Genomic DNA, 57,671 nt, shown 5'->3' with positions numbered 1-57,671 from the left:
TAGTGCTTGAATGCGGCTTCGACTTCGGCTCGGCTCGGTGTGCTCATTGGTTCTCCTCGCGTGCGCCGCTTGTAGCGCGCTTTGGGGGCTCGCGGCTAGAGGGTGGCGGTGCGAGGTGTCGCCCCTCGATACGCCGCTCCTCGATACGAAGCCTTCGGCTTCTACTCGGTGAGGCACTCGGGGAAGCGGTTCTCTTTCACGCTCTCTCCATTCGTCATTCCGGCGAAAGCCGGAATCCAGGATCGCGCTCCACGCTCCGCCTGGATACCGGCTTTCGCCGGTATGACGGAGCCACTGCTGGGAGCTTTTGTGCAAGACCGCCCGATTTACAGGAAGCTGGTTTACCGTCGCGCGTACATCGCGTATGTCCTTGGGCAGCATTCGCATCGAAGGAGTCCCCAGCAATGATTGAGTGGAGTGAGCAACACCAGATGATCCGCGACGCCGTGCGTCGCTTCATCGAGGCGGAGATCAAGCCAAACCTCGAAGCGCTCGAACATGGCGATCTGCCGCCGTATGACATTCTGCGCAAGATGATGGCGACCTTCGGGCTCGACCAAGTGGCGCGCGCGCGCTTCGAACGCCAGATCGCGCGCGACAAGGCGCGCGAGCGCGGCGAATCGGTGGCCGACGCAGCGAAAGCCTCGCAAGGCGGCGGCGAAGCCGTCGGCATGTCGATCATCCCGATCATCGAACTCTGCCGCTACTGCCCCGGGATGGTGACGGCGATGGGAGTCAGCGTCGGTCTGACCGCCGCGGCGATCATGTCCAAGGGCTCGCTGCGGCAGAAGGAGCGCTGGGGGTTGCCTCTGCTCACGCTGGAAAAGATCGGCGCGTGGGCGATCACCGAACCCGGCTCAGGCTCCGACGCCTTCGGTGGCATGAAGGCCAGCGCGCGGCGTAACGGCGACGGCTACGTGCTGAATGGCAGCAAGACGTTCATCACCAACGGTCCGTATGCCGATACGATCGTGTTCATCTGCAAGCTCGACGAAGGCAACGATGCGAAGGATCGCAAGATACTCAACTTCGTCCTCGACAAGGGCATGCCCGGCCTCACGCAGTCGAAGCCGATGCGCAAGATGGGTCTGCACTCGTCGCCGACCGGCGAGTTGTTTCTCGAAGACGTGCAGGTCGGCAAAGACCGTCTGATCGGCGAGACCGAGGACGTGCGTGCGCGCTCGGGTGCGAAGGATACATTCTCGATGGAGCGCACCGGCGTCGCGGCGATGGCGCTGGGCATCGTGCAGCAGTGCCTCGAACTATGCATCGACTACGCGCGCACGCGCGTGGCCTTTGGTCGTCCGATCGGCGAATTCCAACTCATTCAGCTCAAGCTGGCCAAGATGGAAGTGGCGCGCATGAACATCCAGAACATGGTGTTCCGCCAGATCGAGATGGCCGAGCACGGCAAGGGCATGAGTTTCGCCGAAGCCTCGGCGTGCAAGCTGTACTCGGCGCAGGCGGCGATGGAAGTGGCGCTGGAAGCCGTGCAGCTCTTCGGCGGCAACGGCTACATGGCCGAGTTTCAAGTCGAGCAACTCTGCCGCGACGCCAAGGTGCTGCAGATCTATGCCGGCACCGACGAGATCCAGATCTCGCAAATCGCGCGCAGTTTGCTGGCGCAGTAAACCGGTTTAGGCCACCGGAACGGCCATGCCGCGTTGCACTGCGGGTCGCGCCGCGACCGCGTCGAGCCAGCGCTGCACGTGGCCGAGCTTGCCGATTTGTTCCGGCATCATCGTCTTGAAGATGCCCCAGCCGGCGGCGACCCAGGGATACGTCGCCATGTCGGCGATCGAGTACTCGCCGCCGAGATAGTTGCGGTCGGCGAGGCGGGTGTTGAGGACGCCGATCAATCGTACCGACTCATTGATGTAGCGTTGAATCGCGAACGGGATCTTCTCTTCGGCGGTATTGGCGAAGTAACCCGCTTGCCCCATCATCGGGCCGATGCCGCCCATCTGGAACATCAGCCACTGCAATACCTCGCTGCGGCCGCGTACGTCGCGCGGCAGACATTTTCCGGTCTTCTCGGCGAGATGAATCAAAATCGCCCCCGACTCGATGATGGCGAGCGGGCCGTCGGGTAGATCGTGGTCGACCAGCACAGGGATGCGCTGATTCGGATTGAGCGCGGTGAATGCCGGCTCGAACTGTTTCCGCTCGGGCAAGCTCACCGGAAACACATTGTACGCCAGCCCGGTCTCTTCGAGCATGATGGAAACCTTGCGGCCGTTCGGTGTCGTCCAGGTGTAGAGATCGATCATGCCTGTTCCTCCGCTTCCGTGAGGCTATCCGAAGACCGCCGCGACGCAAGCCCCGGTTGAGTGGCGCTCGATAGCTCACTCGGATGTCGCAGTGCGCAAGAAGTGAGCCCCTCGATACGCAGCCCTCGATACGAAGCCTTCGGCTTCTTATCGGACCTGCTACTCGGGGAAGCGGTTCTCCTTCACTTTCTGCCACAATCCGTTTGCCCGAGTAGTGAGCGACGCGAACGTATCGAGGGCCTTCTTGCGCAAAGCCCCGCAGGTCACGAGCCCCCGCTCTCTTCGCCCGCCTCCAATCAAAATGCTAGGGTTGCTCCGGCATGATGCGGGTGGCAACACCAGGCGGAAGCGCGACGGAGACGAGTCGGACACTCGAAGAAACCTACCGCGACGAGATGCGCGCGCTGGTGGCCAGCCGCGTGCCGTTGGCGTGGGCGCTGCTGCTCGGATTTCTCGGGTTCGCCTGCGTGCTCGGTTGGCTCTACTTTCCGGAACGCTCGACGGCCATCATCGTGATGTGCGTCACGGCGCTGTTCGTGGCCGGCGCGAACATTCGCTTGGTGCGCACCATGCCCGACCGCGCGCGCCCGATCACCGGGCTGGCCAACACCGCGCTCAGCTTCGCGTTCTGTCTCTACTTCGTGCGCGTCCACGGTCTGGGCGAGTTGTGCGTGATGGGGCAGATGATTTTCCTCACCGGGCTGGTGCTGATGTTCCCGTGGGGCTGGCGCGTGCAGGGGTTGGTCAGCGTCGGCAGCCTGCTCGGCTACTTGCTCGTATTGCGCGGCGGGGCGACACTGATGTTGCCGATGCCGTACGGCATCGCGATCCTGACCATGAACGCGGCGCTCACGACTCTCGGGGCGCATCTGATCGATACCTACCGCTTCGCGGCGTATCGTCACGCCATCGATTCCGAACGCGCCAACAGCGCCAAGTCGGAATTCCTCGCCACCGTCTCGCACGAAATCCGCACGCCGCTCACCGTGATCATCGGCTTCGTCGATCTCCTCCTCGATGGCGTGCTGACTGAGCCGGCCGAATCGCAGGATGCCCTGCGGCGGGTCCGCCAGCATGCGCTGCAACTGCTCGATCTGATCCAGTCGATGCTCGACATCAACCGCATCGAGGCTGGCGTTCTTCAGTTGCAGCTCAGCAGCTTTGGCCTCGCCGATATCTTCGCCAGCCTGGAAGAGAACCTGCCCGCCGACTGGTATAAGCCAAGGGTCCGCCTGCAGTGGGAGTTGAACGATGATCTGCAGCTGCGCAGCGATCGTCGCAAGCTCGAAATGGTCTTGCGCAACTTGATTCACAACGCGCTGAAATATACCGACGAAGGCGCGGTCACGATCACCGCCGCACGCGAACCGACAGGCAACAGCGTAGTGTTCACCGTGAATGACACCGGCACTGGGATCTCCGCCGACGAGTTGTCGCAGATTTTCGAAATGTTTCGCCAAGCCGCCACCCAAGCGCCGCGCGGTGGCGGAGTCGGTCTCGGCCTCTACATCGTTCGCCGACTCACTGAAGCACTCGGTGGAACCGTCGCCGTGGACAGTCAGCCAGGTCGCGGCACGCGTTTCACCCTGAGCCTGCCACTCCACGCCCCGCCGCCCGATCCACGGCCATAAAGGAGTCGCAATGAAACACGCACCGGGTTTTCTGCGCTTGGTCGAAGACACCAAGCAGCGCATCCGCGAAGTCACCATCACTGATGTCAGGGCCATGCTCGATCGCGATGAGCCGTTCCACCTCGTGGACGTGCGCGAAGCGAGCGAGTGGGCCAACGGCCACCTGCCGCGCGCCCAGCATCTGTGCAAAGGGATCATCGAGCGCGATATCGAAGCCGCGATCACCGATCATGCCGCGCCGATCGTGCTGTACTGCGGCGGCGGTTTTCGTTCCGCGCTGGCCGCCGACAATCTCCAGAAGATGGGCTACACCAATGTAGTCTCGATGGACGGCGGCTGGCGCGGCTGGACCGAGGCCGGCTTGCCGGTTACGAAAGACTAATCTTGATCGGCCAAAGCCTTCACCACGAAGACACGAAGCGCACGAAAATGGGAGCGAAGAGTCCGTGCTTCGTGGCCTTCGTGCCTTCGTGGTGAATTCCCATTGTCATCTTGAGGCGCGCTGCGCGTGCTAAACGGATTGAAACTTCTGATGGTGGGATTGGGCGCGATTGCAGCGCCGCCTGTGGCGTTGCTCGCGTACTGGCTGCTGCGACCGAATCGGTCACGCGTCGACCCGCAGTTGGAGATCGAGACCTGGGATGCCGTTGCCGACGGCCTGCACAACTCGAACACCGACATGATCTGGTGGCGCGATCATTTCTACCTGATCCATGCCGCCTCGCCGTTCCACATGGGCAGTACGCGCTGCACGCTGGTGGTGCGACGCTCGCGCGACGCGCGCACGTGGGAGAAGCTGGCGGAGCTGAACATTCCCGGCGAAGATATTCGCGATCCGAAGTTCGCGCTGATCGGTGACCGCTTGTTCCTCTACGCGTTGCCCAACAAGGGACTACGCGCGCTCCCGTACGGCACCGTCTATTCTATCAGCGACGATGGCGTGCGCTGGAGCCCGTTCGAGACGATCGATCACCCCGGCTGGCTGTTCTGGCGGCCGAAGACGCGCGACGGCGTGCGTTGGTACGTCGCCGCATACTGGCATCGGCACGGCAAGTCGATCCTGCTCACGTCAACCGACGGCGTGCACTGGACGATCGTGTCGCAGATCAACGATGGCGAAGGCAACGACGAAACCGACATCGAGTTCTTGCCCGATGGGCGCCTGCTCGCCACCGCACGATTGGAAGTGACGCCCGACAATCCGTGGGGCAACCCGGATGCATCGACGCTAATCGCCGTCGCCGCGCCGCCGTACACCGAGTGGCACTACGCAAAGAGTCAAGTGACACGACTCGACGGCCCGGCGTTGTTCGCACACGCCGGCCGACTCTTCGCGGTGGCGCGCTATCAACCCGGCCGACGCGGGCGCTACACCCAACTCGGCGGGGTCTTCAGCCGCAAGCGCACAGCGCTGTTCGCGGTCGAAGCGGATCGACTCGTCTACCTCTCCGATTTTCCCAGCGCGAGCGACACCTCGTACGCGGGAGTCGTCCTGCGCGATGGCTGCTTGTACGCGAGCTATTACACCAGCAACATTCGACGCGACTATCCGTGGATCGTCGGCATGCTGGTGCGTTCCGATATCCGCATCGCCAAGCTGCCGCTGACCGCGTTGCTGCAGCTTGCGCCCTAGTCAGATGCGGATCGATCGCCAGGCGCCGGCTCGAAAGCGCATGATCCACACGAACGACAGGATGGTCACGAAGATCAGTTCGCCGAACCAGGCACCAATGACGCCGCGCTCCAGTACGACCGCGAGCACGTACACCACCGGCAAACGCACGAGCCACGCAAGCGCGGTCTGCACCATGAACGGCCAGCGGGTGTCGCCGGCGCCGCGCAATGAACCGCTGGCAACGATGCCCACCGCATCGATCAATTGAAACAGCGCGCCCAGCGCCAGCAGCGGCCGGCCGAGCCGCAGCACTTCCGGATCGTTGCTGAAGAGACCCAGCAGCACCTCCGGCACGGCCAAGAACACGACAGTGACCGCCAGCGCGAAGGCCACGCCCAGCTTGAGCGCCGACCAATGACTGCGCTCGGCCGCCTCCAAATCCTTCGCGCCGATGTAGCGCCCGACCAGCGCGCCGGTCGCGATCGACAACCCGAAGGCTTGCATGAACGACAGCGACAGCAGTTGAATCATCGCCTGGCTCGCCGCCATCGACGTATCGCCCATGCGCGCGATGATGGTCGAAAACAGCGCGAAGGAGATCATTTCGAGTACCCACTGGCCGCCGATCGGCGCCCCGGTGCGGGTGAATCGCCACATCGCTGCAAGCTGCGGGCGCACCATCGCGGTCGCATAGCGGCGCGCGGTCCGTGCCCGACGCGCCGCGAGCAGCATCATGATCGCGTAGCTCCAGTTACTGATTGACGTCGCGATGCCGGCGCCAGCGACGCCCCACATCGGCAAGCCGAAGCGCCCGAACACCAAGCCGACCGCGAGCACCGCATTGAGGAGGTTGGCGACGATCGCGCCGATGAGCGGCGTACGCGTATCGCCGATGCCGCGAAAGAACGAGGTGAAGACGACCGCGACGACGATCGCGGGTGCGCCGAACAAACTGGCGTGAACGTAGCGCGCGGCCATCGCGCCGAGTTCCGGGGACGGCCCGAGCATGTTCAGCAACGGGGTAAACGCGAGCGCCAACGCGGCGATCCACAGGAGCGCCGGTGGCCACAGGGCATACAATGCCTGCCAGATCCACCCGCCGCACTCTCTAAAGTGGCCGGCACCGAAAGCTTGTGCCACGAATGTTTGCACGCCGGTGGCGACGCCGACAAAACCGCAGGTCAAAGTCCACAGCCACACGCCGCCAAAACCGACGGCACCGAGTTCGGTGACACCGAGATGGCCGACGATCGCGGTGTCCACCACGCGCATCGCCGTGTCCGACATCTGCTGCAGCACCACGGGGTAGGCGAGCAGTGCCAACTCCACGACTCCGCCGGGCAGTCGGATCGATTCACTCGGGTCTAAAACTTCTGCTCTGGTTGCCATAAGAGTTCCCCCAAAACGCCGGAGGCCGCGAACGCTTCACGCGTCCGCGGCCTCCGGTATAGGGCCTCTTTCTGATTCGTCGTCAGATGCGGACACGCGCGATATCTCTTCTACTACCATTGCCCATGGGCAAGAGCGGGAAGAGCGCGACGATGTAGTTGGGATTGGCGTTCCGCATCAATTGGTCCTTCAGCAAGCGGCGCGGACGCTACCACGATCCTGTCGCACGCGACAAGCCGCGGCTTTCGCCGATCGTTGAACGCGGGCTCAAAGGCGAAAGAATGATTTGATGCGTTCCAGCAGACGCTGCGCAGCTGGGTCGTTGTCGAAGGCAGGCATCGCTTGTCGGCTATTGCGATGCTCGCGCTGCTCGTCCAGGCGGCGCGCGGCGATCTGGCTGATCGGTTCGAGCACGGCGGGATCGGCGATCAGAATTTTCTGAAAGCAGGCGCGACCGACTTCGAGGACCGCCACGTCCTCTTGCGCCACCACGGTGGCAGACCGAGCCTCACCCGCCAGCAGCGACATCTCACCAAAGAAGTTGCCGGTGTGCAGTTCCGCAATCGTGCGTTCCGGTATGCCATCGCGCCCGCCGATGACCACCGCCACCGAGCCATGCTCGATGACGTAGAACGAATCGCCCGGATCACCTTCGCGCACGATCCGCTCGCCGCGCCCGAAGATCAGTCGCCGCGCGTGCGTGGCCAAGGTTGTCAGATTGTCGGCGCCCACGGCCGCAAACAGCGGCACCGCCGCCAGGGTAGCAACGGCATCGCCGCGGTCGAGCTTGGCGACCGGTTGCTCGCGCACGAGATAGCTCTCGCGCGCCGGGAACGGGATGCGCACGTTAGCCCGCCGCAACGCGTACCACAGACTGGTGGTAAGCCGGTCGCGAATGCGATCGAGCTCGCCAAATTGGTCGAGCCAGTAGCGGACCGCATACTCGATCGCAAAATCTTTGAAGCGCAGCGTGCGCACTTCCGGTGCCGGGTCCGTCAACACGGCTCGCTCTTCCGTCAACACCGCCATCACCGTCCGCTTCACCTCGTCCGGCGTGGCTTCGTACGCGGCGTCGAAGTGCAGCGTATCCCCATACCGCGGGTCGGGACGCGAATAATTCACCACCGGCTCGCGCGACAGGTACGTGTTCGGCAGCGTGATCACTTCGTTCACGCGCGTGCGGATCTTGGTGGTCCGCCAACCGGTCTCGACGACTTGCCCTTCGAAGGCACCGACGCGAATCCAATCGGAGCGGCCGAACGGCGACTCCATCTCGATCACCAGACCACTGATCACGCCACCAAGAACATCTTGCAGCGCGAGACCGACGATGGCGGTCAACACCGCGGACGTGGTGATCAGCGAGGTGACGTTGATGTCGAGCGTGTAGCGGAGCACCAGCAAGATGATGATGAAGTACGTGATGACGCTGGCGACATCGCGGAAGATCGTCGAGATCGCCGCGCCCTTGCGCTCGCGCATGTAGAAGTCGACGAACAGCACCAGCACCGTGCGCACAATTCCGATGGCGACGGCGGCGACGAACACGGCGTAGGCATCGAGGAACACCACACCGCCGGCACTGCCGCCGCCCAATGCTGACAAGGCTCCGAATACGAAACCCACGCTGATGAGGGTGAGCGAGGCGTCGAGATGGGCGCGCACGCGCGTGCGGTGAAGCAGCGGGCGCACCACCGCGAGCGCGAGCACCCCGAGCACAAACGCCCCGGCGCTGAGCAACGGATGCGAGGTGACGAACGCGAGCCAGTTGTTGAGAAGATCCATGCGAGTCGTCACGGACTAGCGGCCCCAATCGCGCGCGTAGCGGAAGTCGCGATCGATGGTGCGATTGGATACCTTGGCGATCACCGGCAGCCGGCGCTTGAATTGCGAGTGGCGCACCATGTCGCTGACTCGTTGGACGAACTGGTCCGCAAATCCGGCCGCGCTCAGTTCTTCACGCGCATAGCGCAGGTCGACCATGTGGTAGAGCAGCGCATCGACCTCGCGGTAGCTGAAACCGAGCTCCGCCTCGTCGGTCTGTCCGGCCCACAGGTCGGCGGACGGCTGCTTGTCGATGATGCTGCGGGGCACACCGATCTCCCGCGCGAGCGCCCACACTTGGGTCTTGTAGAGATCGCCGATCGGGTTGAGCGCCGACGCCATGTCGCCGTGCAGAGTGCCGTAGCCGAGCAGCAGCTCGGTCTTGTTGCTGGTGCCGAGCACCAGGGCTTTCCAGCGCGCCGAGTGATCGTAGAGGATCGTCATGCGTTCGCGCGCCATCTTGTTGCCGCGGCGCATATTGTCGGCGTCGGGGAAGCCGGCGAAGTAGGCGTCGATCTGCGCGGTGATCTCTACCTGCATGAGTTGGAAGCCGCCGACGGCCGCCAGCGCATCGGCGTGTTCAACGCTCTCCACGCTCGACGCCTTGTACGGCATCTTGATGGCGAGCACGTTGTCCGCACCGAGGGCCTCGACCGCGAGCAGCGCACTGACGCTCGAGTCGACACCGCCCGACAAGCCGATGACGACGCGCTCGATGCCGACCTTGCGCACTTCGTCGCGAATGAACGCGGTCAAGATCCGCCGCAACAGCGGCGGATTGGTGGGGATCGCGACGCGCGCCGACACCGCTGCGTGCGGTTTGCGCAAGGCCTCCACGGTCACCGCGTGGTCCTCCGTACCCGCGCCGGGCGGGCAGCACGACGAGTGGCTTCGCGCGGCGTGCGGGCCGCGATCAGTGCGGCCTCGGTACGACGGTCGCGAATTCGCAGCAGCTCGTTGATCGTCAGGTCGACATCCTCGTCGCGCAACATCGGTGATACTACCCGCCGCTGCCGCGCGCGTTTGAGATTGATGGTGGTGACAATCAGATCAGGCTCGTAGTAGTGGGCTTTCGCCAGCGGCTGGCCACTGGGATCGATGATCTCCGAGCCGCCCCAAAAGCCGACGCCGTCTTCGAACCCGACCCGGTTGGCGTAGACGACGAAGAGCGAAAACATCTGTGCGTAGGTGCGATTGAGGCCTTCCCAATAGCGAGCGTTGTCGTCCTGCTCGCAACCGTCACTGATGCCGCGCAGCGGACTGGTCGAGGGACACAACACCATGACCGCGTGATCGAGAGCGCTCACGTACACCGTCGACGGATGCCACATGTCCTCGCAGATCAGTAGGGCGAGCTGGCCGAACTTCGAAGGGAAGGTCCGGATGCGGTCACCGCGGGCAAAGTAGCGGCCTTCGTCGAACAGGCCGTACGTCGGGAGATAGACTTTGCGATGCACGTGGCGAATGTCACCGTCTTCGAAGTAGACCGCGCTGTTGTAGAACTTGAAGTCAGGCGTCTCCTCGACCAAGCCGGCGACGAAGGCGGTGCGGCGGCTGAGCGCGCGCAGCTTGCCGACCTCGCGGCTGTCGAGCCGCAGCGCCACCGTCGACACCATGTCCTTGAGAAAGTAGCCGGTGAGCGACAACTCGGGGAAGACGACCAGATCGACGCCGAGTCCGCGCGCCGCCTTGAGCTGCGCCTCGTACACGCCGAGGTTGGCAGCGAGGTCACCCAGCCGAGGTGCGATTTGGGCGATGGCGATCGGGAACGGATCAGGCACAGCGCCGATTCTGCTCAGGGCGCCGCGCCAACGTCAAGCGGTGGTGCGTCGAAATGCGGAACGTCGCTCTCAACGTTGGTGCCGGAGCAGACTGTTGACGATGCCGGGATCGACGAGGCACGCACAGGTGAACCGGATTTCCGCAGCGCAGCCGGCCGCGCCCGCGGTCCCCGATTCAAGGAGAGGACACGGCGACTCGACGGACTGGCACGTTTGGCCGATAGGACAGGTGCCGCTGCATTGCGTCGCCGGACCGTTGGTCGAGAGCTCGTCGATATCACACGTGAACTGCTGCGCGACGCTGCGCGGGGTGCTCGCCAGCAACGCGGCGAGAATCAGTGCCCCGGCTACCAGTACGATTCGCACGTTGTTGACGGCCACCATTCGCCTCCTCCTTCAGCGCCGATACGTTCGAACAACCGGCGCCGCATGTCAAGGCGAGACTGCGAGCTCGAGACCGATCGTATGATGCTCACGGCTCGATGCGCAGATTCGGATGATGGCGCCAGAAGTACGCGCCCATCGCCGCCGCGGCGAGGAGGTTGCCGAACAGCACGGCGGGCCACGCCAGCGCGCTCACGACATCTTGCGCGACCGTCATCGTCAGCACCACGAAGCCGGACTCGAACACGACGAAGAGGAGGAGAATGCCGAAGCCAAGATTGGGGTGAAGTTCAGCGACCCGCAACAGCCGAGAAACCGCAAAGCCGATACCGAGAAATACCAGCGCGTGAATCCAGGTGAACAACATCGCCATCTCGAAGGACGGGGCAAGCGTGTCGGGGGAGGTGAGACCTGCACCGTGGCGGAACACCCAGATGCCGAGCACGGTCGGCGTGTACAGCGGCCGGCCGCTGAGGCTATCGAGCAGGAGAAACCACAGGGCGATGGTGGCGGCGCCGAGCAAGCCGGCGACAATGCCTTGTTGATCGACGGTGGAGGTTGCAACGGTCTCGCCTTGAGAGCGACCGCCGAGAGTTTCGCCACTGACCAAGGCCATGACGGACTCCTTTCCGGACGATTACAGTCGCCCGCTCACCACCACTCACACGCGCATAGTCTGATCCGCGCCCGACACCGGGTCAACGCCCCAGTTCAGGGGAGCTGGATGACATCGACGCGGTCGCTGATGCCCTGGTAATGGACGTTCACCGCCGCGCTCGCTTCGGGATACGCTTCGTACAAAGTGCCCAGCAATCCGTGACCCCCGGCGGCGATGCCGTGAATGCGGGTCTGCCCGCTCATCGTTCCGGCGATGCCGACGTTGAAGATGGACCGTTCGGGTTGCGTCGTGTCGAGGCGCGACAGCGCGCGCATCGCGAAGCACTGCACGGTGGTGCTGGTCGAGAAGCGTTGCTCGAATTCGTTGAACACCAGCATCTGCGCAATGATGCTGGCCGGCACCTGCAGGTTGTAGTCGGCAGCGCAGGGGGTCAACACGATCACGCTCTGCACCGGGTTCCCCTCGATCATCGCGCCATCGAAGAGGTGGTTGACGATCAGCGTGTTGGGACAGGCCGCATACTCCTCGCCCAACCGTAGGGTGTTGTCGCCGTTGTTGGCTCCCGTCACCGCGGGAATGCCCACGGCATTGTCACGGGTCACGTCGAGCAGATTTCGACCGGGCTGAACCGTGGTGGCGGAACCGACCAAGACGTTGCGGTCGCTCGGACGGTCCTGATCGTCGACCACGACGCAGCGCAGTTCGCCGACAAAGGGAATCTCACTCACCGGCGGGATACGCGTGCCGACGTTGCTCTGGCCGCCAGGGCCGCGCCGGGTGCGACCATCGAGCGGAGCACAGTCATCGTCGGACATCTGATCCGGCTGGCACACGACCAAGCCATCGGAGGCGACCCATGCGATCGGCTGGCGTGCGGTGAGCTGCACGCGGAAGTCGGTCTCGTTCCACCCCGGCAGGCACAACCCACCGCGGCACTCGGCGCCGCTGGAGCACGCGTCACCACTGTTCGAACAGTGACCGTTGGCGTTGACGTAGAAGCAACGCGCCGACACCGGGTCTTTCGAGGTGTTGCTCAACTGAATGAGAGTGTCGGTGGGAGTCTGGTCGTCCACGAAGATCAGCGGATACACCACCAAGGCCGCGGGCTGATCGGACGCGATCTGCGCCTTGGCCGCGGGGGCCGCCAACACGCAGATGATCATCAATAAGGCTCGGCGCAACGTCATCGTTCCCCTCCTCCGTACCCGTACCATCACCGCACTCACCGTTGGTGTCTGAGCAGGCTATTGACGATGCCGGGGGCCAGATCGTCGACGCATTCGCAGGTCACGTCCGCGCTGCATTGGCCGCTGGCCGCGCCATCGGTGCCTGAGAGACCTCCGGCGCAGGGCAACTCGGCGAGCTTGCACGTCTGTCCCTCAGGACAGCTACCGCCGCAAATGTCGGCGGCACCACCGGTCGAGAAGTTGTTCACTATGTCACACGTGAAGGCGCCAATGGCCGCGGGCGAGGCTAACGTTACCAGCCCCACTGCGATCAGCCCTACAAGACCAGACATCCGCACTCGATTGATGGCCACCATTCGCCCCCCTCCTTCAGCGTCGGCTATTTTCGACGGCCAGCGCCGGAAGTCAAGCCGAAACACTGCCCAGCCCGCGGGCCTACGGAAGATTGATGATGTCGACGTGATCGCTCACGCCTTGGAAATGCAGATTCGCCGCGGTGCTGCGATTGCCGTGCGAGTCAAAGAAGACGCCAAGCAGTCCGTGACCTGCAGCACCGACGCCATGGATGCGGGTCTGTCCGACCAATGTGCCGGAGACGCCGACACTGAAGATCGACCGATTCGGCTGCGTGGTGTCGATGCTGGACAACGGCAGCGACAAGAAGCACTGCACTGTGGTGCTGGTGGAGAATCGCTGCTCGAACTCGTTGAACACTAAGAATTGCGCGATGACTTTGGCTAGATTCTGGTCTTGCAACACGAAGTCCTCGCTGCACGGTACCAGCGCGAGCAAACCCTCGATGGGGTCGTTGGTAACAGGGTCCACCGCGCCGTCGAAGAAGTGGTTGAGGATGAGCGTGTTGGGGCACGCGTTGTACTCCTCACCAAGGACCAAGCGATTGTCACCGTTGTTGGCGCCGGGGATCGCTAGGATGCCGATCGCATTGTGCCGGGTCACGTCGAGGCATCCACGCTGACAGACTTCCTCGGTCGTCGTCGAACCGACCAGCACGTTGCGCTCGACCGGATGGTCTTCATCATCAACGGCGATGCACTTGAGCTCGCCGACGAATGGGTCTTCCGCCACCGGCGGTACGTGAGTCGGCACGTTGCTCTGCCCGCCCGGGCCGCGGCGGATGCGGCCATCGAGTGGGATACAGATATCGCTGGGGATTTCGTTCGGAGCGCAGCGCCGCAGCCCTTTCGAGGCCACCCATGCGAGTGGTTGCCGCGGGGTAATGCGAATGCGGAAATCCGTCTCGTTCCAGTCCGGCAAGCACAAGCCCCCACCGCATTCGGCACCGCTGGAGCAGACGCGGCCGCTGTTCGTGCAATGACTGTTGGCGTTGACATAGAAGCAGCGCACGTTCACCGGCTGGTTCGAGGTGTTGCTCACCTGAATCAATGTGTCGAGACAATCGTCCCCCGACACTGCGATCATTGGAAAGACGAGAATTGCGGCCGGCTGGTCGGAGGTGATATCGGCGCGAGTTGCCGAAGCGACACCGAGCAGTGCCATCAGCACCAGCGTGGGTGCGAACCATCGTGCATGTCGACGCTGGTCGCTCATCGTCGAGGCAGGCTCCGCAAGATACCGGTCACCGCGGGGCACGTCGGCGTCGGCTGTGGCGCCGGTTGATTGTTGAAGAATCCGGTGTCGGCGTCGCCGGTGGTGTCAAGCACCGTGCGGGCGCTGAGACCCGCCGTGCACGTGCCGCCGTCGCAATCACCGCCCGAGCACGCGTGTGTATCGTTGGTCCCACCGACGCAGGTGCCCGTCACCGAGAACCCGGAGGCGCTGAGACCGAACGCCTGCATGCCCTCGACGACAAACACGATGATGTCGGAGGTGTTGTGCAGTAGGAAGCCGTCGACGGCGCTGGCTTGAGTCGCTCCGCCGCCGTCGTTGCCGACACGCGTGTTCTTCGTATCGTCCAGGGTCACATTCTGTGTCAGCACCTCGCCGCCGGCGTTCGAACAGGTTCCGCTACATGCGCCGCACGCACCAGTGTCGGCACCGCCATTGTTCGCCGAGTCGCACGGAATGCCGGCAGCGCACGAGCCCCCGCCACACGTGGCTCCTGCGGAAGTCGTCGGCGAGCCCACCGGATTCGGGAACACGATCGCCTGCACACCGATCGACGTCGTCCCGCCGAGGCGGCGGCTCACGGTGACCTTGGCTGCAGCCGGGACGAAGGTTGCTCCGGACCCGCTCGATGTCGTGATCGCCTGCAACGGTTCGCCCGAGGATCCGTCGAAAGTCACGGAGCGAACACCGTCGGGCAGCGTCAGGATGCCGTTGCCGCTGTTAGCCGAGCTGTCGAAATTCGAGAGCGCGACGTCATTCGACGAGAAACCGGTCAGAATCTGCGTGCGTTTGATCTTGCTCAACATCCCGTCGGGCAACGTGACGCCGCTCGATGCCAGCGAAACCGAAGTGAGCACCGGATCGGTGAGACTGACGGTCTCGTTGAGCGAATTGGCCGAGCCGGTGGTCAACATGATGCTGGTGACCTGCGCGCCGATGCCCGAACCGGCATCGATCTTGACGACGTAGTAGAGCTTGTTGTTGTCCGAAACAAAGAACTGCTGGTCCATTAGCGCAACGGCTTGCGCCGCGCACGCGGCGACGATCGCTATCGCCAAGCCAACTGTTCGATGTGTTTTCCGCGTGAGCATTGGTTCTGAACTTCGACCCGCTGCGCGAGAGCGGTTACCATGCCGCTCTAGATACCGGAACTACGTCCGGACGAGAGGGTTGTCAACCGGAAATGCGGGGGGGGGGAACGGGTCAGCCGACGAAAAAGTGCAACGACCGTTCGACGAAACCCATCACCGGGCTCCAGTAAACGCCCAGAGTCAACGTGGCGCCGGCGAGGAGCCCGAGCACCACGCCGTCTTGCACACCAACCGTCACCGCCCCTTCGTCGCCCGTTGGCTGATCGAGGAACATCGCTCGCACGATGCGCGCGTAGTAGTAGAGCGACACCACACTGTTGACCACGCCGACCACCGCCAGCGCGTAGAAGTGCTGCTGGATGACGGCGGCGAAGAGATAGAACTTGCCGATGAACCCACCCATCGGCGGCAGCCCCGCGAGCGAGAACAGAAAGATCGCCATCGCCACGGCCGGGAGCGAGCCGCCGCGCCAGGCGAGGCCGCGGTAGCCGTCGATGTCTTCGCGCCCGGTGCTGTTCGCTACGATCATCACCACCAGGAACGCGCCGATGTTCATCAGATAGTAGGCGATCAGGTAGAACAACATCGCGCGCAACCCCTCGTTGCTGACCACGACGAAGCCCATGAGGATGTAGCCCGCGTGCGCGATGCTCGAATAGGCCAGCAGGCGTTTGAGATTCGTCTGCGACAGCGCGGCGAGGTTGCCGAGTGTCATCGTGATCATCGAGAACACCAGGACGAGTTGCGGCCATTCGATGCCGGGGAGCGCAGTCCACGCGCCGTTCGGTCCCAACTGCGAGATCGCCGGATAGAAGAAGCGGATCAGCAGCGCGAATCCGCCGGCCTTCGAACCGACCGAGAGAAATGCGGTGATCGGAATCGGCGCGCCTTGGTAAACGTCCGGCGCCCACATGTGGAACGGCGCGGCGGCGATCTTGTAGCCGAAGCCGGCGAACGTCAGCACCAAGGCGACGAACAGCGCGAGCTGATTGCCGGTGCTGTGGCTGAGCGCGGCGTTGATCTGCGCGTAGTCCATGCTGCCGGCCAAACCGAAGATCCAACTCATGCCGTAGATCATCGTGCCGGAGGCGACGCCGCCGTAGATGAGATACTTCAGTGCCGCCTCGCCCGAGCGCCGGCTGTGTTTGATGATTCCGGTGAGGACGTACGACGTCAGGCTGACAAACTCGAGCGACAGGTACGCCATCAACAGATTCGACGCCGATGCCATGAAGAACAGGCCGAGCAGGCTCGACAACAGGATGCCGTAGTACTCGCCCTGGCTCGACCGCTGCACTTCGCGCGACGACAGCGACATCAAGATCGTCGTGATCGTCGCCAACGAGAACACCACCTTGAAGAAGATCGCGAACTGATCGTGGACGATCATGCGATTGAACAGCCACGTATCCGCCGAGCCCGATACGCGCGCCACCGCCACGAGCGCCACCGCGGTACCGACCAACGCGATTTCGCCCAGCCGTTCCTTGGCCTTCAGCACCAGGTCGCCGATGAACACCACCAGGATCGTGGTGGCCAGCACCAGCTCCGGCACAAGGTACGCCAGGCTCTGTACGTTATCGAGGCTCATCGCGCAGTCGGCCGATCTCCGGAGAGACAACTCACCCGCTCACCGCTACGGCGTGCGCAACGATCTCGTTGAGGTTCTGCAACGATTGGGTCATCAGATCGAGCACGGGGGCGGGATAGACGCCCAGGATGATCACGATGACGCCCAGCGGGATGAGCGTGAACAATTCACGTCCGTTGATCTCCGGCAAATCGGCGTACTTCTCGTTCACCTTACCGAAGTACATGCGCTGCATCGTCCACAGCATGTAGCCCGCCGTCAGCACCACCGCGGTCGCGGCGATCACCGTCAGCCCTGGCGACGCTTGCCAGGCACCGAGGAGCACCAGCACTTCGGAGATGAACGCCGAGAGACCCGGCAACCCCATCGCGGCGAAGAACGCCAGCGCGGTGACGCCGGTGTACAGCGGCATCGTCGTCGCCAGCCCGCCGAAGCCTTCGATCTGCCGATGATGCGCGCGGTCGTAGATCACGCCGACGAGCAAGAAGAGCATGGCGGTGACCGTGCCGTGGTTGAACATTTGGAGCACCGCGCCGTTGATGCCGAGCTGCGTGAACGAGGCCATGCCCAGCATCACGTAGCCCATGTGGCTGATGCTGGAGTAGGCGACCAGCTTCTTGAGGTCCTTCTGCGCCATCGCGCAGAGCGCGCCGTAGACGATGTTCCAAGTCCCAAGCGCGCCGAGGAAGTAGTACGCAAGGTCGGCAGTGGCGAGCGGCAAAATCGCAAAGTTGACGCGCAGGATGCCATAGGTGCCCATCTTCAGCAGCACGCCGGCGAGAATGACCGAAATCGCCGTCGGCGCCTCGACGTGCGCGTCAGGCAACCAGGTGTGGAACGGGAAGGCCGGAATCTTGATCGCAAAGCCGACGAAGAACGCAAGCCAGGCGATGGTCTGGAACTCGCGGCTGTACGTGCCGTTGTTGGCGATCAGCTTGGTCATGTCGAGCGTGTGCGGATCGTTGTAGAAGTACAACGCCAGGATCGCCAGCAACATCAGAGCGCTGCCCACCAGCGTGTAGAGGAAGAATTTGATCGCGGCGTACTCGCGTCGCGGGCCGCCCCAGATGCCGATGAGGAAGTACATCGGCAGTAGCATGACTTCCCAAAAGACGAAGAACAGCAGGAAGTCGAGCGCGACGAATACCCCCATCATCCCCGCATCGAGCAGGAGGAAGAGCGCAAAGTATCCTTTGACCGCTTTGTCGATCCCCCACGACGCGAAAATGCAAATGAAGCTGAGCAGCGCGGTGAGCAACACCATGGTGACGCTGATGCCATCGACGCCGATGAGATACTCCGCCTTGAACGACCCGAACTCGATCCAGGTGGCGCGCTGCATGAGTTGGAAGCCCGCCTGCGAACGATCGAAGTTGGCGAACAGCCAGACCGCCATCAGCAATGGCGGCACCGTGGCAATCGCCGCCGTCCACTTGATCAAGTTGTGCCGATGATTCGGCAAGCACAGCACGACCGCCATACCGGCGACTGGGATGAAGGTCATGTAAGTCAGAATATTCGCCATGGTTCACACCTTCGAACTGTTCCCCGTCACATGACGCGATAGAGCAGAATCACCACCGTCGCCACGGCGATCACATAGAGGTAGCCGTTGATGCTGCCGGACTGCAGCTGCCGTACCCGTGATCCGACGCCGAGCGTCACCGTCGCTAGCCCGTCGACCGTCCCGTCGATCACATAGGTGTCGAACAACCCATTGAGCCACGACCCGGTGCGGACCACCGTCGCGGCGCCGTTGACGAGGAAGTCGACGACGTACGTATCGAAAGCCGAGGACACGCGCGACAAGAACATGGTGAAGGCGATCACCGTTGCCGCATAGAATTCATCGACGTAGTACTTATTGTACGACCAGCGATAGAGCGTGCCGTTGGCGAGGTTCGCGAACGTATCGACCGGCAGCGTCTTAGTGAGATACATCGCGCGCGCGAGCAGAAAGCCCACGGCGGCGCAGCCGACCGACGCGGCCATCAGCAGGTACTCCATCGACGCGCTGCCGTGTTCGGCATGGCCGCCATGACCACCATGACTGAACAGCGGTTCCAACCAGTGCTCGAAGCGATTGCCGCCGCCGAGCGCCGTCGGCCATCCCAGCAAGCCGCCAAACAACGCGAGGCCCGCGAGGACCACCAGCGGGTAGGCCATCGACGGCGGCGACTCGTGCAGATGTTCTTGCGTGTGATGATCCGCGTGGCACTCGCCGTAGAAGGTCATGATGACTTGGCGCGACATGTAGAATGCCGTCATCCCGGCGCCAGCGAACCCCACCAGCCACAGCGGCGTGCTGCCGTGCTCGCTCGAGAACGCCTTCCACAAGATTTCATCCTTCGAACAAAATCCCGACGTTAGCGGGAAGCCGGCGATGGCGAGCGTGGAGAGCACGAACGTCCAGTGCGTGATCGGCATCCATTTCTTCAAGCCACCCATCTTGCGCATGTCCTGTTCGCCATGCATCGAATGGATCACGCTGCCCGAACCCAGGAACAGACAGGCTTTGAAGAAGGCGTGAGTCACCAAGTGAAAGATGCCGGCGGCGTACGCGCCGACGCCCATCGCCAGGAACATGTAGCCGAGCTGACTCACGGTGGAATACGCCAGCACGCGTTTGATGTCGGTCTGCGTCAGGCCAATGGTGGCCGCGAAGAATGCGGTGAGCGCCCCAATCCAGGCCACCACGTGCAACGTCGTCGGCGCCATCGAGAACAAAAAATTGGTGCGGCCGATCATGTAGACACCGGCGGTCACCATGGTCGCAGCATGGATCAGTGCGCTCACAGGAGTCGGACCCGCCATGGCGTCGGGCAGCCACACGTACAACGGAATCTGCGCCGACTTGCCGGTGGCCCCGACGAAGAACAACAGCGTCACCGCCGTCGCCACGCTCATCGAGCCGATCATCTGCCCATCGAGGAGGTGCGCGTGCTCCTGCAACTCCCGAAAGGTGAGCGTCCCGTGGCCGAGGTTGTTGAGCGTCCAGAACAACAAGAAGGCGCCGAGCGTGAAACCAAAATCGCCGATGCGGTTGACGATGAATGCCTTGCTCCCGGCGCTCGCATTGTTGATGTCGGTGTACCAGAACCCGATCAGGGCGTACGAGCACAGCCCGACGCCTTCCCAGCCGACGAACATCAGGAGCAGGTTGTCGGCCAGCGCCAGCGTCAGCATCGCGAAGGTGAACAAATTCAGGAACGCGAAGTAGCGCCAGTAGGATTTCTCGTCGTGCATATAGCCGGTCGAGTAGATGTGAATCAGGCCACCAACTCCGGTGACGACCAGGATCATCACTGCCGACAGCGGATCGACCTGGAAGGCAACGTTGACCCGCAGCGAACCGACGCTGATCCAGGTCCAGAGATGATCAAGCAACAGTCGGTTCTCCGCCGGCAACTGCATCAACTGCACGAACGCGCGCACCGAGATGGCGAACGCGATCAGCAGCGGCGTGCAGGCAATCAGGCTAATCGCCTTCCTGCCGGCCACGCGCTGAATCGCCGCGCCCGGCACGCCGTTGAGGAACGCGCCCAGCAACGGGAGGAACACGATCCAGCGTAAGTAGTCGACGTTTACCGGCTTCATGGTTTCTGGTTTGTGGTCTCTGGTTTGTGGTCTCTGGTCCGTGGTTTGTGGCCTTTGGTCTTCTCCTCAACCAGAAACCACAAACCACGAACCAGAGACCCCGGGCTATCCGCGCAGGGTCTCGGTGGCCTCCAGGTCGATGGTTTGAAACGTCTGGTAAATGCCGAGCACGATGGCCAGTCCGATGGCGGCCTCGGCTGCAGCTAGCATGATGACGAAGATCGCGAACACCTGACCGTCGTACCCGCCCGAGCTGAACCGCGCAAAGGCGAGGTAGTTGATGTTCGCCGAATTCAGCACCAATTCGACGCCCATCAGCACGCCGATCGCATTGCGCCGCGTCAGCACGCAGAAGAGGCCGAGCGAAAACACCAGCAGACTGACAATCAGGTAGTGGGTCAAGCCGATCGTCATCAGTCGACTTTAAGTTCTTTGCGCGACAGCACTACGGCCCCGATCAAGGCCGCGAGCAACACCATCGACGCCAGTTCGAACGGCAGCAAGTAGGTGGTGAGAAATCCATCGCCGATGGCGTAGGTAGTCGGCTGCGGTGTGCCGGCTTCGACCGTATGCCACCCACCGCCGAGGATCGCCTTGGCCATCACTGCGCCGATCCCGCTTAGGATGACGAGCGCCGGCAGCGTACCGACCGAGCGATTCGAGACCCGCACGTCGGCGATCCGATGCGTCAGCATCACGGCGAACAGCATCAGCACCAAGATTCCCCCGACGTAGACCAGCACCTGCACCACCGCGATGAAATCGGCCCCGAGCATCACGAACAAGCCCGCGGCCCCCATGAACGTACCCATGAGGGCGAAGGCCGAGTAAACAATGTTGCGCGAAAAAGCAACGCCGACGGCAGAGCCGACGGTGATGGCGGCAATCAGATAGAAGACCAACGCGCTCATCGTGCGAATCAACCCGTCGCGTTACTGCGGTTCCGTCTCGCCCGGCGTCGCCCCTTCGGGCGCCGCGAACTCGCCGACGTAGCGCAGGCCGCGATCAAGCAGCGGCTTGATCTCCGGATCGTCCTCCGGACCCTTCTTCGGCTTATAGGCAATCACCGGATCCTTCACGAAGCGGCGCACCAAACTCTCGAGAGAGAAGTCCGACCCTTCGAACTCGGGCGTGTGATGGATGGAACCAGTCGGACACGGCTCGCTGCAGAGCCCGCAGTACATGCACTTCGCCATATCGATGTCGAAGCGGGTCAGCACCATTGCCTTGGTCTGCGGATCCTTCTTCGAGTCGATGACGATACAATCGATCGGGCACGCCCGCTCGCACGCCAAGCAGCCGGTGCAGATTTCCAGATCGACTTCGAGGATGCCTCGATAGCGAAACGGCAGCGTGTCCTGCACGCGCACGTCCATGCGATCGGGGTACTGAATGGTGAACGGCTTACGCACGAAGTGCGAGAACGTCACCGCCAACCCTTCGAAAACCGTGCTGGCGGTTTCGACGATGTTGCCGAGGTAGGTGCGCTTCTTCATCGGGTCCTCAAGACAGCGGGCTCCACTGCATCTGCGGCCGAGCGCGCCGGAGGTGGAAGGCCACGCGCGAGAAGAAGTAGCCAACAATCACAAAGCCGAGCAGCGTCAGCGCCGCCTCGGCGAGGCGGCTGCCGTGCGGAAAGATGAGGGTCCAGACCGCTTGGCCGATCAGATTGATGAACGACATCGGCACCAGGTACTTCCAGCACGTGGTCATCAACTGGTCGACGCGAATGCGCGGCAACGTCGCGCGAATCCACATCGCCACCAGCACCCAGAAGTATGACTTCACGAAGAACGTGACGAACTGCAGCACGTTCATCACCACCACGTTGTCGCTAACGGGGGGCACTTGCCAGCCGCCGAGGAACAGCGTCGTCAGCAAGCCGCCGATCACGTAGAGATTGCCCCACTCGACCAAGAAGAACATCAAGTAGCGCACGCCCGAATATTCGGTGACGAAGCCGGCGACCAATTCCGATTCGGCTTCGGGCAAATCGAATGGCGTCCGGTTGCCTTCGGCGAGCGCTGAAGTGAACAGGATGAAGAAGGCGACGAACGTAAACGGGCTGTGAAAGACGAACCAGGTGTGCGGCGCCCAGCTCTGCGCCTTGATGATCTCCTGCATGCTGAGCGAGCCGGTGATCAGCACGATCGGGAAGATCGACAGCCCGGCGGGAATCTCGTAGCTAACGATTTGCGCCGCCGAGCGAATGCCACCGATGAGCGACCACTTGTTGTTCGACGCCCAGCCCGCCATCAAGATACCGACGACGATCAAGGCGGTGACCGCCGTGATGTAGATGACCCCGACATTCATGTCGGCCACCACCAGCGCGCTGCTGAACGGCAGCACGACGAAGGTCGTCACAAACCCCATCACCACAACGTAGGGCGCCATGCGGAACAGGCGCGGGTCGGCCTCGCTCGGAATCACGTCTTCCTTCATTAGCAGCTTGATGCCGTCGACGAGCCACTGCAGGATTCCCTGCGGCCCGACACGGTTGGGACCGACGCGCGACTGAATCCGCGCCCACACCCGGCGCTCGATGAAGGTGGTCACACCCGAGACGTTCAGAATAAACCCGAGCACGACGATCAGCCCGAACACCAGCATGCCCAACGCGTACACAACGTCGTAGGGGATGCCGGCGAAATAGCCTTGCGCCATCCAGCTATCGAGCAGTTCTTGCATCGGATTACCGGTCCACCTCGGGCGCCACGATGTCGAGACTGGCGATCACGGTGACGAGGTCGGCCAGCATCAAGCCGCGGCTCACGTTATCAATGATGGCCATCGCCGCGAACGAGCCAGTGCGAATCTTACAGCGGTAGGGGAACTCGGTGCCGTCGCTCACGGCGTACCACCCCATGTCGCCGCGGGCGCTTTCGACGCGAACGTAGGCGTCGCCGGCGGGTGGCTTGAACTTGCGCGGCACCTTGGCGATCACCGGACCGTCGGGAATCTGCTTGAAGCACTGCCGCAGGATCTTGATGCTCTCTTGGATCTCACGGATGCGGCAGATGTAGCGATCAAACGAATCGCCAGTCGTGCCTTCTTCACCGCGTCCGATCGGCACGTCGAACTCCAGCTCCGGATACACCGAGTACGGCAGATCGCGCCGCACGTCGTACTTGACCCCTGACGCGCGCAGATTGGGGCCAACCAAGTTGTAGTTGATCGCCTCGGCGGCCGAGATCACCGCGACGTCGGCGCAGCGCTCGAGGTAGAGCTTATTCACCGTGATCAGGTCGTTGTACTCGGCCATCATCGGCTCAAGACCCGCGAGGAAGTGGAGGCACTTCTCAGCGAACTCCGGCGGCAGATCCCACGCCACGCCGCCGATGCGCATGTAGTTGTAGGTCAAGCGTGCGCCGCACAGCTCTTCAAGCAGATCGTTGATCTTCTCGCGCTCGCGGAAAGCATGAAAGAACGGCGTGGCGGCGCCGATGTCGAGCACCATCGTGCCGACCGACAGCAAATGACTGGCGATGCGGTTGAACTCAGCCGCGATCACGCGGCAGTACTCGCCGCGTTTGGGGACTTCGATGCCGCCGAGCTTCTCGCACACCATGCCCCAGCCTTGGTTGCAGAACATCGCGGCCACATAGTCGACGCGATCGGTGTACGGCATGAAGCCGTGGTAGCCGACCTTCTCGGAGATTTTCTCGATCGAGCGGTGCAGGTAGCCGACGTCGGGGATCGCCTGGATCATCACCTCGCCGTCGGCCTTGACCACGAAACGCAGCACCCCGTGGGTGCTCGGGTGCTGCGGACCCATGTTGAGGGTCATCTCTTCGGTCGCCAGGCCCGTTCCCGGTGCCCGTTCAACCTCGACTTCGAAGCCTGTGAGGCTCATCTGTTGTGGGTCCGCCTTCTTCCCCGACGCCGCCGCGCCTACTTCAGCAAACTCTCTCGGCGCGTACTGATCCCGTGATACATCTCCGGCTCGACGAAATCCTTTCGCAACGGATACCCGACCCAGTCTTCCGGCATCAACAGCCGGCGCAGATCGGTGTGGCCCTCGAACGTCACGCCCAGCAAGTCGTAGATCTCGCGTTCCAGCCAGTTCGCCGCCTTCCATACATGTTCGACCGTCGGTACCAGGGGGTTGTCGCGCACGGCGTCCACCTTCAACACGATCGCATGCCGGTGTTTGTACGAATACAAATGATAGACGACCTCGATGGCGTTGCGGGCCTTGTAGTCGACGCCGGTTTCATTCGACAGCGAGTCGAAACGCAGATCCGACTCGTCACGCAGAAAACGGCTGACATCCGCAATCGCGGCGGGCACAACGCGGATCGCCGGGTCGTGCCCCTGCAGATCGCAGTCGCCCACCTGGTCCCCAAAGCGGGCTTTGAGGCGCTGATGAATCGCCGCGGCGTCCATTTGGATTGGATGCGTCGGATCAGGCCGCCACCGACCCGGCGGCGCGGCGGACGAGCCACTTCTCGTGCATCATCTTCTCTTGCAACTTGAGGATGCCTTCGGTGAGCGCCTCCGGCCGCGGCGGACAGCCGGGGATGTACACATCGACGGGAATGACCTTGTCGACGCCGTCGCACACCGAGTACGCAAGCTGGAACAAGCCGCCGCAATTGGCGCAGCTCCCCATCGAGATCACGTAGCGCGGCTCCGGCATCTGCTCGTAGAGCAACTTGGTACGCAGCGACATCTTGAGCGTCAACGTGCCTGCCACGATCATCAGATCCGATTGGCGCGGCGACGATCGCGGCGCGGTCCCAAAACGGTCGACATCGGCGCGCGGCCCTTGCGTCTGCATCATCTCAATCGCGCAGCAGGCGAGTCCGAAGAGCATCCACCACACCGACGACTTGCGCGTCCAATTGAGAAATTGATCCGCCTTGGTGGTGATCACCATCTCGGGCATCGAATTGATCAACGACATCGGCGATTCGTCCTTACTCTAGCGACCGTCACGCTGCGGCACGCAGGGAGTCGGCGTCACTCGACGGCTTCTCAGCCTGCGCGGGTATGCGCTTGATCCACTCGAGGTCGCCCTTCACCCAGACGTAGACCAACCCGACGAACAGGATGCCGAGGAAGACCAAGATCTCCGCCAGCGCGAACAGCCCGTTCCCCTTGAGCACCCAGTCGCGGTACACGACCGTCACCGGATAGATGAACGCAATTTCCACGTCGAAGATGACGAAGATCAACGCCACCAAGTAGAAGCGGATGTTGAAATTGATCCACGCACTGCCGGTCGGCGGCTCACCGCACTCGTAGGTGGTGAGTTTCATCGGCTCCGGATTGAACGGCCGCAACAAGCTGCTGAGCGCCAACATGCCGCCCACGAACACGACCGCGAGGCCGAAGAAGACCAACACGTTGGCGAAGTGAAACAACATACAAACCTTGCAAACCTTGCTTGGGACTCCCGCTTGGTCGGCTAACACAGGGTCCCTAGCGAGTCAACGCGAAGGGAGTATTCGCGACGAGTTGGCGCGGATTGCGCTGCCGCAGCCGCGCTTTGGCAACCTCGTCCACTGCTGCTAACACGGCCGCGTGGATCGCGACACCATCGTCGTCGTTTCGGGTCTGCCGCGGTCGGGGACGTCAATGATGATGCAAATGCTCGCCGGCGGCGGCGTGCCGCTGCTCGTGGATGACGAGCGAGTCGCCAACGTCGACAATCCGCACGGGTACTACGAATACGGACCGGTGAAGCGGATCAAAGAAGACACCTCCTGGTTGTACCTCGCGCGCGGCAAAGCGGTGAAAGTCGTCTCGCCACTGCTGCGCTACCTGCCGCCCGTGCATCATTACTCGGTGGTGTTCATGCAGCGCGACCTCGCCGAAGTCATGGCGTCGCAGCGCGCGATGCTGCACCGGCGTGGCGAGACCACCAGCGACGATGCTGCCGCGACGATGGTGGCGTTCGAACATCACCTCGCAGAGGTTCACCAGTGGCTAGCGGCGCAGCCCAACATCGGTGTGCGGTATGTGAACTACCGAGCCGCCGTCGATCAGCCCGGCGAGGTGGTGCGGCTGCTCGACGGGTTGCTTCCCGACGGTCTCAGCCTGGCGGCCATGGCCAATGCAATCGACCCGTGACTGTACCGGCAGCGGCGCGCGTAGCGTGCGCGGTCGCCGTTCAGCCCTGGAAGACGAGACATGGCTCGCGCCAAGGCGCCAAGCCGCGAAGGCAGACAAGGACTTCACCACGAAGTCCATCGTCAATGAGAATCCGACAACCTGCCTTGGGAGGATCTCCGACGTCCATCCTTCGTGTTCTTCGTGCCTTCGTGGTGAACGTCTGCCTCTTCTTGGCGCCTTGGCGGCTTTGCGCGAGGTCATCCGTTCCTCGCCTCAATGGGAAGTGTGAACGCAAACGTACTGCCCTTCCCGATCTCGCTCTCCACCCAGATGCGCCCGCCATGGTGCTCGATGATCTGCTTGCAAATCGGCAGGCCGAGGCCGGTGCCGGTGGGCTTGCCGGTCAACGTGTCGCCGACCTGGACGAATTGCTCGAACACCTTCGGCTGATCCTCCGGTGCGATGCCCGTGCCGGTATCGGTGACCCTGACCTGGATCGCACCGTCGAGGCGATGCGCTCGGCAGGTGATGGACCCGGTCGCCGTAAACTTGATCGCATTGGACAACAAATTGATGACGACCTGGATCAGTCGATCGGGATCGCCGACGACGATCGGTAGGTCGTCGATCTGCGTACGCACATCGAGACCTTTGGCGCCGCTGAGTGACGTCGTCGCCGCGATGGCGCGTTGAATGATCTCCCCTACTGCCACCGGCTGCATGTGCCATTCGACCTTGCCCGACTCGATCTTGGCCAAGTCGAGCACGTCGTTGATCAGCGTCGTCAGGCGCTCGCCCTCCATCACGATGATATCGACGTTCTCGCTCACTTGCCGCGAGGCGCGCTCGACCTTCGCATCGGCGCCCGCCAGCGCCGGCAGCATCACTTCAACAAGCCGCTTCTTGATCAGCTTGGCGAAACCGACCACCGAGGTGAGCGGCGTGCGCAGTTCGTGGCTCACGGTCGCGAGGAAGGCGCCCTTGGCGCGGCTCGCTTCCTCGGCGATGCGCTTCGCTTCTTCCAACGCTTCGGCGGCGCGTTTGCGCTCGGTCGAGTCGCGCACGATGCCGCGGAAGCCGATCGGCGTGCCGCTCGCGTCGCGCATCAACGTCGCCGACGCTTCCAGCCAGCGCCGCACGCCGTCGCGCGCGGTGATCGCGTACTCGATATCGCGCGCCGCTTCGCCGGTCTCGCGCACGCGCGCGAAAATACCGCGCAGCCGTTCGGCGCTCTCGGCATCGGTGATGGCGGCGATGCTGCCGCCGATGCCCTCTTCGCGACTGGCGAGGCCGCCGAGGCGCGCCGTCACATCGGTCATGTTGGTGAAGATCCCGGCCAGATCCATCTCGAAGTAACCGTCCTCGATGTTCTCCAAGATGGCGCGGATGGTCTCCTCGTTGCGGTGTAGGGTCTCGCGCGTCTGCTTCTGCTCGGTGATGTCGTGCAGCAGGACGACGCGGCCGGTCACGGCGCCGTCATTGTTGCGCACCGGCGAGATGCGCAGCTCGTAGTCCCGGCCATCGAGTGCGACCTCGGCTTCGCGCAACTCCGCGTCGTCTGCGCCCAGCAACTGCGCCCACGCCGGCACGACCTCGGCAACGGGCAGGCCGATCGCGGCGGTGCGCTCACGCCCGAGCAGCCGCCGCGCGGCGGGATTGAGATCGACGAGGCGGTGGCTCTGGTCGAGCACCACCATCGCATCGCTCATGTTCTCGATGATCGTGTGGCGCGCCGCCGGGATCACGTCGAGGAAGCCATGGCGGAAGATCGCCCACGCAAACGCGGCACCGCTCATGGTCATCGCGATGGGAGTTGGATCAAGCGGGGATGGGCTCAGGGCGTAGGGAACACTCACGATCACCGGGCTGGCGACCGCTACGAGGAGTGCCCACCCTTGGCCGCGATACCGCGCCGGCGACCGCACCAACGAGCCGACAATGAGTACCGCACCGCCGAGGAGCTCTGCATACGTATAGAAAAGCAGCGAGTGCCATACACGGCCATGGTCGAAGAGCAGGACTCTCGCCCCATCCCAATCCGATTGGCGCACTCCTGCCCAGATCAGGTGGTGCCATTGGTTCGTCCAGGTGAGCAGAGTACTGAAAAGCGGCACCACGGACAGCAGCAGGATCGTGCGGCGAGTCAACCGCTCACCAAAACCTGTGTACTGGGCGGCGAACACAAGCCAGGCGAGCGGTGCCCCTGTAACACCCGGAGTTCGAAACAGTTGCCAGAAGTACTGCCAATGTGGCTCGGCGTTCGAAAAGCCCAGCGCGTCGCCCAATCCCCAAAGCGCCGCAGAGAAACATAGGAACGCGAAGGCCGGCACACTCTCGCGTCCGTGGCGATGCCGCCAGGCATAGACCCCGAGCCCACTCGATATGGCAGCGCTCAGTAGCAGCGGCAGGATCACCGGGATGTACTGGAGGGTCATCGTCGCTCAGTTCTGATCGAACGGAAAGAAAGCTTGCGCCAAGACGCCAAGCACGCAAAGGCGGACGAAGACTTCACCACGAAGTCGCCATGGTGAACGCTCCGGCTACTCTGCGCCGTGGTGTCTTGGCGCGAGAACTCCACGAGGTAAGCCGGCGCGAGCCAGCTCAGCGCAGCCTCGGCTTCCCGCGGGCGGGGTCCCAGATGCGAACGATCTGCAAGGGGTCGGTGTCGGGGCGGTAGATCAGCAGATAGCGGCTGACCGGCCAGAGTCGGTGTCGTGGCCCGGCGAGTTTGATATCCACGTGCCCCATCGCCGGGAACTGGCAGAGCCGTTCGATGGCCTCGACGATCTGGTCGACAACTCGCTCCGCCGCAGCGGGGTCGTCGTCCGAGATGTAATCGGCGATTTCGAGCAGGTCCTGGCGAGCACTCTTGGTGAAGCGGTAGCGCGCGCTCATGCGCCGCCGGCACGTCGCTCGCGGATGCGCGCACGCACCTCGGCCACCACGCCGGCGCCGTCGAGCAGCTCGTCGCGGTCAGCCTCGGCTGCGCCCTGCTCGATGGCAACGCGCAACCGGTCGCGCTCATCGACGAGCCGGAGCGCGTCGCGGAGGAGCTCTTCGGCGGAGTTGTATTCGCCACGTCGGACACGTGCTTCAACCTCGGCTTCGAGATCGCGACTCACGTTGATAGCCATGGCGCGCTTCTACCACGGCTCGGGGACGAAGCGCTATTCGTGGGGTCGGCGTCATCGACCTCCACCCTTCGCTGCGCCATTGATCGGCAGCGTGAACGCAAACGTGCTGCCCTTCCCGATCGCGCTCTCCACCCAGATCCGCCCGCCATGGTGCTCGATGATCTGCTTGCAGATCGGCAACCCCAAACCCGTCCCCGTCGGTTTGTCGGTGAGCGTGTCGCCGACTTGCACGAAGTGTTCGAACACCTTGGCGCAATCCGCTGGCGCGATGCCGATGCCGGTGTCGCTGACGCTCAACACGATCTCGTCGCTCGCGCGCCGCGCCGTACAGGTGATCGAGCCGCCCGGCGCGGTGAACTTCACGGCGTTGGACAGCAAGTTGACCAGCGCTTGCGTCAGCCGTTCCGGGTCGCCCACGAGGCTCGGTAGCGCCGGCTCGATGTCGATCGTCAGCCGCACACCCTTTTGCTCGCTCGCCGGAACGATCGCGGCGCGGGCGCGCTCGATCAGCTCAGCCACCACCACCGACTGCCGCTGCCACTCGACCTGACCCGATTCGATCTTCGACAGGTCGAGCACGTCGTTGATCAGTCTCGTCAGCCGTTCGCCCTCGGTCACAACGACAGCGAGGTTCTCCGTCACCTGGCGCACGGCGCGCTCAGTCTTGGGGTCCTGCACGTTCACGTTCGGGGTGATCTGCTCGGCGAATCGCTTCTGAATGACCTTGGCGAAACCCAGCACCGACGTCAGCGGCGTGCGCAGCTCGTGACTGACGTTGGTGAGAAACGTGCTCTTGGCCTGGCTCGCCTCCTCGGCCGCGTCCTTGGCCCTCTGCAACGCCTCCTCTGCGCGCTTGCGCTGCGTAACGTCGCGCACGATGCCGCGCGCCCCGACCGGGTGTCCGTCCTTCACTTGCACCAGCGAAATCGTCACCTCGCCGACCCCGAGGCTGCCGTCGCGGCGGCGAAATTGGTACTCGTGCGGCTGTTGCGTCGCGTTGCCGTGGTAGGCAGAACGAAAATACTGCGCCAGCGCCTCGGCTGACTCCGGCGCAATGAACTTCGCGAAGTGCGCGCCGACCACTTCCGCCTTGGGATATCCAATCGCATCACAGAACGCGCGGTTGGCGTAGCCAATGATGCCCGCGCGATTCGATTCGAAGTACGCGTCGGCGCGCATGCTCTCGACGATGGCGTAGAAGCTTTCCTCGGTTTCGTGCAGGGCGGCTTCGGTCTGCTTGTGTTTCTCAATGTCCTGCAGGTGCAGGAGCCGGCCGCTGGGACGGCCGCTGCGGTCCAGCAGCGTCGAGAGCCGCAACGTGTACGGGCGCGATGACCCATCGGAGGGCAGGCTCACCTCGGTTTCCCCATCGGTGCCGCCGGTGAGTTGGGCGACGACGTCCGGCCACTCAAAGAGGACGGTCTTGCCGAGCTCGTCGACGACTTCGTCCACAGTGCGTCCGAGCAAACGCGCCGCCGATGGGTTGATGTCGGCGACGTGCTGGCGTGCGTCGAGGACGATCACCGGATCGCGCAAGCTGCGAACCACGGCGTCGTGTGCCAGCGGCACGATGTTCAACAGGCGGTAGCGAAAGATGCTCCACGCCATCGCCGCCCCGGTGATTGTGAAGGCGAAGGGTGTCGGGTCTATGTTCCCGGTGGAGACGAGGCCCGTCTGGAAGACCACGTTCATCGCCCAGGGCGCCACCACCGCTACGATCAACCCCGTGGCCTGTCCGCGGTAGCGCTCGGGCGAGCGTACCAGCGCCGACAGGATCAGCACGGTACCGACGAGCATCAAGAGATAGGAATACGCCAGGTGATAGACGTACCACGGGCCGTGCAGTGCGCTGAGCCTAAACACAGAGCTCCCGCCGCCCGCTGACTCCACGCTGCGCCATAGCAAATGGTGCCAGTCGTTCGTCAAGGCTAGCACCGTCGAGATCGCCGGGATCACACACAGGAGCGCGATGGTGCGCCGATCCAGCCGGCGACGGCGTGTGTAGTCAACCGCGAACGTCAGCCACACCACCGGCACTGCGGGGATTGCGAGCCACGAGCACTGCAGCCACAGGTACTGTGCCGCCAGGTTCGCGCTCGCCCACTGCAAGGTACCGCAGATCGTCCACCAGGTCGTGCCGAACATCAGCAACGCGAAGGGCACGACCCCACCGCGGCCACGACGATGTCGCCAGGCATAGACGCCGAGCGCACCGGTAACCCCAGCGGCAAGCAGCAGCGGAAGGATCAAGGGCGTGTACTGAACCACCATTGGATTTAGCCTCGCTCGTTGCGTCCCGGTCTCACGGCGTCACTCGAACAGGAGGAACGAGACCGCCTCCGTCTCCTTGTGCGACCGTATCGTCTGCACGACGCTGTGCTGTTCCGCCAGGTGCGCGCGCACTAGCACCAGATCGGGTTGATCCGCCAGCGCCCGCGCAATGCCGTCGGGCCCGCTGGCAGCGCTCGTTACCCGGTACCCTTGAGCCTGCAATGCGTCGCTGAGCGTCCGCACCGTGGCCGCATCTTCGTCCACCACCAACACCTTCTTCTCGGCAGGTCCGCGCGCCAGGAGGGCATCGACTTCGTGCAGCAACGCCTCGGTGCTCACCGGTTTGGTGAAGTACTGCTCCACACCCAGCCGCAGCCCGCGTTCACGATCGTGAACGACGGATAGAATGATGACCGGGATGTTCAGCGTCTGCGGATCGGTGCGTAGCGCCGCGGCGACGTCGAATCCGCTCAGGCCGGGCATGATCACGTCGAGAATGATCACGCCCGGGCGTTTCTGCTTCACCGCAGCCAACGCCTCCTCACCGGTGTGTGCCTCGCGTACGTGATGTCCGGACGCCTCCAGCTCCTGGCGCAGCAGCGAACGAATGCTCGGGTCGTCGTCGACGATGAGCACACTGCGGGCTTCGCCGTTGATCGGTTCGAGGGTGGCGATGCGTTGCCGCAGTTGCTCGACCAGTAGGCCCAACTCGACGCGCCGCGGCGCTGCCAGTGTGGCGCGCTCTTCGGCTGCCACGCGCTCGATGGGCAGCGTGAACGCGAAGGTGCTCCCGCGGCCCAGCTCGCTCTCCACCCAGATGCGGCCGCCGTGGTGCTCGACGATCTGCTTGCAGATCGGCAGGCCGAGTCCGGTGCCAGTAGGTTTGCTGGTGAGTGTGTCGCCCACCTGCACGAACTGCTCGAACACCTTCGGTTGATCCTCCGGCGCGATGCCGGTGCCCGTGTCGGTGACGCGGACCTCGATCGCGCCGTCGACACGGTGGGTTCGACACGTAATCGCACCGTGGTCGGTGAACTTGATCGCATTCGAGAGCAGGTTGATCACGACTTGGATCAGCCGATCCGGATCGCCAACGACGGTGGGCAACGAGTCTGCGACCTCCGTGTGGACCGCCAGTCCCTTCGCCCCGCTGAGCGACGACGTTGCCGTGATCGCGCGTTGAATAATCTCGCCGATCACCACCGGCTGCATGTGCCACTCGACTTTGCCCGACTCGATCTTGGCGAGATCGAGCACCTCGTTGATCAGCGTGGTAAGCCGCTCGCCCTCGACAATGATGACGTCGACGTTCTCCGCCACCTGGGCCAACGCCCGCTGCACCTTTTGATCGGCCGTTGCCGCCGCCGGACGGATCGTCTCTCCGAGTCGCCGCTTGATCAGCTTGGCAAATCCGAGCACCGAGGTCAGCGGCGTGCGCAGCTCGTGGCTGACCGTGGCCAGGAACGCACCCTTCGCTTGGCTCGCTTCTTCGGCGGCGCGCTTGGCTCGTTCCAATTCCTCTTCGGCACGTTTGCGCTCGGTGGTGTCGCGCACGATGCCGCGGAAGCCGGTGGGTTTGCCCGCCGCATCACGAATCAACGACGCCGACGCCTCGAGGTGTTTGGTGCTGCCGTCGCGGGTGGTGATGGCGTATTCGAGCTGCTTGATGCCCGTCCCCGTGCGGTACACCTCGCGATAGATATCGAGCAGCCGCGTGGCCGTGGCCGCGTCGCCGAGCTGGGTGAAATTGGCGCCGACCACCTGCGCGCGCGGCAGCCCGATGACCTGCGCAGTGGCCTCGGTCGCCTTCGTAAATGTCCCCTGCAAGTCGATCTCGTAGTAGCCGTCCTCGATGCTCTCCAAAATGAGCTGCGAGGTCTCTTGGCTCTGGCGCAGCGTTTCGCGCGCCTGCTTCTGCTCGGTGATGTCGTGCAGCAGGACGACGCGGCCGGTGACCGCACCGTCGTTGCCCTGCACGGCGGAGATGCGCAGCTCGTAGTCGCGGCCATCGAGGGCAACTTCTGCCTCGCGCACCGCCGCGCCGTCGCCGTCCGCACGCAGCACCTCAGCCCATGCCGGCACTACCTCCGTGATGGGCGTCCCGATCGCCGTGCCCCCCGAAGGTCCGATGATGCGCTTCGCCGCCGGATTGAGATCAACGACGCGGTCGCTCTGATCGAGCACCACCATCGCGTCGCTCATGTTCTCGATGATCGTGTGGCGCGCCGCCGGGATCATGTTGAGCATCCCGTGGCGAAAGATGGCCCAGGCGAAGGCCGCTGCGCTGATTGCCAGCGCCAGCGGACTTGGATCCAGTGGCGACGGACGCACCGCGTAGAAGATGGCCGCTGCTAGCGGGATCGCGATCGCGACCAGCAACGGCACCGCCTGGTCGCGATACCGCTCCGGCGCCCGCACCAACGCCGCGACGACAAGCGCCGCCCCGGTGAGCATCTGAGCCCACTGATAGAGGAGGAGCGGAAGCCACAACGAACCGCGCTGTACATCGAGACCCGCCAGTCCGTGCCAATCCGATTGGCTCACGCCTGACCAGATCAGGTGGTGAACTTGGTTCGTCCACCCCAGCAGGCCAGCCGCGACCGGGACCGCAGATAGGAGGATGAGTCTCCGACGATTCAGCAACACGCCCGTGTATTGGACAACGAACGCGAGCCACAGGAGCGGAATAGCTTCGGCACTCGGCCGGCCCAACCGCAGCCAGAAGTACTGCCAGCTCAGATCGGCGCTTGCCCATATCAGCGCTTCACGCAGCGCGAAGAACGCAGCGGAAAAGCCGAAGAGCGCGAAGGTCAGCACGCCCGCGCGCCCGCGACGATGCCACCACGCATAAAGACTGAGCCCGCCCGTGAGGAAGACGCTCAACAGATACGGCAGAATCACCGGGGTGTACTGGAGGGTCATCGTCGCTCAGGTTGCTCGTTCTGTATTGCGCCGCTTGGCTTCCCCTCTTGGCCACAGAGGGGCCAGAGGAGGTTCGCAGCGTTGCCGCATCCGCCGTTGCCCCGAAGGGGCGTAACTCAATAGCCCAGGGCATCGCCCTGGGTCCGATGGGGTTCCCGTCATCCTAGCCCTGAAGGGGAGTAACCCAGACGGGCTAGTCCCAAACGTACCGATCATCGTAGGTCACCCCATGCCGTGTGAGAAACGTGCGAACCTCATCTTGGAAGGTCTGCCTCTTGTGACGTTCCTCTTGTCGTTCGATGTACCTCATCACGGCGGCCTTCTGCGACTCACTGACCGAAAAGGCTGCGTAGCCGGCCTGCCACGCGAAATGCTTCACGCCGCGCTGCTTCATCCATTTCGAAGAACCTGTCTTCACCGCTTCGACTACGGCGGCAATGGTTGCCGTGCGGCTCAGCGAGAACAGGCTGTGGACATGATCCGCGATGCCGCCAGTGCGAACCGAAGGACATTGCAGGTTGTCGAAGATTCCCACCATGTAGGCATGGAGTTGCGGCAGGAGTTCGCGTGGAATCTTGGGCTCACGGTTCTTGGTGCCGAAGATGAGATGAACCAGGACACTTGCCAGCGACTGAGGCATCTTCGAGTTTCGCCCTTTCAGGGCTTGCGCACCGACTGCCCGTTCCCAGGGCGATGCCCTGGGCTATCGAGTTGAGCCCCTTCGGGGCACGGCAAGGTGAACGCAAACGTGCTCCCCCTGCCGATCTCACTCTCCACCCAGATGCGGCCGCCGTGATGCTCGACGATCTGCTTGCAGATCGGCAGGCCGAGGCCGGTTCCGGTTGGCTTGTCGGTGAGCGTGTCGCCGACCTGCACGAACTGCTCGAACACCTTGCCTTGATCCTCCGGCGCAATGCCGGTGCCCGTGTCGGTGACGCTGACCTCGATTGCCACATCCACTCGGCGGGCGCGGCAGGTGATGGTGCCGTGCTCGGTGAACTTGATCGCGTTCGACAGTAGGTTGATCACGACCTGGGTCAGCCGGTCCGGGTCGCCGACGACGGTGGGTAGAGCGTCTTCGATTTCAGTGTGCATCGAAAGGCCCTTCGCCTCGCTCAACGACGTCGTGGCCGCGATCGCTCGTGCGATGATCTCGCCGACCGCCACCGGCTGCATGTGCCACTCGACCTTGCCTGACTCGATCTTGGCGAGATCGAGCACATCGTTGATCAGCGTCGTCAGCCGCTCACCTTCAATGACGATGACGTCGACGTTCTCGCTCACCTGCGTCAGCGCCCGTTGCACCTTGGGCTCGGCCGCGGCCATCCCTGGGCGGACCGTCTCGCCCATGCGCCGCTTGATCAGCTTGGCGAAGCCGAGCACGGAGGTCAGCGGCGTGCGCAGCTCGTGGCTCACCGTGGCCAGGAAGGCGCCCTTCGCCTGGCTCGCCTCTTCGGCCGTCCGCTTGGCACGTGCGAGTTCTTCCGCGGCACGCTTGCGCTCGGTGACGTCGCGGAGCATGCCGCGGAAGCCGATCGGCTTGCCGGTCGCATCGCGTTTCAAGCTCGCCGACATCTCGATCGATTTCCTCACTCCGTCGGGCGTGGTGAACGGGTACTCGATCTCGTTCATCGCCTCCCCGGTCCGATAGATGCGATTGAACGTGCCGAGCAAGCGCTTCGCGCTGGCTTCGTCGGTGAACTCGGCGAAGTTCCGGCCGACCGCTTCCTCCTTGTTCGCCAGGCCGCCTAGCCGGGCCGTGACGTCCGTCGTCGCAATCATTTTCCCGTAGAGATCAATCTCGTAATAGCCGTCCTCGATGCTCTCGAGGATCACCCGCGAAGTCTCGACGCTCTGCCGCAACCTCTCCCGCGTCTGCTTCTGCTCGGTGATGTCGTGCAGCAGCACGACACGCCCGGTCACCGCGCCGTCCTTATTCCGTACAGGCGAGATGCGCAGCTCGTAGTCGCGGCCGTCGAGCGCCACCTCGGCTTCGCGCAGCGTCGCGCCGTCGCCGTCCGCGCCCAGCAACTCAGCCCACGCCGGCACGACTTCGGCGATGTGTGTACCGATCGCCGTGGTCCCCGAACGGCCGATGATTCGCTTGGTCGCCGGATTGAGATCGACTATCCTGTGGTCCTGATCGAGCACCACCATCGCATCGCTCATGTTCTCGATGATCGTGTGACGCGCCGCCGGGAGCATGTCGAGCAGGCGGTGGCGAAAGATGGCCCACGCAACCACCGCTCCGCTGATCGTCATCGCAATTGGCGTTGGATCCACGGGCGACGGGCGCAGGACAAAAAAGACATTGACGGCAAACGGGCTCGCCACGGCAACCAGCAGAGCGAACATCTGACCGCGATAGCGCTCGGGCGACCGTACCAGCGACACAACGATCCGGCCCGTGCCGCTCAGCATGAAGACATAGTTGCAAAAGACCAGCGGGGGCCACCAGGAACCACGCTCCATGTCGACCCACGCCGCTCCGTGCGAATCCGACAGGTGCATGCCGGACCAGACCAGGTGGTGCCATTCGTTCGTCCACGTCAGCAGAACTCCGCCGATCGGAACCGCAGACAGCAAAGCCAGACTTCGGCGATTCAGCCACCCAGCCCAGCCGGTGTACTGAGCGGCGAAGACGAACCAGAAGAACGGGAGTGCCTCGACCCCTAGCCAATAGAACCGCAGCCAGAAGTACTGTCCAGCGGGATCGGCACTGGCCCACTGCAGTGCCTCGCCCAGCGCCCAGAGCGCGCCGGAAAAGTTCAAGAGCGCAAAAGCGACTACACCCTCGCTTCCGCGGCGATGGCGCCAGGCGTAGACTCCCAGCCCACTCGTGATGGCGGCACTCAGCAGCAGCGGGAGGATTACCGGGGTGTACTGGAGGGTCATCGTCGCTCAGCCCTGGTGGAACAGAAGGAACGCTCGCGCCAAGACGCCAAGCCGCGAAGAATGCGACGGGCAAGAGCACGCGTGTTCACCGGGCTCTGCGCAAGAAATCTCGACAGTGGGTCCGTCATACCGGCGGAAGCCGCTATCCAGGCGTGGGGGTTGGGATCGAGACTGGATTCCGGCTTTGGCCGGAATGACGAGTGGGAGATCCTTCTCTGCCTCGGATCTTCAGCCCGCCGACTTGGAGCCTTGGCGTCTTTGCGCGAGATCATCCGTTCCTAGCCTTCCGCCGCGCCATTGCTCGGCAGCGTGAACGCAAACGTGCTGCCACGACCGATCTGGCTCTCCACCCAGATGCGACCGCCGTGGTGCTCGACGATCTGCTTGCAAATGGGCAGGCCGAGTCCCGTGCCGGTCGGTTTGCCGGTGAGCGTGTCGCCCACTTGCACGAATTGCTCGAACACCTTCGGCTGATCCTCGGGCGCGATGCCCGTGCCCGTGTCGGTGACCCCGACTTCAATGGCGCCGTCGACGCGGCGCGCGCGACAGGTGATTGCGCCGTGGTCGGTGAACTTGATCGCGTTCGACAGCAGGTTGATGACCACCTGGATCAGTCGATCGGGGTCGCCGACGACGGTCGGTAGCTCACCGATCTCGGTGTGCACCGCCAAACCCTTCGCGCCACTCAACGATGTCGTCGCGGCGATCGCGCGTTGGATGATCTCGCCGACCGCTACCGGCTGCATGTGCCACTCGACCTTACCCGACTCGATCTTGGCGAGATCGAGCACGTCGTTGATCAGCGTCGTCAGCCGCTCGCCCTCGGCCACGATGATATCGACATTGTCGCTCACCTGGCGCGAGGCCCGCTCCACCTTCGCATCCGCGCCGGCCAGCGCCGGCAGCATCACGTCGGTGAGCCGCTTCTTGATCAGCTTCGCAAAGCCGACCACCGAGGTCAGCGGCGTGCGCAGCTCATGGCTGACGGTGTTGAGGAACGCGCTCTTGGCTCGGTTGGCTTCGTCGGCCGCTTCCTTTGCCTGCTGAAGATTGAGGTTCGCCTGCGCCAACTCAGCGGTCCGCACGGCCACCTTCTCTTCGAGCTTGCGACTGAACTCGCCGATGGTTTCGAGCTGGTACCGCATCTGGGCGTATGTCAGCAGGAACAAGCCGAAGAGCGTGGGCAGCATCGAAAACGCGTGGGTCGGCCAGCCCGGAACCCACGGGAAGACAAATCCGAGCAACCCCGCGCCGACCGGCAACCCACCCACCAACGCCACGAAGCCGAGGCGTCTGTACCGGCGCTCCACTGGTTCGTGCGCGGCGTTGATGCCCCGCCACAGCACGTACGCGACGAAAGTGAGGACGTAGCCGTTGCCCAGTAGGAAGACCGGGTAGCCGGGGCCGTATGTATGTTCCCAACCCGTGGTCTCATTGTAGATCGGAGGGGCAACGATCCAGTCGTTGGACAGCGTCACCAACCAGGCGACGGCCAAGACCGCGGCTGCAATCCAGCGGTGCGTCGCCACCGGGATGCCGAGCAGAAGCTCCCGCAACCGTTCAGCTCCCCCGAACCACACACAGGCGTATTCGACGAACACAAAGACACTCGGCAGGACAACCAAGTACGGCACGCGGTTCCGAAAGACCGCCTGCTCTCGCGTCGTCGCCAGATGGAAATAGGCAATCGCTGCTCCACTGGCGGCAAACCCCAGCAGCATGTACCCCAGCCAGCGGGTCGTGCGGTCGCGCGGATTGAGCAACAGAACCGTCAGGGCAAGGATGACGTATGGGATGACGGTGATGATCGACGGCAGCGCGTAGGGATTCATGCGATGCTCCTGCGGTTAAACGATGCGTCGCGCCGATCCAAATCGGCGCTCAGCACCGTCCTACAGCCCCAGCACCTGCCGCGCATGCGCCAGCAGCGCGTCCGGATCGAACGGCTTGGTCATGTAGACGTCGGCGCCGACCTCGTCGCCCTTCTGGCGATCGATCTCCTGGCCCTTCGCGGTGAGTAAGACGATGTGTACTCCGCCGAGCCCGAGATCCTTCTTGACGGCGCGGCAGACGTCGAAGCCGTTCATCTTCGGCATCATCACGTCGAGGAACACCAGCCGCGGCTGCTCGGCTTTGATCAGTTCGAGCGCCGTCTGCCCGTCCCCGGCAGTCAGCAGCTCGACACCTTCGTCTTCCAGCTCCTCCAACGTTTGCTGGATGAGGGAACGAATGTGCGCTTCATCATCGACGATCAGAATTTTGGTTGCCATGATCCCTCCTCGGAAATTTCTCGCGAATGCCAGCGGGGACGCAGCGCGACCCGAGTTCTCCACCGACGATCGAAAGCGGTGGTCGTTGCGCAGCCCCGGAGGGGCGGCCATCCATCAGCCCAGGGCATCGCCCTGGGTCTAGGTGCCCATCATAGACACCGAGCCCTGAAAGGGCGTAACCCAATGCACCATGGCACAATCCCTGGCCAAGATTCTGGTGCACCTCATCTTCAGCACCAAAAAGCGGGAACCCACAATCCCAACCGCAATCCGGCTCGAGCTGCACGCCTACCTCGGTGGCATCCTGGTCAACCTCGGCTGCCCCGCGCTGCAGGTCGGCGGCACGGCCGATCATGTTCATGTGCTGTGCTCGTTGGGGCGGACCGTCACGCTCGCTAACGTCGTCGAGCAGATCAAGACCAGCTCCTCGAAGTGGATCAAGAGGCGCGGCGTTCGCGCCTTTGCCTGGCAGGCGGGCTACGGCGCGTTCTCCGTTGGCGAGTCGCAGGCATCGGCCGTAGTTCGCTATATCCAGCAGCAGGAACAACATCACCGGCGGCTCACGTTTCAGGATGAGCACATGCCCAGGGCGTTGCCCTGGGCTGATGGATTGCGCCCCTTCGGGGCGACGGAATCGGTGCGGGAGTTGTCGGACACGATCAAATCCTAAGGGGCGAGACTCTTCAGCTCGTACACCACCACCGGTTGCTGGCGGCCCTTGACCTGCACCGGCGGACGCTCCGTCGCGGTGACGTGCGCCGACACCTCACGATGTGTCGCTTCCGACAGGAAGATTTGCCCGGGCTCGGCGAGGCTCTCCAAGCGCTGCGCCAGGTTCACAGTGTCGCCGATCGCGGTGTAGTTGAACAGCTCGCTGGTGCCGACGTTGCCGACAATCGCGGCGCCCGTGGTGATGCCGATGCTGAAGTGCAGGTGGTACTGCTCTTCCACGGCGCCGCGATGCGCCTCGACCGCGCGCTGCATGGCGATGGCCGCGCGCGTCGCCCGCAACGCGTGGTCCGGCTGCGCGTCGGGCGCGTTCCAGAACGCCATCACCGCATCGCCGAGGAATTTATCGAGCGTGCCCTCTTCGTTCAGCACCGCCTGCGCCGCCAGCGACAGATACGAGTTCAACACCTTGAACAGCTTCTCCGGCTCGGTGCGCTCGCTGAACGGTGTGAAGTTGTGCAAGTCGGCGAACAGCACCGTGATGGTGTGGCGATCGCCGTCGAGTCGAAGGTGACTCGCATCGGAGAGCAAGCGATCACGCACGCGCGGCGCCACCACACGTCCGAAGGTCTGGTGGATGCGATCGCGGTCGGCTTCGACCTCGCGTTGCTCGGAGAAGTCGTTGATGACCACGGCCGCCCCGCTGCGCTCGCCTTGTGCATCACGAAGGGGAGTGCACGAGACGAACAAGTGCAGCGGGCCGCGCCCGGGCATTGTGACCGAGAGGTTGCCTGCCGGAGTCGCGGTGCCGCGTTCGGCCGTGCCGGCGATGATGGCGCTCAATCGCGAGAACGGCGCCGGCAACGCCCGCGCCAGCGGCCGACCGACAATCGCGTTACGAGTCAGACCCAAGATGCGCGCCGCAGCCTCGTTGCACAGCGTGATCTGCCGGTGCAGGTCGGTGGTGAGCACACCCGAGGCGATCGACGCCAGGACGTTGTCCATCAACGTCTTGATTTCGAGCGTGCTGTTGAGCGTCTGTTCGAGGTCGGCGAACAAGTGGGCGTTCTGCAACGCCAGCGCCGACGGCGCCGCCAGCGCCATGAGCAGCTTCTCCTCGTTTGCCGCGAACACCGGCTGCCCGGCACGGCGGCCGAGCGCAATGCCACCGAGGACCCGATCGCTGCCGCGCAGCGGCGCCCACAGGATCGCGCTCCATCGCGAACCGGCGCCGGGGATGTCGGTCAGAATCGCCGGGCGCTCGCTCTGCCAGAGCGAATCGATCACCACCTGCACGGCCTCGTTCAGCGCTGACACGTCATCGGCTTCACCGTAGCTCGCCGCCACATCGCCCAGCAGCACGAACCCGGCATCAGCGGTGATGAGCTTGCTTTCTTGCAGCATCAGTTCCGGAATGACGTTGGGGTCGAGGGAGCGCCCGATCGTCTCGCCGACGCGATACAACAGGTTGACCTCGCGGTACCCCTGCAGCGCTTCCGCGGTGATGTCGCGCTTCTCGATCGCCTGCGCGAGCAAGGCGGACAACGTGTCGTGCAGAACACGCTCGGTAACGCTCGCGATGCCGGACACGGGGCCGCGCGCGATCAACGTCCCCACCGCCCGCGCGCCAGCAAGCAACGGATAGGATCGGTGGTTCGCCGAGTCGTCGCCGGCCGACACCTCGCTCAACGATCCGTCCGGCCAGCTCCCGGCACTGGCGAGCGGTCGCCGGTCGGATCGCAGCACCGCCAAACCGAGATCGGGCGCCAGCGCGGCAAACGATTCGAGCAACGCAGTCGCCAGCCGCGGGCGCAGGAGACGCTGCAGGCTCGTGCTCTCCTCAGCGCTCATCGCTCCTTCGGGACGCGATTGCTGATTGCCGAGTCGTGGGTTGTGATTCGGACACGCACAGGCGTTGCAGATAGACCGCGCGTAATCCGCGAGTCAAGCGAGCGAACGGCGAACTCACGAGCGGAGTTTGTCGCGATACTTGCGGCTCAACGGCAGCACGTTCACCGCGCCGGTGATGGCGTTCACGTCGACGTAGACTTCGGTCTCGTACACGTCGGTCAGATTCTTGTACGTGATCACTTCCGCCGGCGGGCCGAGCTGCACCAGGCGCCCGGCTTTGAGCAACGCAACCCGATCGCAGTACAGCGCCGCCAGGTTGAGATCGTGCAGGACGGAGATCACGCTCCGCCCTTCGTGCTGCAGATCGCGGAGCAAATCGTAGATCTCGACTTCGTGTCGAATGTCGAGAAAGGCTCCCGGCTCGTCGAGCAGCAGGACGCTCGCATCCTGCGCCAACGCGCGCGCAAGCACGACGCGTTGGCGTTCGCCGCCGCTCAGCTCGTGAATCGACCGGTCCGCCAAGGGCAGTACGTCGGTGCGCCGCATGGCTTCGCGCGCCACCGCTACGTCGTGCGCGCTCTCGAAGGCGAAGCCGCTCAGATGCGGCGAGCGCCCCATCAGCACGACCTCGGTGACCGAGAACGGGAACTCGATGGCGGTGTCTTGTGGCACCACGGCGATGGTCCGACCCAGCTCCCGTCGCGAATACTCGCTGAGGGCGCGCCCATGAATCCGGATTTCGCCGCGGTCGGGATGCAACACGCCGCTGAGCAGCCGCAGCAGCGTCGACTTCCCCGAGCCGTTGGGTCCGATGACGCCCAGCATCTCGCCCGCGACGAGGGTCAGGGACACGTCGTCAATCACCGGCTCGCGGCCGTAGCTGAAGCGCAGGCCGCTGGCTTCGATCGGCTCAGCCAAACACTTTCCTCCCTTCGCGCTTGAGCAAGTAGACGAAAAACGGCCCGCCGCACAGTGCGGTGACCACGCCGACGGGAATCTCGACGACGCCGAGCGCGCTGCGCGCGATCGTGTCGGCCCACACCAAGAACGTGGCACCCGCCAGCAACGATGCCGGCAACAGCAACCGATGATCGGCGCCGAGGATCAGCCGCATCACGTGCGGCACGATCAAGCCGACGAAGCCGATCATGCCGCTGACCGAGACCACCGCACCAACCAGAAACGACGCGCCGAGAAACATCGCGCGCCGCGTGCGGTCGACGGCGACGCCGAGTTGCAGGGCCGACTCCTCACCCAGGGTCAGTACGTTGAGTTGCCGCGCGTGCAGCAGCAGCCAGACGAAGCCGACGGCAGTATAGAGTCCGATCGCGCCGACCAGCCGATAGCTCTGCGCCGCTAAGTTGCCCATCAGCCAATAGAGGATGCCCTGCGCCTGATAGAAGTCGGCGACCGCGTTCACGCACATGATGAGCGCGCCGGCGAACGCGTTGTAGACCACGCCCGCCAGCAGCAGCACGTACGGCTGCAGCCGGCCGTGCACCAACGCCAGCCGATAGATCACCGCCATCGACACCAGCGCTCCCGCTGACGCACCGATCGGCAGCAGCGCCGTCTCGCTGAACGCACTGCGACCGACAATGATCACTGTGATCACTGCACCCAGCGCGGCGCCGCCCGAAACCCCGATCAAGTGCGGCTCGGCGAGCGGATTGCGCAGCAAGCCCTGCAATGCGACGCCCGCACTCGCCAACGCACCGCCAACGATGGCGGCCAACAGCACGCGCGGCAACCGCGTCTCGAACAGGATCACCCGATCCGTGTTGTCGGCAATGCCCGCCGTCAACGCGCGCGCGAGATCGACGTGGACGCTGCCGATCGTCGACGCCAACACGATGGACGCGAACAGGACGACGATCAGCAGCGCGTTGACGACTACAAAACGGCGGAAGGTAAGATGCATGAGTCCAAAGTCTAAGGTCCAACGTCCAAGGTCAAGGAGCCAACATTCAGACTTTCGACCTTGGACATTGGACTTTGGGCTGGCACCCCTCGATGCGGCCACTCCGCGTCCTCCTCGGGGAGGCGGGTTCTCTCTCCGCTTTCCCGAGTAGCAGCCCGAGTAGCTGCCGCAGGCAGCGTATCGAGGGCTGTGTATCGAGGGATATATGCGTTGTCATTTGAACCGCTCCGGGTGCACGCACCGCGCGATCGCTGCGAACGCATCCGCGAGCCGCGGGCCTGGCCGCAGCAGTTGATAGGCCTTGTATCCGGAGACGCGATCCGCCTTCACCGCGGGGATGGTCGGAAAGGCGCGCCAAAATTCGAGCGCGGCGTCCGCCCCAGGCTGCTCTTCGTTACCCATCGTGGTGTCGATGATGACCTCGGGCGCCGCCGCGATCGCGAATTCGAGACTCAGATGCGGCCAAGCGCCGCCAGCTTGCGCCGCCACGTTGATGCCATGCGCCATCGCGATCAACTCGTCTTGAAACGTACCACTGCCGACCGCGATCAACGGCGTGTGCCCCACCACCATCAGCACTTTGCGCGCAGGCGCGTCGGCCAGACGCGCACGCACCGCCGCCATTCCTTCTTCGATGCGCCGCACCAGGGCGCGCCCATCGGTTTCGTGACTCAGCTCGCGCGCGATCGTCACGATCGATTCCTCGATCTCCACCACCGTGTTCGGATTCACCAACACGACCTTCATTCCGAGTCGACGGAGCGACTCGACTCCGCTCTGATTGCCCGGACTCGGCACCGCGATGATCAGATCCGGCCGCTGGGCGACAATCGCTTCGACATTCGGCGTGAGAAACGTGCCGACCCGTTCGATGCGTTCGGCTTCCGGCGGATAGTCGCAGTAGACCGACACGCCGACGAGTCGCTCGCCCAAACCGAGCGCAAAGATCGTCTCGGTCACCGACGGCGCCAGTGAAATGATGCGCTGTGGTTCCGCCGCGGCGGCAGTAGGCAGTAGGCAGAGGGCAGTCGGCAGCAGGAAGATGGCAGCGGGCAGTCGGCAGTGGGCAGTCGGCAGCCAAGTCCGCAGCGCAAACCACCGCAGTGTGTTCCGACCACTCACGATTCACGACTCACGATTCACGCGTCACGACTCACGCCTTCAAAACGATACGCGCCCGCCGGCCAACACGTTGATCGGCGGCGACTTGAAGCCGAGCGCTTCGTCGTAGTTGCGATCAAACAGATTCTGCACGCGCGCGAAGACGCCGACCGTGCTGGTCTCGCGTCCGGGCAGCGGCATGTCGTAGCGCATCGCCAGATCGACGCGGGTGTAGGTCTGATTGGCGGTGTTGGTGAAGGTCTGCGGATCGATGTCGGTGCGCTCGCCGACAAAGAGTACGTTGAGATTGGCGTTGAAACGGTCGGCGGGCCGCAACACCTGCCCGCGATCATAGTTGAGCGTGGCGGACATCCGATTGTGTGGCCGCCGCAGCAGTTGCTTGCCACCGAGGAGGTTCCAATCAAGATAGGTGTACGTGCCCCGCAGCGACACGCCGTGGATCGGACCCGCTCCCACCACCGTCTCGACGCCTTGCACGTCGGCACGCCCGAGGTTGCACGGCGTGAACGTCGCCCCCGGCTCAACCACCGCACCCGGACATTGCGCGACTGACGTGAACTGGATCAAGTTCGAAGTACGCCGCGTGAAGTAGGTCGCCTCGGCAGTCAGCCACTCGAAGCCGAGGTGTTGCGCCGCGCCAACGTCGTACTCGCTCGAGGTTTCGGCGGCGAGGTTCTGGTTGCCCGACTTCGGAAAGAACAGCTCGTTGAACGTCGGCGCACGAAATCCTTCCGCGTAGCTGCTCTTCACGTGCGTGCTCCAGCGGTCGTGCTGTCCCCAATCTTCCAGGTAGCCGACGGACCACGCCGCGCTGGTCTCGCTTCCGAAGTCCTGATTGCCGTCGGTACGGAAGCCGCCAACGATGCTCAGGCGGTCATCGAGGAAGCGCAGTTGCTGCTGCACGTAGCCGGCGTAGTTATTGCGGCTGGCGTCGAACCGGACAACGTCCCCACTGCCGGACACCGATTTCAGCGCGCCGGTCTGTTCTTTGAATTCGAATCCCACTGTGGTCACGCCCAGGGTGCCTTCGGTGTAGTCGGTCTGTGCATCCGCCACCGTGTTCGTATTCGGCACGCGGAAATAGGAGAGAAAGAAGGGCGGAAACGGCGGAGGGATGACCTCGGTATCGACGCTATCGGAGAGCACGTTGAGTGTGTAGTTGTACGCACCCGAGATCCGGTACGTCAGATTCTCCGTCGGCGTGTGTTCCCACTCGCCCTTGCCAAGGTAGAAGGTATCGCTCTGGCGCGCGTTGGGATCGATGAAGTCGCCATAGCCGTTGCCGATGTTGTTGTCGGCCAGACCGAGACTCGAATTCGCCGAGCGCCAGAAACCGCGCAACGTGCCGTGTTCGATCGGGGTGACGTCAACGCGCAGCGCACTGGTCAAGTTCGAGAAGTCATTGTTGGTCGCGCGAAACCCGGCGGTGGTGAAGTAACCGAGCGACCCGGTGAAGGCGACGATGCCCCGCTCGCCGCCGAAGGCACCGAGTGACGACGAGGTTCCGATGTTGCCGCCGCCGCTGGCGAGCGAGAAGTGCGGTGCCCCGGCGCCCTTCGCGCTGAGGATGTTGATGACTCCGGCCATGGCTTCGGAACCGTACAACGTGCCGCCGCTGCCGCGCAGCACTTCGATGCGCCCGACGTCATCGGTCATGATGTTGCCGAAGTTGAATCCGCCCAGCGTCGCACTGTTGACCTCGACGCCATCGACCAAGATCAGCGTCTGATCAGTGTCGGCGCCGCGAATGAAGACGCCCGCGGCAGTTCCCGTCGACCCCGGCTGCACGACGTCAACCCCCGGCGTGTCGCGCAGCGCGTCGCTCACGGTTTGCGTCTGTCGATTGGCGATGTCTTGCGCCGAGATGACCGAGACGGAATTGGTGGCCGCCTCGATCGGTTGCTCGGTCCGGGTCGCCGTGACTACCACCGTACCGAGCGACTTCTCAGCCTGCTCCTCTTCCGCCGCCCACGCGACTCGCTGCATCAGCATCAGTGCGGCGACAACGCCGACCATCCTCCTCATCATCATCCTTCCCTCCTTCATTCTGCCACTGAAAGTTCGAATCGGTACTCGATGCGGCCGTGCAGCGGCGCCGGCAGGCCACGCGTCTCTGGCGGTGTGAAGCGGCTGCGGCGCGCCACCGTCATCGCGGCTTCGTCGAGCACACCGTAGCCCGAGGAGCGCCGCACGCTGGCGTCCTCGACGCTGCCATCGGCGAGCACCGACAAGCCGACGTGGACGGTGCCCGCCCAACCCCGCGCGCGCGCGACCAGCGGATAGCGCGGCGCGGGGCAAGAGATACACGCGGCGCGCTGGTCTGCGCCGTCGCCGGTTCCCATTCCGATGCCCGCGCCCGTTCCGCTAACCAACGCGCCCGACCCAGCCAACTCGCTGCCGACTTCCGCGTTCGCCAACTGCGACCCGGCGCCATCCACGATCGCGGCTGGCGATCGATAGGTGTGGCGCGCAAGCTGCACGCGCTGCTCGCGTACCGGCTGTGCATTTGCCACCACATGCGTTGCCGGCGCGCTCGCCGTGTTCGCCAGCGATGCTGAGGCGCCGCCGGATTGCAGCGTCACGCGAATCAATTGGAGCGGAGCGTCGCCCGCTAGTTGGTGCGTGCGACTCAATGCCAGCAACGCGGTGTGCAGCGCCAGCGCCAGGACGAAAGACACGGCCGTCGGCCAACCTGTAGGCGGTCTCACATGAAGCAGAGGATCAATCACGTCTCGCACGTCCCGTCGCCGCATAAAGAAACGCCTCGGCTCCCTCACGGGATCGAGGCGTTGACGGGATCACGAGTGATCGGTCACAGCCGCCGTCCCCCCTCGGGAGCATCACCCGCGCGCGAAGCGCCGGTGACATCGGCCTGTCCGATCAGGCAGGTCTCCTGACTTGGGGATCATCCGCGGGCCGCGCCTTCCCGTCTGGCTTCCCAGACAGTGGCCATTCGCAGCCGTTGTCCCCCCTTACAGTTGCGGGGCAGCGGGGGCTTCACACCCCCTTCCCTCTTCGCCCCGAGCGCGCTCGGGGAACCTGATCGCGCGTTGCTTGTACTCGAACGGTGAGGGCGGCGTCAAGATAGGTGAACGGCAGATGGGCGAGCTTGCTTTCGCTTCACGCTCCGCTGCCGAAGATCAGTTGAATCAGCGCCGGAATGTCCGCCGCATCGACGACGCCGTCACCGTTGACGTCGCCTGGCTGACACACCGGGGCCGTTGGCGTGGCGAGGAACACGTTCATCGTGAACCCATCGGGACCGGACGACACCACGTTCTGCGCGTCAGACGCGAACACCACGGCGCGGCCGTTGCTGCTGATGCGCGCACCGACGCTGTCGCCGTCCGCCGCCCCACCGCCGACGGCGGCGCTGACGACGATCGTCGTCGCGCTATTGAGATCGAATAGATACACGTCCTCGAAAAAAACACCGAGCAGGCCGAACACCACTCGGCGCGCGTCGCCGCTCATCGTCACGCCGCTGTTGGTGGAAATGTCCGGGGGGGTCGACGGGCCGGAAATCCCGAGCTTCATGGTGGTCTGTTGCGTGCGGTCGCGCACGTAGACACCGGCGGTGCCGGTATTGTCTTGGCCGAGATAGCTCACGAAGCGGCCATCACTACTGATAGCCGGGGGGATGGTCGCGTCGAGAAGGCTCCCTTCGCTCGCACCGAATCCGCTGATCGCTTCCATCTTGCGGTCGATGCGATCGAACACGAACACGGTGTCGCGCCCGTCGTCCTGCGCGACGAGATTGGTTGCGCTCGACACGAAGGCCACGTAGCGGCCATCGGGGGTGATCGCCGGCGACACGCTGCGCGCATCGGCCTCCCCGCCAGCGACGGGCCGACTCACCCGATCGAAGTGCTGGGTGAGGCGGTCGTAGATGTACACGTCCGTGACTCCGTTCTGATCGTCGGCCGCCAGCTCCTGCTCGTCTTCGGCGGCGATCGCCAAGAAGCGACCGTTGCCACTGAAGGCATACGGCTCGTTGACGAGGTCGACGATGTCTTGCACCACGCCGAAGTCCCGGTTGAACACCTTGAGCTGGCCGTCATTGACGAAGGCGACCAAACGACCGTCGTCACTGATGGCGGGCGCTTCACTATCGGCCGAGAACTCGCCATCGGGTCCGACGATGCGCGTGGTCGTGCCCTCATGGCGATCGACGATGAACACGTCCGCGGCACTGTTGGTGTCGTTGTCAACGAGGTTGTCGGCGCTCGAGATGAAGGCGATGGCTGATCCGTCGGCGTTAACGACGGGGCTCGAGCTATCTGAGTTCGGTTGCGCACCGGCGAGCCCGAGGCTGATCTGAGTGATCGGCCCGAACGCCGCCCACGCTGGCGCCAGTCCTGAACTCAGCAGGGTCACGAGGCTCAAGGCAGTCAGCATGTTCCGTTTCATCGTCGCCTCCGGGTTCTCAACACAGCCAACCATGAACGGGGCCGGCGGTTCATTTGCGGCACCCTACACCGCGTGCCGCGACACCGGCAACTGTTTTTAACGCACCAGCCGCATCCGCACCCGCTCCGCAATCGCAGCGCCCGAGTACAGCGGAACCAGGGCGTAGAGCAGCGTCAGCAGCGGCGCGGGTAACACACGCAAGCCGGTGCTCTCATTGCACACCACCACGCCGACGAGCACGTAGTTCAGCCAGCCGCCGAGGTGGCCGATGCGGCTGGGACGCAACTGCGGTGCGGCCGCGACGGTGCCGCGCGCCGAATCGTAGACGTAGGTCGCGAATGACGCCGCGATCGCCGCCGGCACCCACCACGGCACGACGCCAAGCGCGACGTAGGTGGTGAGCGCGCTAAGGATGAACACGATATCCGCGCCGTGATCGAGCACGCGTCCGATCGCACTGGTCTCGCCCGCGCGGCGCGCCAACCGGCCATCGAAGAAATCGCTCGCCGTGATCGCGTAGAACAGCCCGGCTGCTAGCCAACCCGCGCCGATGTGATGCGGCGCGCGCCACACCAAGGCGACGAACAGCGGCGTGCCGGCCAAGCGCAGCGTGGTCAGCACATCACCCGCGTGCCGCGGAAAGGCCCTCGCCATCCCCGTCGCCGCCGTCATCCTTTGAGATCGCGCCGGATGGTCGCGGCCAAGTGCGACAGCAGCGCACGATCGCGGAGCTGCAGCGGCCGCTCGGCGTGCCACGACTCCGGGTTCACTCGCGCCGCGTCGACGCGCTTGAGCATCGCTTCGTAGTGATCGAGAAACTCGCCGAAGTCCTTGTACGATGAGCGCTCGGCGTAGCGTTGAAACTGACGCAAGAACTGCCGGCCACGCTGCGCCGGGTAGGTGAACTCCGCCATATCGGCCGCCGCTGGCACATGCGCATCCTCACCGATGCCGCACAGTTTGTCGGTCATCTGCAGCAGCACGGTGAGGTGCACTTCAACGATCGACTCGTAGCTGCGCCATACACAGGCCGATAGGGCACTCAGGGTCAGCAGCAGCACCACGCGGCGGAACATCGCTGCACGATACCGGCTCGCCTGCCCGGCGACAATCGCGGGCCAGTGAGTTGGCCGCACACGAAGCGAGCAGCCGAGGCCTTGAGCCGCGCCGCCGTCCGTGCAAAGAGCGAGTCATGCGCGGGTTGGTGATTCGCTGGTTGGTGACGGCGTTCGCTCTCTGGCTGACGAGCCTGGTCGTCAGCGGCATCCAGTTTCACCGCATGGGGGCGGTGTTCGTCGCCGCCGTCGTCCTCGGCATCTTCAACGCCTTTCTGCGCCCGCTGGTCCTGATCTTTACATTGCCGATCAACTTGCTGACGCTCGGGCTGTTCACCTTCGTGATCAACGGCTTCATGCTGTGGTTGACTTCCGAGGTCGTCAAGGGGTTCGAGGTCCACGGCTTCTGGTCGGCCGTGTTCGGTGCGTTGCTGCTGAGCGTCTTCAGCCTCGCCCTCAGCGCCTTCGTCAGCGACAGCGGCAGGATTCAGTACATCTACGTCGAGCGCATCGAGCGGTAAGGACGTACGCGCCCGGCATTACCTGCTCGCACGAGCACGAGTCACAAACACGACTCACGCTTCACGATTCACTACAAAAAACCCCGGTAGCTGCTGCGGCGTGTGCCGCCCCGCGGGTGAGTTTACGCGGGAGCTACCGGGGTGTCGTGGTGCCTGGGTTCCCAGGCGTGATCCACTCAGTGTGTGTGACCCGTGGGTCGCACTGAACACGAGCCGCGGCCGACTGCAACGCACGTTGACCACCCGCCGTGAAGCTAGCGGTCGTGCGTTCGTCGCCTCCGCAGGCGTTGCCCCTCACCTTGTGGGTTGGCCTAAGGGGCCACCACCTCACAGCTCACCGTAGGGGAATACATTGCTGGATCACCTCCTTTCTCGGCGTGCCCATCACGCGAGCGAGCCCAAGCCTCGCCGCCGGGAATCAACCGCCGATTGCCGGCCCCCGGCCTGGTCCGCCCACCGCGGCTCCCTATGAACCGCGCAGAGCCTAGAGCCTGTGATGCTCGGACCAGCACAAGCGAAAGGGTAGCGCGTCCGCCGTCGGCCGTCCACGAATTTATTGCTACGTCGGTGGAGTCGCAACGACTCGTGCGCCGCGCTCGATAGCGCGATATACACGCCGCGTGACTGATGCATCCGACGACCTCGTCAACGATCACCTGGACGAACTGCCGGCGCTGCGCGGACACGCGTGGGTCTTCGGCGATCACATCGCGGCCGACGTGATCCTTCCACCCGCTCACCACGATCGGTCGCCGAGCGAGGCCGGTGCCTTCGTGATGGCCGGCGTCGATCCCACGTTCGCGCGCGCGATCGAGGCGGGGGATTTCATTGTCGCCGGACTTGAGTTTGCAACCGGCACCGCTCGCACGATCACGGCGCAAGCCGTCTACACAGCCGGCATCGCCGCGGTCATCGCCCGCTCGTTCGGCCGCACTTTTTTGCAAGCTGCGACCAACATCGGATTGCCGGCGCTGGCGATCGAAGAGACCGGCGCGATCAAGCCCGGCGACCGCCTGCGCGTCGACATCGAAAGCCGCAAGATTGCCAACCTCAGCTCCGGCGACCGCTACATCATCCGCAACCTGACCGAAGAGTCGGTCGAAGTGTTGCGCGCCGGCGGGTTGAGTGCTTACACCCGCCACCAGCGCGAACGCTAGTGTAGTGTCTCAGAAAAGCCTTTGCGGAGATCCGAGGAGGGAGGGCGAGCCTCCTGGCGAGCCGTTCGACTTGCACCGTGCGGCTCGGCATGAGCCTCGCCCTCTCAGTTTTGCATCAGCCAATCTGTAAACCTGATTGTGAAACGCGACACGAGTTGGTGTCGCTCGAACACGGGTGACCAAGACAAACCACCGGACATTAGAGAGGACATTGGACCGCAGTAGCGCGCGCCGGTTCCGATCTGCTATCGTGCGCCGCCTATGCCAACGGTTTCGACAGATACGCGGTGGCACGATCATGTGGACATCGGCATTGTCGGCGCCGGCGGCTGCGGCCTGACCGCCGCGCTCGCCGCCGCCCAACCCGGTCTCAAGATCGTCGTGTGGGAACGCGCCAAGGTTGCGGGCGGCAACACCGCGCTCAGCGATGGGGCCATCCCGGCCGCCGGCACGAGCATCCAACGCGACGCTGGTGTGATCGACACCGCCGAAGACTTCGCTCGTGATGTGCTGACCCACAACGGCGGCCGCAGCGACGCCGCGCTCACGCACCGTATGTGCGAAACCTCGGGGCCGCTGGTTGAGTGGCTCGCGGGCCGCGTCGGCGTCGGATTGCAGTTGGAGCGCTACATCCTGCGCGCCGGTCATCGCCAACATCGCATGCACGCGGTGGAGAGCCGCACGGGACAATCGTTGATCGATCACCTCCTGGCGCGCGCCGGTAAACAGGCAAGCATCACTGTGCGCCTCGGCACTCCCGTGCTGCAACTGTGGAGCGATAGCAGCGGCGCGGTGCAAGGGGCGCAGATCAAGTTGCCGAAGAAGAGCGCCACCAATGTCCGCTGCCAGACGCTGATCCTAGCGTGCGATGGCTTCGGCGCCAACGCCGAGCTCATCGCGAAGCACTGTCCGGCGATTGCGGGCGCGGCCTACGCCGGCGCCGCCACCGAACTCGGCGATGCGCTGAAGTGGGGCACGGAATTAGGTGCCGCCACCGAGCATCTTGACGCCGTCCACGCCCATCCGATCGTCGCCGTGGGATCGAACTACGTGCTGCCCAGCGCATTGATCAGCCTGGGCGCGGTGATCCTGAACCAGCGCGGTGAACGTTTTGCCAATGAGGCCGACGATCTCGCCCGCGTGGCGCTGCGCGTGCGCGCGCAGCCCGGGCATCTCGCCTACGTCGTCTTCGACGCTCGCATGCTCAAGCTCGCCGAGCAGAACGATCCGCGCTTCGAGCACCAGATTGTACCGCGCACGCTGCGACGTGCCGCCGACCTGAACGATCTCGCCAAGCAATTTCAACTCGATGCAACTACTGTCGCCGCCACCATCGAACAGTACAACACGATGGTCGGTCGCGGCCCCGATGGCTTCGGCCGCAGCGTGAGTGGCGAATCGATGAGCCCGCCGTTCTACGGCGCCCGCGTGACCGGCGCGCTGCTGGCGACCCAGGGCGGTCTCAAGATCGACACCAGCGCCCGCGTCGTTGGGCGCAACGGAAACCCGATCGCGAATCTCTACGCCGGTGGTGGCGCCGCGGTGGGCCTGTCTGCCCCCGGCGGCGAGGGCTATCTGCCCGGCATGGGTCTGCTCTGCGCGCTGGCCTGGGGCAAAATCGCCGGCGAAGAGGCGGCCCGGACGGTGGTCGCTGCGCGCGCCGCGGTCGCAGCCGAGAAGACATCACCGAGTGAGCCAGTGGTCACGGAGCCGTGACTCCACGCTCATGAGTAGCGATCATCGCGCTCACTTCGGCGCGCACTTCGCAGGATGACCTCCGAATTCACTTCGCGCATCGCCTCGCTCTACCGTCTCGTCCGCCCACTGCTGTTTCACCTCGACGCTGAAACCGCGCACCATCTCGCGTTCCGCTTGCTCGCCGTCGCACAACCGGTGCTGGCGCGCCGGCACGCCTACTCGTCGGCAGCCCTGCGGCAAGACCTCTGGGGTCTGACGTTTCCGAACCCGATCGGGCTGGCCGCCGGTTTCGACAAAGACGCGCGCCTGCCGCGCGCGTGGGCCGGTCTAGGGTTTGGGTATGCGGAACTCGGTACGATCACGGCGCAGGCGCAGCCGGGCAATCCGCAGCCGCGGATCTTTCGACTGGCCAGCGAACGTGCGCTGATCAATCGTCTGGGTTTCAACAACGCGGGCGCGGCGGATGCGGCTGCGCGCTTGAGTCGCCTCGATCGCGCGCAGCGGCACATCCCATTGGGGATTAACATCGGCAAGTCGCGCATCACGCCGATCGAGCGGGCCGTGGCCGACTATCGTGAGTGCTTTCGCGTGCTGGCGCCGCACGCCGACTACATCGTCATCAACGTCAGCTCGCCAAATACGCCCGGGCTGCGCGATCTGCAGGGGCAACAACACCTCAGCGAGCTGCTCACCGCGCTGCAGGACGACAACGCCCGCCTGCCGCAGCGGCGGCCATTGCTGGTGAAACTGTCGCCCGATATGGCGGACGACGATCTGGCTGCGGCCGTCGCCACGATCGAAGCGTTGCGCGGAGACGGCATCGTCGCCACCAACACGACCGTCCGGCGCGATCTGCTGGCGCAGCCGACCGCCGAGGCTGGCGGGCTGAGCGGCGCACCGCTGCGCGATCTCGCGACACATACTGTCCGTCGCGTACATCAGCTCAGCGGCGGGCGGCTGGCGATCATCGGCGTCGGCGGCATCTTCAGCGCGGAGGACGCGTACGAGAAACTGCGCGCTGGGGCGTCGCTGCTGCAGGTCTACACCGGATTCATCTACCAAGGACCGTCGCTGCCCATCGATCTCTGTCGTGGCTTGGAGCGCTTACTTCAGCGCGACGGCAAAGCGCGCGTGGCCGATGCGGTAGGCACCGACGCGTAGAGGAAGGTAGCCATGCTCGTCAAGGTTACCGCGAAGAATCAACTCACTCTGCCCAAGCGCATCACCGCCGCCGTCGGGGCGACCGAATATTTCGAGGTCGAGGCCCGAGAGGGTCGGATCATCCTCACTCCCGTGCGCATCCAGCGCGCCGACGCCGTGCGCGCGAAGCTCGCCGATCTCGATCCAAATGAGAAAGACATCGCCAAAGCCGTCGCGTGGGTCCGGCGGCCGGCTCGGAAGATGTCGACGCCAGCGCGGAAATGAGTCGCGCGCCCCGTGTGGTGCTCGACACCAACGATTCATTCGGCGTACCGTTCCTACAGCTCGCGTTCGCCGGCACGGCCGACTATCTCGCCATCGGTGACCAGGATCTGCTTACCCTAACAGCCGCGACGGCTCCATCGCTTTGTGGGCATCTCTTCAGGCATCGCTCTACGGTCAGCAACGCGCGTGCACATTTCCGAAGATCGCATGGAGCCGCCACTCGATATCTAGTGCAGCGCTGGCCCGAGAGCGGCCCATATGTGGTGGATTGACAAAAGCGAATATAAGGCGAATTGTTACTGTTGCCTGTCCCATGCAACTTAGAGCTATTGGCGGCGGGCGCGTGGAGCGGACGGTGACAGCGCGACGTTGACACTCAGAAGGCATTCAAGGCAAAAGACTCTTAGGAGGTCAGCAATGGGAGGCGTGGTGCAGTTGGCGATTCACGGGATTGATACCGCCGACAACACGCCCGAAGGATTGCGCGCCCTACTATGCGCCAACGAGCGCTACCGCAGGAAGCCGTGGCCACACCCCTTTAACTGCACTACGCACCGGGTCCATATCGGAGATGCTCGGGATCTTTCTTGGATTGCCGATTCATCCGTGCATCTAGTTGTTACATCGCCCCCATACTGGACTCTCAAAGAGTACCGCCGCACCGATGGGCAGATGGGGTTCATTGAGGACTACGAGCAGTTCCTCGATGAGCTCGACAGGGTGTGGGGCGAGTGCGTCCGCGTGCTAGTGCCGGGTGGGCGTATCTGCTGCGTCGTGGGTGACGTGTGCGTGTCGCGCAAGAAGGGTGGCCGTCACCACGTGATGCCTCTGCACTCCGACATTCAAGTCCGCGTGCGGCGCCTCGGTCTGGATTGTCTAACGCCGATTCTCTGGTACAAGATCGCGAACGGTGTGACCGAGGCCGAGGGAAACGGTGCCGGCTTTTACGGGAAGCCGTACCAGCCAGGGCAGGTCATCAAGAATGATATTGAACACATCCTGTTCTTCCGGAAGGGCGGAACCTACCGATCGGTGCCGCCGATCCAGAAGGCGCTCTCGATGATCACCAAGACGGAGATGCAGGCATGGTTCCGGTCGTTCTGGGTCGACATCAAGGGTGCATCAACTCGCAACGGGCATCCTGCCCCCTATCCCGCTGAGCTAGCAGAGCGACTCATCTGCATGTTTTCATTCGCTGGCGATACCGTCCTTGATCCTCTTGCTGGTACGTTTTCTACGGCGGTCGCCGCGATCGCTGCTGGTCGCAATTCGATCAGCAATGAGATTGATCCGCAGTACGCGGCGGATGGACGGGCTCGCGTAGTGCAGGCAGCTGCGGCGAAGCGATCAGCCGCTGCCATCACGGCACGGGTGGTGTGAGCAAGAAGCGGAAACGCCAGCAAACAATGACGGGCCTGCCCTTAGTGGACGGCCTGGAGTCTCTCCCATCCCCACAGCTCAGCGACTACACGCAAGCAGCCTCTGAATACATCCGCGCCGCAAGTGGCATCACGAAGGGACAGGGCAAGGCGGCGCAAATCAAGCTATCGAAGACGCTGGCGATGGTCGGCCTTCGCGATCTCCGGCAGCTGGGAATCGCTTTGCCGGATGCGGTTCCCGGCGAGCACAGCGTAGGAGGCGGTCTTCGTGCAGTGCAGGTGGACCTCTCGGAGAATACACGGACAGACGGCTTGACGCTGGCATTCGAGATTAAGCCGGTACAC

Annotated in this window: 53 protein-coding genes, 1 pseudogene and 1 riboswitch (2 of these 55 cut by a window edge); of the genes and pseudogenes, 13 read left to right on the top strand and 41 right to left on the bottom strand. The window is 63.8% G+C overall.

The genetic code is table 11. From position 1 onward, the window contains the following. Positions 1-47 carry the beginning of a nuclear transport factor 2 family protein gene (locus HYR72_03035; protein MBI1813932.1) on the bottom strand. 373 nt of this gene lie to the left of the window's left edge, so only the first 47 of its 420 coding nucleotides appear in the window; its start codon is at positions 45-47; the stop codon falls past the left edge of the window. Positions 48-404: 357 nt separating this feature from the next. Between HYR72_03035 and HYR72_03030 the strand changes: the two genes are divergently transcribed. Beyond that, complete coding sequence (locus tag HYR72_03030) at positions 405-1,631, top strand: acyl-CoA dehydrogenase family protein (protein MBI1813931.1); 1,227 nt, start codon at positions 405-407, stop codon at positions 1,629-1,631. Between the two features lie 6 nt (positions 1,632-1,637). Here the strand turns inward: HYR72_03030 and HYR72_03025 are convergent, their stop codons facing one another. Then, positions 1,638-2,270: a glutathione S-transferase N-terminal domain-containing protein gene (locus tag HYR72_03025; protein ID MBI1813930.1), complete on the bottom strand. Its 633-nt coding sequence runs from the start codon at positions 2,268-2,270 to the stop codon at positions 1,638-1,640. Between the two features lie 320 nt (positions 2,271-2,590). Between HYR72_03025 and HYR72_03020 the strand changes: the two genes are divergently transcribed. The 3 genes from HYR72_03020 to HYR72_03010 all read left to right on the top strand — a co-directional run bounded on the left by HYR72_03020 (position 2,591) and on the right by HYR72_03010 (position 5,534). Beyond that, positions 2,591-3,901 carry a HAMP domain-containing histidine kinase gene (locus tag HYR72_03020; GenBank protein MBI1813929.1) on the top strand — a complete coding sequence of 437 codons (1,311 nt, stop codon included), beginning with the start codon at positions 2,591-2,593 and terminating at the stop codon, positions 3,899-3,901. A 10-nt stretch (positions 3,902-3,911) separates the two neighbouring features. Next, entirely contained in the window at positions 3,912-4,283 is a 372-nt protein-coding gene (locus tag HYR72_03015) for a sulfurtransferase (protein MBI1813928.1), read from the top strand. Between the two features lie 126 nt (positions 4,284-4,409). After that, positions 4,410-5,534, top strand: coding sequence for an exo-alpha-sialidase (locus tag HYR72_03010; protein ID MBI1813927.1), 1,125 nt, complete (start codon positions 4,410-4,412; stop codon positions 5,532-5,534). Here the strand turns inward: HYR72_03010 and HYR72_03005 are convergent, their stop codons facing one another. The 21 genes from HYR72_03005 to HYR72_02905 form a co-directional block, all read right to left on the bottom strand. Further along, entirely contained in the window at positions 5,535-6,905 is a 1,371-nt protein-coding gene (locus HYR72_03005; GenBank protein ID MBI1813926.1) for an MATE family efflux transporter, read from the bottom strand. Between the two features lie 267 nt (positions 6,906-7,172). Then, on the bottom strand, positions 7,173-8,690 hold the full coding sequence (locus tag HYR72_03000; protein ID MBI1813925.1) for a mechanosensitive ion channel: 1,518 nt from the start codon (positions 8,688-8,690) through the stop codon (positions 7,173-7,175). Between the two features lie 15 nt (positions 8,691-8,705). Further along, entirely contained in the window at positions 8,706-9,518 is an 813-nt protein-coding gene (locus HYR72_02995) for an NAD+ synthase (protein ID MBI1813924.1), read from the bottom strand. 50 nt (positions 9,519-9,568) lie between these two features. Continuing rightward, complete coding sequence (locus HYR72_02990; protein MBI1813923.1) at positions 9,569-10,510, bottom strand: carbon-nitrogen hydrolase; 942 nt, start codon at positions 10,508-10,510, stop codon at positions 9,569-9,571. 69 nt (positions 10,511-10,579) lie between these two features. Further along, complete coding sequence (locus tag HYR72_02985) at positions 10,580-10,894, bottom strand: hypothetical protein (protein MBI1813922.1); 315 nt, start codon at positions 10,892-10,894, stop codon at positions 10,580-10,582. A gap of 88 nt (positions 10,895-10,982) precedes the next feature. Continuing rightward, positions 10,983-11,510 (bottom strand): hypothetical protein, encoded by a 528-nt coding sequence (locus HYR72_02980; GenBank protein MBI1813921.1) that lies wholly within the window; start codon positions 11,508-11,510, stop codon positions 10,983-10,985. A 95-nt stretch (positions 11,511-11,605) separates the two neighbouring features. Next, on the bottom strand, positions 11,606-12,700 hold the full coding sequence (locus HYR72_02975) for a hypothetical protein (GenBank protein MBI1813920.1): 1,095 nt from the start codon (positions 12,698-12,700) through the stop codon (positions 11,606-11,608). Positions 12,701-12,735: 35 nt separating this feature from the next. Further along, complete coding sequence (locus HYR72_02970) at positions 12,736-13,032, bottom strand: hypothetical protein (GenBank protein ID MBI1813919.1); 297 nt, start codon at positions 13,030-13,032, stop codon at positions 12,736-12,738. A 103-nt stretch (positions 13,033-13,135) separates the two neighbouring features. Beyond that, positions 13,136-14,269 carry a hypothetical protein gene (locus HYR72_02965; protein MBI1813918.1) on the bottom strand — a complete coding sequence of 378 codons (1,134 nt, stop codon included), beginning with the start codon at positions 14,267-14,269 and terminating at the stop codon, positions 13,136-13,138. Then, complete coding sequence (locus HYR72_02960; GenBank protein ID MBI1813917.1) at positions 14,266-15,345, bottom strand: hypothetical protein; 1,080 nt, start codon at positions 15,343-15,345, stop codon at positions 14,266-14,268. The genes HYR72_02965 and HYR72_02960 overlap by 4 nt, the downstream gene beginning before the upstream one ends. A 145-nt stretch (positions 15,346-15,490) precedes the next feature. Further along, complete coding sequence (locus HYR72_02955; GenBank protein MBI1813916.1) at positions 15,491-16,969, bottom strand: NADH-quinone oxidoreductase subunit N; 1,479 nt, start codon at positions 16,967-16,969, stop codon at positions 15,491-15,493. 31 nt (positions 16,970-17,000) lie between these two features. Next, positions 17,001-18,494, bottom strand: a complete 1,494-nt coding sequence (locus HYR72_02950; protein MBI1813915.1) for an NADH-quinone oxidoreductase subunit M — start codon at positions 18,492-18,494, stop codon at positions 17,001-17,003. Between the two features lie 26 nt (positions 18,495-18,520). After that, positions 18,521-20,566: an NADH-quinone oxidoreductase subunit L gene (nuoL, locus tag HYR72_02945; protein ID MBI1813914.1), complete on the bottom strand. Its 2,046-nt coding sequence runs from the start codon at positions 20,564-20,566 to the stop codon at positions 18,521-18,523. 105 nt (positions 20,567-20,671) lie between these two features. Continuing rightward, the gene (gene nuoK / locus HYR72_02940) at positions 20,672-20,974 is read right to left on the bottom strand and encodes an NADH-quinone oxidoreductase subunit NuoK (GenBank protein MBI1813913.1); all 303 of its coding nucleotides are present in this window, start codon (positions 20,972-20,974) and stop codon (positions 20,672-20,674) included. Between the two features lie 5 nt (positions 20,975-20,979). After that, positions 20,980-21,486, bottom strand: a complete 507-nt coding sequence (locus HYR72_02935; protein MBI1813912.1) for an NADH-quinone oxidoreductase subunit J — start codon at positions 21,484-21,486, stop codon at positions 20,980-20,982. 12 nt (positions 21,487-21,498) lie between these two features. Continuing rightward, a complete protein-coding gene (locus HYR72_02930) occupies positions 21,499-22,062 on the bottom strand; it encodes an NADH-quinone oxidoreductase subunit I (GenBank protein ID MBI1813911.1) in 564 nt (187 codons plus the stop codon). Between the two features lie 7 nt (positions 22,063-22,069). Beyond that, entirely contained in the window at positions 22,070-23,257 is a 1,188-nt protein-coding gene (gene nuoH / locus HYR72_02925; GenBank protein MBI1813910.1) for an NADH-quinone oxidoreductase subunit NuoH, read from the bottom strand. Between the two features lie 4 nt (positions 23,258-23,261). After that, positions 23,262-24,422: an NADH-quinone oxidoreductase subunit D gene (locus HYR72_02920; protein ID MBI1813909.1), complete on the bottom strand. Its 1,161-nt coding sequence runs from the start codon at positions 24,420-24,422 to the stop codon at positions 23,262-23,264. A 38-nt stretch (positions 24,423-24,460) separates the two neighbouring features. Further along, on the bottom strand, positions 24,461-24,955 hold the full coding sequence (locus HYR72_02915; GenBank protein ID MBI1813908.1) for an NADH-quinone oxidoreductase subunit C: 495 nt from the start codon (positions 24,953-24,955) through the stop codon (positions 24,461-24,463). Between the two features lie 19 nt (positions 24,956-24,974). Then, positions 24,975-25,475 (bottom strand): NADH-quinone oxidoreductase subunit B, encoded by a 501-nt coding sequence (locus HYR72_02910; protein MBI1813907.1) that lies wholly within the window; start codon positions 25,473-25,475, stop codon positions 24,975-24,977. Positions 25,476-25,503: 28 nt separating this feature from the next. Beyond that, positions 25,504-25,938 carry an NADH-quinone oxidoreductase subunit A gene (locus HYR72_02905; protein MBI1813906.1) on the bottom strand — a complete coding sequence of 145 codons (435 nt, stop codon included), beginning with the start codon at positions 25,936-25,938 and terminating at the stop codon, positions 25,504-25,506. Positions 25,939-26,149: 211 nt separating this feature from the next. On the opposite strand from HYR72_02905, the gene HYR72_02900 reads away from it, so the two are divergent. After that, on the top strand, positions 26,150-26,644 hold the full coding sequence (locus HYR72_02900) for a sulfotransferase family protein (protein MBI1813905.1): 495 nt from the start codon (positions 26,150-26,152) through the stop codon (positions 26,642-26,644). A 239-nt stretch (positions 26,645-26,883) separates the two neighbouring features. On the opposite strand, the gene HYR72_02895 is transcribed toward HYR72_02900, so the two are convergent. From HYR72_02895 to HYR72_02855, 9 genes are all read right to left on the bottom strand, one after another. Further along, complete coding sequence (locus HYR72_02895) at positions 26,884-29,061, bottom strand: PAS domain S-box protein (GenBank protein ID MBI1813904.1); 2,178 nt, start codon at positions 29,059-29,061, stop codon at positions 26,884-26,886. A gap of 166 nt (positions 29,062-29,227) precedes the next feature. Beyond that, the gene (locus HYR72_02890; GenBank protein ID MBI1813903.1) at positions 29,228-29,521 is read right to left on the bottom strand and encodes a type II toxin-antitoxin system RelE/ParE family toxin; all 294 of its coding nucleotides are present in this window, start codon (positions 29,519-29,521) and stop codon (positions 29,228-29,230) included. Beyond that, positions 29,518-29,760, bottom strand: coding sequence for a type II toxin-antitoxin system ParD family antitoxin (locus tag HYR72_02885; protein ID MBI1813902.1), 243 nt, complete (start codon positions 29,758-29,760; stop codon positions 29,518-29,520). The genes HYR72_02890 and HYR72_02885 overlap by 4 nt, the downstream gene beginning before the upstream one ends. Before the next feature lie 51 nt (positions 29,761-29,811). Continuing rightward, complete coding sequence (locus tag HYR72_02880; GenBank protein MBI1813901.1) at positions 29,812-32,031, bottom strand: PAS domain S-box protein; 2,220 nt, start codon at positions 32,029-32,031, stop codon at positions 29,812-29,814. A gap of 39 nt (positions 32,032-32,070) precedes the next feature. Next, on the bottom strand, positions 32,071-34,953 hold the full coding sequence (locus tag HYR72_02875) for a PAS domain S-box protein (protein MBI1813900.1): 2,883 nt from the start codon (positions 34,951-34,953) through the stop codon (positions 32,071-32,073). A gap of 193 nt (positions 34,954-35,146) precedes the next feature. Next, complete coding sequence (locus HYR72_02870) at positions 35,147-35,593, bottom strand: transposase (protein ID MBI1813899.1); 447 nt, start codon at positions 35,591-35,593, stop codon at positions 35,147-35,149. Positions 35,594-35,610: 17 nt separating this feature from the next. Further along, positions 35,611-37,848, bottom strand: a complete 2,238-nt coding sequence (locus HYR72_02865; GenBank protein ID MBI1813898.1) for a PAS domain S-box protein — start codon at positions 37,846-37,848, stop codon at positions 35,611-35,613. Between the two features lie 278 nt (positions 37,849-38,126). After that, positions 38,127-39,680 (bottom strand): hypothetical protein, encoded by a 1,554-nt coding sequence (locus HYR72_02860; GenBank protein MBI1813897.1) that lies wholly within the window; start codon positions 39,678-39,680, stop codon positions 38,127-38,129. Positions 39,681-39,740: 60 nt separating this feature from the next. Beyond that, a complete protein-coding gene (locus tag HYR72_02855) occupies positions 39,741-40,118 on the bottom strand; it encodes a response regulator (protein ID MBI1813896.1) in 378 nt (125 codons plus the stop codon). Positions 40,119-40,308: 190 nt separating this feature from the next. Between HYR72_02855 and tnpA the strand changes: the two are divergent. Then, positions 40,309-40,695, top strand: a pseudogene (tnpA, locus tag HYR72_02850) (IS200/IS605 family transposase). Between the two features lie 89 nt (positions 40,696-40,784). On the opposite strand, the gene HYR72_02845 reads toward tnpA, so the two are convergent. The 9 genes from HYR72_02845 to HYR72_02805 form a co-directional block, all read right to left on the bottom strand. Then, the gene (locus HYR72_02845) at positions 40,785-42,638 is read right to left on the bottom strand and encodes a PAS domain-containing protein (GenBank protein MBI1813895.1); all 1,854 of its coding nucleotides are present in this window, start codon (positions 42,636-42,638) and stop codon (positions 40,785-40,787) included. Between the two features lie 114 nt (positions 42,639-42,752). Next, the gene (locus HYR72_02840; protein MBI1813894.1) at positions 42,753-43,556 is read right to left on the bottom strand and encodes a heme ABC transporter ATP-binding protein; all 804 of its coding nucleotides are present in this window, start codon (positions 43,554-43,556) and stop codon (positions 42,753-42,755) included. Then, on the bottom strand, positions 43,549-44,559 hold the full coding sequence (locus tag HYR72_02835; protein MBI1813893.1) for an iron ABC transporter permease: 1,011 nt from the start codon (positions 44,557-44,559) through the stop codon (positions 43,549-43,551). Before HYR72_02835 ends, HYR72_02840 begins: the two co-directional genes overlap by 8 nt. A 213-nt stretch (positions 44,560-44,772) precedes the next feature. Then, on the bottom strand, positions 44,773-45,681 hold the full coding sequence (locus HYR72_02830; protein MBI1813892.1) for a cobalamin-binding protein: 909 nt from the start codon (positions 45,679-45,681) through the stop codon (positions 44,773-44,775). 39 nt (positions 45,682-45,720) lie between these two features. Beyond that, complete coding sequence (locus HYR72_02825) at positions 45,721-47,712, bottom strand: TonB-dependent receptor (GenBank protein MBI1813891.1); 1,992 nt, start codon at positions 47,710-47,712, stop codon at positions 45,721-45,723. Between the two features lie 11 nt (positions 47,713-47,723). Next, positions 47,724-48,023, bottom strand: a complete 300-nt coding sequence (locus HYR72_02820; GenBank protein MBI1813890.1) for an energy transducer TonB — start codon at positions 48,021-48,023, stop codon at positions 47,724-47,726. A 523-nt stretch (positions 48,024-48,546) separates the two neighbouring features. Beyond that, positions 48,547-48,739, bottom strand: a riboswitch (cobalamin riboswitch). Positions 48,740-48,801: 62 nt separating this feature from the next. Further along, entirely contained in the window at positions 48,802-50,079 is a 1,278-nt protein-coding gene (locus HYR72_02815) for a PD40 domain-containing protein (GenBank protein MBI1813889.1), read from the bottom strand. A gap of 108 nt (positions 50,080-50,187) precedes the next feature. Next, entirely contained in the window at positions 50,188-50,745 is a 558-nt protein-coding gene (locus HYR72_02810; GenBank protein ID MBI1813888.1) for a CDP-alcohol phosphatidyltransferase family protein, read from the bottom strand. Positions 50,746-50,759: 14 nt separating this feature from the next. After that, positions 50,760-51,167, bottom strand: a complete 408-nt coding sequence (locus HYR72_02805; protein ID MBI1813887.1) for a hypothetical protein — start codon at positions 51,165-51,167, stop codon at positions 50,760-50,762. A gap of 116 nt (positions 51,168-51,283) precedes the next feature. Between HYR72_02805 and HYR72_02800 the strand changes: the two genes are divergently transcribed. The 7 genes from HYR72_02800 to HYR72_02770 form a co-directional block, all read left to right on the top strand. Next, a complete protein-coding gene (locus HYR72_02800) occupies positions 51,284-51,667 on the top strand; it encodes a phage holin family protein (GenBank protein MBI1813886.1) in 384 nt (127 codons plus the stop codon). 620 nt (positions 51,668-52,287) lie between these two features. Continuing rightward, positions 52,288-52,824, top strand: coding sequence for a 3-isopropylmalate dehydratase (locus HYR72_02795; protein ID MBI1813885.1), 537 nt, complete (start codon positions 52,288-52,290; stop codon positions 52,822-52,824). A gap of 300 nt (positions 52,825-53,124) precedes the next feature. Next, positions 53,125-54,540, top strand: coding sequence for an FAD-binding protein (locus HYR72_02790; protein ID MBI1813884.1), 1,416 nt, complete (start codon positions 53,125-53,127; stop codon positions 54,538-54,540). A gap of 54 nt (positions 54,541-54,594) precedes the next feature. Then, positions 54,595-55,683: a quinone-dependent dihydroorotate dehydrogenase gene (locus HYR72_02785; GenBank protein ID MBI1813883.1), complete on the top strand. Its 1,089-nt coding sequence runs from the start codon at positions 54,595-54,597 to the stop codon at positions 55,681-55,683. A gap of 12 nt (positions 55,684-55,695) precedes the next feature. Further along, positions 55,696-55,947: an AbrB/MazE/SpoVT family DNA-binding domain-containing protein gene (locus HYR72_02780; protein MBI1813882.1), complete on the top strand. Its 252-nt coding sequence runs from the start codon at positions 55,696-55,698 to the stop codon at positions 55,945-55,947. A 417-nt stretch (positions 55,948-56,364) separates the two neighbouring features. Next, positions 56,365-57,327: a site-specific DNA-methyltransferase gene (locus tag HYR72_02775; GenBank protein ID MBI1813881.1), complete on the top strand. Its 963-nt coding sequence runs from the start codon at positions 56,365-56,367 to the stop codon at positions 57,325-57,327. Further along, positions 57,324-57,671, top strand: the start of a protein-coding gene (locus tag HYR72_02770) for a hypothetical protein (protein ID MBI1813880.1). 384 nt of this gene lie beyond the right edge of the window; 348 of the gene's 732 nt are visible here — the first part of the coding sequence; its start codon is at positions 57,324-57,326; the stop codon falls past the right edge of the window. Before HYR72_02775 ends, HYR72_02770 begins: the two co-directional genes overlap by 4 nt.

Source organism: Deltaproteobacteria bacterium, from assembly GCA_016178705.1.
Lineage (GTDB): Bacteria > Desulfobacterota > Binatia > HRBIN30 > JACQVA1 > JACOST01.
This window is presented reverse-complemented; position numbering and strand designations above follow the sequence as displayed.

Excerpts from the sequence above, each read along its gene's own strand:
- HYR72_03030 (MBI1813931.1), top strand. The coding sequence starts at position 405 with ATGATTGAGTGGAGTGAGCAACACCAGATGATCCGCGACGCCGTGCGT.
- HYR72_03025 (MBI1813930.1), bottom strand. The coding sequence starts at position 2,270 with ATGATCGATCTCTACACCTGGACGACACCGAACGGCCGCAAGGTTTCC.
- HYR72_03020 (MBI1813929.1), top strand. The coding sequence starts at position 2,591 with ATGATGCGGGTGGCAACACCAGGCGGAAGCGCGACGGAGACGAGTCGG.
- HYR72_03015 (MBI1813928.1), top strand. The coding sequence starts at position 3,912 with ATGAAACACGCACCGGGTTTTCTGCGCTTGGTCGAAGACACCAAGCAG.
- HYR72_03005 (MBI1813926.1), bottom strand. The coding sequence starts at position 6,905 with ATGGCAACCAGAGCAGAAGTTTTAGACCCGAGTGAATCGATCCGACTG.
- HYR72_03000 (MBI1813925.1), bottom strand. The coding sequence starts at position 8,690 with ATGGATCTTCTCAACAACTGGCTCGCGTTCGTCACCTCGCATCCGTTG.
- HYR72_02985 (MBI1813922.1), bottom strand. The coding sequence starts at position 10,894 with ATGGTGGCCGTCAACAACGTGCGAATCGTACTGGTAGCCGGGGCACTG.
- HYR72_02980 (MBI1813921.1), bottom strand. The coding sequence starts at position 11,510 with ATGGCCTTGGTCAGTGGCGAAACTCTCGGCGGTCGCTCTCAAGGCGAG.
- HYR72_02975 (MBI1813920.1), bottom strand. The coding sequence starts at position 12,700 with ATGACGTTGCGCCGAGCCTTATTGATGATCATCTGCGTGTTGGCGGCC.
- HYR72_02970 (MBI1813919.1), bottom strand. The coding sequence starts at position 13,032 with ATGTCTGGTCTTGTAGGGCTGATCGCAGTGGGGCTGGTAACGTTAGCC.
- HYR72_02965 (MBI1813918.1), bottom strand. The coding sequence starts at position 14,269 with ATGAGCGACCAGCGTCGACATGCACGATGGTTCGCACCCACGCTGGTG.
- HYR72_02955 (MBI1813916.1), bottom strand. The coding sequence starts at position 16,969 with ATGAGCCTCGATAACGTACAGAGCCTGGCGTACCTTGTGCCGGAGCTG.
- HYR72_02950 (MBI1813915.1), bottom strand. The coding sequence starts at position 18,494 with ATGGCGAATATTCTGACTTACATGACCTTCATCCCAGTCGCCGGTATG.
- nuoL (MBI1813914.1), bottom strand. The coding sequence starts at position 20,566 with ATGAAGCCGGTAAACGTCGACTACTTACGCTGGATCGTGTTCCTCCCG.
- HYR72_02930 (MBI1813911.1), bottom strand. The coding sequence starts at position 22,062 with ATGAAGAAGCGCACCTACCTCGGCAACATCGTCGAAACCGCCAGCACG.
- nuoH (MBI1813910.1), bottom strand. The coding sequence starts at position 23,257 with ATGCAAGAACTGCTCGATAGCTGGATGGCGCAAGGCTATTTCGCCGGC.
- HYR72_02920 (MBI1813909.1), bottom strand. The coding sequence starts at position 24,422 with ATGAGCCTCACAGGCTTCGAAGTCGAGGTTGAACGGGCACCGGGAACG.
- HYR72_02915 (MBI1813908.1), bottom strand. The coding sequence starts at position 24,955 with ATGGACGCCGCGGCGATTCATCAGCGCCTCAAAGCCCGCTTTGGGGAC.
- HYR72_02910 (MBI1813907.1), bottom strand. The coding sequence starts at position 25,475 with ATGTCGTTGATCAATTCGATGCCCGAGATGGTGATCACCACCAAGGCG.
- HYR72_02905 (MBI1813906.1), bottom strand. The coding sequence starts at position 25,938 with ATGTTGTTTCACTTCGCCAACGTGTTGGTCTTCTTCGGCCTCGCGGTC.
- HYR72_02900 (MBI1813905.1), top strand. The coding sequence starts at position 26,150 with ATGATGATGCAAATGCTCGCCGGCGGCGGCGTGCCGCTGCTCGTGGAT.
- HYR72_02895 (MBI1813904.1), bottom strand. The coding sequence starts at position 29,061 with ATGACCCTCCAGTACATCCCGGTGATCCTGCCGCTGCTACTGAGCGCT.
- HYR72_02890 (MBI1813903.1), bottom strand. The coding sequence starts at position 29,521 with ATGAGCGCGCGCTACCGCTTCACCAAGAGTGCTCGCCAGGACCTGCTC.
- HYR72_02885 (MBI1813902.1), bottom strand. The coding sequence starts at position 29,760 with ATGGCTATCAACGTGAGTCGCGATCTCGAAGCCGAGGTTGAAGCACGT.
- HYR72_02880 (MBI1813901.1), bottom strand. The coding sequence starts at position 32,031 with ATGGTGGTTCAGTACACGCCCTTGATCCTTCCGCTGCTGCTTGCCGCT.
- HYR72_02875 (MBI1813900.1), bottom strand. The coding sequence starts at position 34,953 with ATGACCCTCCAGTACACCCCGGTGATTCTGCCGTATCTGTTGAGCGTC.
- HYR72_02870 (MBI1813899.1), bottom strand. The coding sequence starts at position 35,593 with ATGCCTCAGTCGCTGGCAAGTGTCCTGGTTCATCTCATCTTCGGCACC.
- HYR72_02865 (MBI1813898.1), bottom strand. The coding sequence starts at position 37,848 with ATGACCCTCCAGTACACCCCGGTAATCCTCCCGCTGCTGCTGAGTGCC.
- HYR72_02860 (MBI1813897.1), bottom strand. The coding sequence starts at position 39,680 with ATGAATCCCTACGCGCTGCCGTCGATCATCACCGTCATCCCATACGTC.
- HYR72_02855 (MBI1813896.1), bottom strand. The coding sequence starts at position 40,118 with ATGGCAACCAAAATTCTGATCGTCGATGATGAAGCGCACATTCGTTCC.
- HYR72_02845 (MBI1813895.1), bottom strand. The coding sequence starts at position 42,638 with ATGAGCGCTGAGGAGAGCACGAGCCTGCAGCGTCTCCTGCGCCCGCGG.
- HYR72_02835 (MBI1813893.1), bottom strand. The coding sequence starts at position 44,559 with ATGCATCTTACCTTCCGCCGTTTTGTAGTCGTCAACGCGCTGCTGATC.
- HYR72_02825 (MBI1813891.1), bottom strand. The coding sequence starts at position 47,712 with ATGATGATGAGGAGGATGGTCGGCGTTGTCGCCGCACTGATGCTGATG.
- HYR72_02820 (MBI1813890.1), bottom strand. The coding sequence starts at position 48,023 with ATGGGAACCGGCGACGGCGCAGACCAGCGCGCCGCGTGTATCTCTTGC.
- HYR72_02815 (MBI1813889.1), bottom strand. The coding sequence starts at position 50,079 with ATGCTGACTGCCTTGAGCCTCGTGACCCTGCTGAGTTCAGGACTGGCG.
- HYR72_02810 (MBI1813888.1), bottom strand. The coding sequence starts at position 50,745 with ATGGCGAGGGCCTTTCCGCGGCACGCGGGTGATGTGCTGACCACGCTG.
- HYR72_02805 (MBI1813887.1), bottom strand. The coding sequence starts at position 51,167 with ATGTTCCGCCGCGTGGTGCTGCTGCTGACCCTGAGTGCCCTATCGGCC.
- HYR72_02800 (MBI1813886.1), top strand. The coding sequence starts at position 51,284 with ATGCGCGGGTTGGTGATTCGCTGGTTGGTGACGGCGTTCGCTCTCTGG.
- HYR72_02785 (MBI1813883.1), top strand. The coding sequence starts at position 54,595 with ATGACCTCCGAATTCACTTCGCGCATCGCCTCGCTCTACCGTCTCGTC.
- HYR72_02780 (MBI1813882.1), top strand. The coding sequence starts at position 55,696 with ATGCTCGTCAAGGTTACCGCGAAGAATCAACTCACTCTGCCCAAGCGC.
- HYR72_02775 (MBI1813881.1), top strand. The coding sequence starts at position 56,365 with ATGGGAGGCGTGGTGCAGTTGGCGATTCACGGGATTGATACCGCCGAC.